Genomic DNA, 55,998 nt, shown 5'->3' on the forward strand with positions numbered 1-55,998 from the left:
GACCCGTCGTCGCCGAGGGTGGCATTCATCGACCAGGCGCGCAGACCTTCGGGCAGGCTCGGGGTCTGTGCCTCAAGCTGCGTTACAACCTGCCAGCCTTCGGCGTCTGCGGGAATGCCCAGAGACAGGCGTGCTTCGGCGGCGGGAACGGCGTGTCCGGAGATTTCCAGTTCGCGCAGCAGAATTGTTCCCTGTGCGCGCATGCCCTTTGGGTCCGCATGCAGGGAAGCGGAAGCATTGATGGGGCCTGTCCTTATGTTTTCGGGCATGAGCCAGGACACGTTCACGTTGTGCGCGTTGGCCGTGGATGCAAGGGTCTGGTTCTCAAAATTCCAGGTGGCGTTGCCGCCAAGGCTGCCGGTCGGGCTTTGCAGCTCAAGGCGGGCAATGCGCAGGACGGGATCATGCCAGCTCCCTTCAGCCCTGAAGGTCATTGTTTCCTGCGGCAGGCCGGTGAAAAGGTTCCAGGCCGGACCGGGCGTGACCAGCGCCCGCAGTTCGACGTCCGGTTCTGGGTCCAGAGAAATGGTCGCGTTGCCGGCCAGTTGCGCGACATCGGAAATCACGGACTCAAAGCCCAGGTTCCACTCGCTCATGGGACCGCTGCCTGTGGCCTGCAGCGAAATGCCCTGTGTGCCGTTCATGCCCAGGGCGGAGTGCAGGAGCCCCTGTGGTTCTTCGTGCACGTCCAGACGCAGATCAAGGGTGTGTTTGCGAAGATCGAGGCGGGCATCAAGCTCCGCCAGGTCATCTGTTCTGTCCAGCCGGGTTACGCGCAAACGGGCGTGAGGCTCATTTGCGTCAAGGGCCAGCGCGCCATGCAGGGAGAGCAGGGCTTCGCGCCCCGCGACCTCCGGAGCGAGGCGAATATAATCGATATCCATGCCGGCGATGCTTAAAGAAGGTGGCCCCGAGAATTCCGAGGTCTCGGACGTTTCCTCGGACTCGGGCAGACGCTGTATTTCAAGGCGGTCGATACCCACGTGCTGCAGGGATATTTTGCCCCGCAACAGCTCGGTCAGGAGCGGGCGTACGCTCAGTTTTTCAGCGTTGAGCCAGGGGCCTTGGGCATCACTCACGGTCAGGCGGTCCAGGCTCCAGGTTTCGCCAAGCCGCAGGCCCTCCATTTCCAGGTGAAAGGCCTGCGTCTGGGTGAGACGGGTGATGGTGTCCAGCAATCCTTGCCGCCCTTTGTCCGTGCCCAGGATGAGGCCCGCGCATGTGGCGATGAGGACCACGCAGCCCAGGAGAATCAAGCCGGATTTTCGTAAGCGTTTGGATATGACGGGATGCATCAGAAAGCCTGCCCCAGGCTGATGTAAATTTGGAATGGATCGTCCACGCCGTCCCTGCGATCAAGGGGCACGGCCACATCCGCCCTGATCGGTCCGATGGGCGTGAAGTAGCGCAGCCCGGCGCCGGTTCCCCAAAAATAATCCTCCTTCTCCGAAGGGTTTCTGCCGGAAAAAGCGCCGCCCCCGTCTCCAAAAAGGACTACTCCGTATTCGCGGTTGATGCGGAAACGCAATTCCGCCGAAAAATCCACGGCGCTCACGCCGCCCAGGGGATCGTCGTCCTCGTCGAGTTCGCCCGCGTATTGATGGGCGTAACCGCGTATCGAGCCCCCGCCGCCGGCATACAGGAGCATGTCTTCGGGGATGCTGTCCCGGTTGGCCCCTGCCAGCAGGCTGTAGCGTCCACGCGTGGCCAGGACGATGGACTTGTTTTTGCTTAGAGGCAGGTAGTGCCTGCCAGAAAGGTTCCACAGCACAAAGGATGTTTCACTGTCCTGGATGTCGGTGAAGGGCTCCATGCGGGCGGCCAGAGTGATGCCGCTGGTGGGGTCCAGCACGTTGTTGGCATTGGAGAATTCGGCGATGAGAGGAACGGAGAAAAGGTTGAAGCGCCGCAATTCATCATTCTCCACCTCGGCCAGTCGGTAGGCCAGCCCGTAGCCCACCTGCAGTTCCGAAACAGGCCGGCGCATGAGGGCCGAGAGGGAAAGGTTGGTGGAATCGTAACTGTCCGTGAGTTCGTGCTCATACTGGGCCGAAAGCCCGAGGGTTTGGCGGGGATGCCACATGCGTGGCAGGATCAGATCGGATTTGGCCCGCTGCAGGTTTTCGGCGAGTTCGGCATCGAGGCGCAATTCCTGGCCTGCGCCAAAAATGTTGCGGTGCGTCCAGCCCACGTTGGTACCCAGCCCCAGATCGGAATAATACCACAGACCCGCACGCACGCTGCGCTGCGGGGCTTCAAGCAGAGTGATTCCCATCTCTACGATCCCAGAGCCTCCGGAGTGGTCCGCGCTGATGCGCACCGAACGGAAAAGTCCGGTGCGGATGAGTTGCTCGCGGGTCTTGTCCACTTTGCGCCGGTCATATGGGCTCCCTTCCTCCCAGGCCAATTCGTCGGTGACGACCTTGTCCGAGATATTTTCAAGCCCCAGGATTTGAGTGGATCCGAATTTCGCGGCGGGTCCTGTGTCGATGGTGAAGCTTACGCTGACCTTGTCCGTGGCGTGATCCGCGATCACTTTTTTTTCGCGGGCCACGGGCGAGGGGTATCCGTGTTCCTTCAAGCGTTCCAGCAGAGCCGTTTCAACGTCCAGAATCGTGCTGGACGAGTATTTTTCGCCCGCTTTGATCCTGCTTAGGGGGGCATACAGATGCTTGCGGGCAGAGTCCTCGGGTTGAAGCACGAGCCGGGGCTTTTCGAAAACAAAACGCGGTCCTGGTTCGATCGTGAACCGGACGGCCAGCGGGGTCACGTTGGTATCCACTTCTCCCGTTACTTCGGCCTTGAAATATCCTCTGGCCTGGAGCGCGCTGTTGAAGGATTCAACGTCGTTGGCCGCTCGCTTGCGCAGCAGGCCGGGAGTGGCGGGAGGATTGTCCTGCAGGTTCACGCAGTCGGAGACGGAGGAAAGCAGAGGGGTAAGGCCGTCCGGAAGAGCCGGAATGTCGACCGTGTATTCGGCGGATGCGCAGAGGCCTGGCGCCGGAAACAAAGCCAGGGTCAGGCACACAAAGAGAAGGAGACGGCCCTGCGAAACGGACATGTACGATTCCTGGGATCAGATTGAGGCATCATCCTGGGGCGTAATCCAGGACCTTACGAAACGGTCCACGTCGAATTTCCGGCGCGCCCCCGCAAGATTCATGAACCTTATCTTGCCGAAAATCGGCCGTTCGGTCCAGCCACGGTCATGCACCCCGCCGATGGACCAGGCAATGCCTGTGTATCCGTTGCTGTCCCGGCCATCGAGGCTGTAGCGGTCGTTGAGGCGGATGGCCGTGCGCAGCGCGTCGGCTGCGGACAAAGACCACTCCAGGATTTTTTTGGCCCAGTACATGCGCAGATAGCCGTGCATCTTGCCGCTGCGAAGCATCTGGGTCTGGGCGGCGTTCCAGAGCGGGTCGTGGGTCCTGGCCGCTTCCAGTTCCTCCGGAGAGTAGATGACGGGGCGGGGATCGCGCAGGTGTTTGTGCAGGCTCTCCTTGGCCCAGGCGGGGAAGCCCTCTTCGGTGTCGTAGCCAGGGGTATGGAGGCAGAAATTGTCCGAGAGTTCACGGCGGACAATGAGCTCGTCCAGGAAGGCGTCGACATTTTCTCCTGCCAGCCCGCATGCCTGTGTTTCAAGCGCCGCGCGTTGGGCGGAGAGCATGCCGAAGTGCAGGTGCGCGGAAAGGCTCGAACAGACATCCTGGTTGGGGTCGTTGCGGTTCGCGTAGACGGGCAGTTTGTTTTGCAGAAAATGACAGAGCAGGTCGCGGGCTGGTTGCTCGCCGGGTTCGACACGCAGAGCCTGGCGCCTGCCGTCATCGCGGATTTTGTGCCGCAGGGAGCTAAAGTCAGGCGCCGAGACCGCTGTCGGCCATGGATGCGGGTGCATGGGCAGAACGGGGAATTCATCCAGAAATTCACCGAGCAGACGCTTGATTTTGGGGCGCAGGGTCCGCGCCATGAATTCGCGCCGATCCGAGACCACCCGCGCGGGCACGATGTTGCGCGAATCGACTTCATGCACGGCTTGATTCCAGGCCGAAAGCAGGTCCTTGTGCCATTGCGCCTTGATGCGCAACGGGTCGAAATCGGTGACGACAAGGCTGGCCTTGAGCGTGCGGGCGAAATTCGCGACTTCAAGGCCAGGAATGCCGGACAGGGCGAAAAAGGGAATGTTCTGCCGCCTGAGCGTTTGGGCCGTTTTTGTCAGTCCATCGAGCAGAAAATTGAAATGAACCGCAGTGGCCTCCGCAAAGTCCGGAGCCAGGCAAAAGATCACGGCCACAGGCTGTCCGCTTTTGAGCGCCTGCAATCGGGCATAGGTCAATCCCCAGTTGTCGGCGGCCCGAAAATCCCGGTGCATCCAATACAGCACCGGACCCTGGCCTAACGGGGCGTTTCGCAACATGTTCACGCGACGTGGATTCATGGACGGTTTTCCTTTGCGGCCGGGCCTTGAAATTGTGCGCTTACAAACCCATCAGCCAGAGGAGGCCCCTTACGGGCATGTGGCGTTCGATTTATTGCGGGGCCGCCTCCGTGTACTGTGCGAGGCATTCACTTGCAATTCTTGTTCAGTTATAAAACGCTGTCAATCTTGGTTTTTGAGCTTTTTGTATGCGCGTTGCTTGGTGAGTCACGCTTGAAACGCGGTCCGTGCAGTCCATAAAGGGAAGGCGGTAATCTGATTATATGGATTGCATTGTTGGCTCGAATTTGTAATGATATTCTACAGATCTCAATGATTTTTTTGACTTTTACATTTTGTGTCGCACGCTTCGGATTTATGGCTGATTCAACGCGAGAGGCCCGGCTCCGTTTTTGGCGTTGCTCGGGATGATGCGACCAGCCGAGCTGCTGGCTGTGTTCGGGTTTGAAGCGCGGCGCATGGGTGATCCGAAATTTTTTCATGAGCCGAAATTTGATTCGGCGGCTGTTCAAAATGTGATTTTTAGCTTGAAACGAGCGGCAGTGCGTGTCATTTCGCACAAACAGTCCGGATTGCGACGTGACGCCTTTTTTATGTGATTTCTTCGTGGGCTGGGTCATGTAAATTTTGGTTTCCAAGGGTCTGTATTTTGCGGCATATTTTTGCAGTATCTTAATTTTAACAAAAAGAAAAAATATGAGCGACGACAAAATATCAGATGTTGAAGTTTTTGTGCACAATAAAATGGTTGTCTCTTTTGCCTGCCCCCAATGCAAGCTGGAGAAAGAAGTTGCAGTTGAGAGAATAAAAGACGTTTATCATTGGAACATAAACGCAGCATGTCGTCGATGTGCGCATAAATTCAAGGTTTCTTTCAATTTTAGGAAATATTATAGGAAAGAAACCTATATACATGGTCTTCTTTATGATTCTTTTGAGTCAATTGATCCTGCTGGAGATGTGATCGTGACAGACATTTCTCTGACAGGAGTTGGCTTTGAATGTAATAGCTGTGATTTTACTGTTGGATCTGTCTTGGTATTAAGATTTATTTTGGATGATTGTGAACGCTCGAAAATGGAAAAGAAGATATCGATAGAGTCTATACGCGGCTCAAAGGTTGGCGCTCTTTTTCTGGGCGAACATAGTTTTGACAAAGTTCTCGGAAAATACATTCTTCCCCAATAATTTCAAATCAACGTGATGGCGGAGAGGAGCGGTATATATGGCTGACAGGGACGGATCTGGATCGTCTGGAAAAATTGTGGGTTTTTTCCTGGCCTTGATGGCCATTGCTCTCATGGGGGCGGCTGTTACGTTTTTTCTCAGACCGGACCTGTTGACGCTCGGCTCGGTTCATCCGGTCGAACGCGTGTCCATTTTTCCGCAGGAAGCCGCCGTCGCAGGAGGGCAGTGGAGACTGCTCAGCCAATGGCACGGAGCCGGTGACTTTCACGCGGCGGGTAATCTTTATCGGGTCGAATTCAAGCCGATTCCCGGCTGGGAAACCCCTCCTCCCGTCGTGCTCAAAAAAGACGAAACCGGAGCCGAGGTCGAGGGCGTCTACAAGCCCGTCCAATACTCCACGCAGACCATCCTGACCCTGACGGGCGCGAGCACGCTGGCCAGTCGGCTTGTGCCGGAGCTGGCAGAATTGTATCTGCTGAACATCGGAGCCAATGAAGTTCGTAAAATTCCTGGGAAAAGCGCTGATGAAATGACAGTGGAAGGGATTTTTTACGCTGCCAGGGAGATTCGCACCATTGAGATAGCCGGTCAGGGAACGGCCTCCGGGTTCTCGGCGCTCAAGGCCGGAGCCAGCGACATCGCAATGGCCACCCACAGGATCTCTGCGGTGGACGCCAAGATTTTTGGCGAGGGCGTCATAACGGCGCAGAGTGAGCACAAGCTTGGCATGGACGCGGTGACGGTGCTGGTGCACAAGGACAATCCCGTGCCGGCCCTGACTGTCGAGCAGGTGGGAGGCATTTTTTCCGGCGAGATATCAAACTGGGAGCAGGTTGGAGGTCCGGCCGCTCCGATCAAGGTGTTTGTCTTGCAGGAAAATTTTGCAACCCGCCGTTTTGTGAAGGACTTTTTTTTGAGCGGGAAAGATTTCGTTTCCTCGGCCCGCGTTGTCGACACCCATGACCTGCTGCCCGAACTCGTCTCTCAAGACCCGTGGGCGGTCGGGTTCGGCAGTATCACGATGGCCGGCCAGTGCCGTGAAATGCCGCTCAAGCCGGGCGCGGACTCCGAGGCGGTGGCGCCCACGGCTGCGTCCATTCGCACTGTGACCTACCCGGCCGTGCGGAATATGTACCTCTATCACAAGGCCACGACGGACAATATTTACGCCCGTGACTTCGTTCGCGTCGCCCTGGGTGCCGTAGGTCAGGACATAGTCAAGAAATTCGGCTTCGTGAAAAACAGTGAGGTCGAAGGCGATGCCAGTGTCGCAGATCGGGACGCGCCGCTTGACGGCCCAGGGTCCTCTTTTGCGCAGACGCTTGGATCGGAGCCTGCTCCCGTTTTAAAAGCCCCTGCGCTGACCTCGCTTCCGCCCCTGGTCCAGTTTGACGGCGAGGCGGTGCCCGAGAACGTTCGCAGGGAGGTTCTGCAAGACTACCTCGACGGCGTGTACGGGGCGCAAAAGCTGCCGTTTGTGTTTAACTTCGAGACGGGAAACCTCAGTTTGGATGAACAGGGCGGCAGAGATCTGGCGCGAATCGTGGCCATGATGAAAGAACCGAAAAATTCGGGAAAGACGATCGTTCTGGTCGGCTATTCGGACTCCGTAGGCGCCTATGCGTCCAATCTGGCAGTTTCCCGCAAAAGGGCGGAAGCTGTCGCCGAGGCGTTCAGGAAGAGAGGGCTGCAGGATGTCGTTGTCCTGGCCGCGGGTGAAGAGGGCGCAATAGAGCGCAACGATATCCGCGCTGGAAGAGAAAAAAACCGACGTGTGGAGATATGGCTGAAATGACGCAACCTCATCCCCATAGCTCCGATTCCGGACAAAAGGCGGTCATGCAGAATATACTTGTCATCGATGACGATAAACTCATGTGTCTGGCCCTGGCCAAGATCCTGATTTCCGCCGGCTACAATGTCGTGCAGGCCTCGGATGGCGAGGAAGGGCTTAAATTGTACCGATCTCAGGATTTTGATCTGGTCATCACCGATCTCATCATGCCGGACAAGGAAGGAATTCAGATCATTCGCGAATTGCGCAAGGAAAACAGCTGCATTCGCATTATCGCCATGTCCGCGGGAGGCAGGGGCGGTGCCACGGACTATTTGAAATGGGCACGGCTCATGGGCGCAAAACAGTGTCTGAGCAAACCCATCAAGCGCGAAGACCTGCTTGATGCCGTGCAGACGGTGTTGGCCTTGCCCTGAGGCCTATTCTGGTGGACGAAATCTCATGAACCTTTGCCCTTGCCGTCGGCGGCTACAGCACGAGTAGGATATGGAAAGAAAAAAAGCATTTTTTAATCTGCTCCAGTTCAAGATACATCTTGGAATTCAATTCATTCTGGCGATATGCTTTTTTGCATTGGGGTATTTCATCTATGTCACGCAACTCGATTTCCTCATAAACGACATTCGCAGGCAGGGCCAGGAACAGGCGGAGATGGTCGCCCAGGCAAGCGTGCCCGCCATCCAGAGGGAAAGCCTCTACCTGCTGGAGGAATTGGCGATCAAGGCCGAGTATTCTCCGCTTGTCGCGTATTGTCAGATCGTCGACCCCTTGGGGAAATCCTTCCTCACAGGCGAGGTCCGGGTCGGGCTGACCAGGGACGATCTCATGAGCGCGTACAGTTCCCGGGACGTGAGCGTGGTCAGCCACGACATCCTGGCCGGAGGAAAAAGCATCGGCCAGGTCAAGCTGGGCATGTTCATCGACAAGGCGCGTCAGGAAGTGCAGGCGACCACCATCCGTCTCGTGGCCGCTTTTGCCGTGGTGCTCGGCGTGATTGCGCTTTTTCTGTACGTCTTTTTGAACCGCCTGCTCATTCTTCCGGTCGTCAATCTCTCCATTCTCACCCAGAGCCTGTCGCGAGGCGAGTTCGTGACCACCAATCTGGATCAGCGCCGGGATGAACTCGGGGTTCTGGCTCACGGATTCAACATCATGAGCCAAAGCTTGAAAGAGCTCTACAAGAGCCTGGAAGAGAAGGTCGACGCGCGCACAGAGGATTTGAACAACGCCTACCATGAACTGCAAGCCATTTTCGACAACTCGCTGGTCGGCATTTCGGTTTTAAGCTCCGACCATAAAGTGATCCGGGCGAATCGAAGATTTGCGACTATTTTCGGCTATTCGGTGGCGGAAATACCTCTGATCAGCCCCGAGAAGTTTCATGTCTCCGGCAGGAATTTTGATGAATTCAGCGAGAAATTCTTCAACCGGCTGGCCGAGCGGGAGATAGCCCAGCTGGAATACCAGTTCCGCAGGAAGGACGGCAGCGTCTTCTGGAGCCAGGTCTCCGCCAAGGCCATTGACCCGCAGGATTTGAGCCGGGGCGTCATATTCGTCATCGAGGACATCTCCGATCGCAAAAAGGCCAGCGAACTCTTGCGGCAGCACGCCGAAGACCTGCGCGTGGCCAAGGACCAGGCCGACAAGGCCACCCGTTCCAAGAGCGAATTTCTGGCCAGGATGAGCCACGAGATCCGCACCCCCATGAATGCGATTCTGGGCATGGCCGAGATGCTGCAGGAGACGAGCCTGAACGAGGACCAGCAGGAATACGTCAAGACCTTCAGTTCCGCAGGCGAGCTTCTGCTGGGCATCATCAACGACATCCTTGATTTTTCCAAGATAGAGGTCGGTCAGATCAAGCTCGAATCCATCCCGTTCAATCTGCGGGAGCTTGTGGACGACGTGAACAAGCTTTTTGTCTATCGGGCGGAGGAGAAGGCGCTTCGGCTCGAAAAGAAGGTCTCGGAAGGGCTCGCGCAACGCTACATCGGCGACCCGACCCGCATCCGGCAGATTATCATCAACCTTGTCGGCAACGCGCTCAAATTCACAAGTGTCGGCGGGGTGACCATGTCCGTGACGGAGTCCGTTATGGACGACGGTGCTCCGTGCTGCCTCTTTGCGGTCAAGGATACGGGCATCGGGATTCCAAAATCGAAGCTGGGCACCGTCTTTGAGAGTTTTGCGCAAGCCGACTCGTCCACGACCCGGGAGTTCGGAGGCACGGGTCTTGGTCTGGCCATTTCCAAGAAGCTTGTTGAGCTCATGGGTGGACAGATCTGGGTCGAAAGCGAACCAGGGCAGGGAACCACGTTTTTCTTCAAACTGCCCCTCGCCCCCGATCAAAAGGTTCAACTGCCGGAATTCCGCCTGAAGATTCCTGCGGACACGCACCTGCTTATCGTCGAGGACCAGCCGGAAGGCCGGGGAAGCATTTCTGCCCTGGTGCGCAGTTGGGGGCTTGTGCCCGTCTCCTGTTCGTCGGCGGCCAATGCGATCGACGCCCTGAACGCGCACAAGAAGGATTTCACCTTCCAGGCCATCCTCATCGATTCCATGGTCGACAGCGTGCCGGGAATCGAGATCGTGCATCTGCTCATTGGTCAGGGAATCCCCGTGGCCAACCTTGTCCTGGCGGTTGAGACCGCCGAGGGTCTTGCGCGGTTGCCAAAAGCGACGGATTTCGGGCCGTTGTCGTATATTCTCAAAAGCGAGCGGGACGCCGTCCTGCACGACAAGATCTACGAGGTGGTGTCCGAGTCGCAGCGCAGACGCATGACGGACTTCCATGACAAGGGCTGGAAAGTCCTCCTGGTCGACGATGTCGAGGCGAACAGACGGGTGGTGGAGCTCTTTTTGAAGAGCAGCAACGTCTCCATCGTTCACGCCGAGAACGGCAAGATCGCGCTCGAGAAATTCACCGAAGAGCCTTTTGATCTTGTGCTCATGGACATGGAGATGCCGGTCATGGACGGGCTGGAAGCCACGCGCCGCATCCGTGCCTGGGAACAGGAGAAGCGGGAATACAAGACGCCCATCATCGCCCTGACGGCCCACGCCTTCCAGGAGCACCGGCAGAAGACCATGGATGCGGGGTGTACGGAATTCCTGGCCAAGCCCATCAAGAAGCAGGCGCTCATCAACATTATCGATCTCTTTGCCGGGCAGCGCGAATCCCTGGTCGCGCAACCCGAACCGCTGCTGGTGACGGAGGTCACGCCCATTCTGGATGAGCAGGATTCTCCGGTTCAGATCGATCCCGAGCTTCAGGACCTGCGTCCGCTTTTCCTGCGCACCGTCCGTGATTTTCAGGCACAGCTCGCCGACGCCATCACCACGCAGGATTTCGGCACCATGCAGCGCTGCGGGCACAGCCTGAAGGGGCTGGGCAGCACCTACGCCGTGGATGAGATCAGCCAGTCCGGCAAGATCATCGAGAGCGCGGCCAAGAGCAGGCAGGCGTCCGTCGTCGTCGAAGCGGTCAACCATCTGGCTGTGTTCATGAACACGGGCGAGACGCCGAAGATTCAGACAGGCGAGGCCTCCGGGGAAACGATCGGGGATGATGATTTGCCCGCGCCGGTGGACGGGCGCTATGTGGTCCACGTCGCACCGGAAATGTCCGAGCTCATTCCATTCCTCATGGACGCCATGCAGAAGGATCTGGAACTTATGGGCAAGGCCCTGGCCCAGAAGGACTACCCGACCATGCGGCGCTTCGGGCATAGCCACAAAGGCTTCGGCAGCACGTATGGCTTTGAGTACATCAGCATCATCGGCAGGAAAATCCAGGCTGCCGCCGAAGCACGGAATGCCGAGCAGCTTGCGGATCTTCTGCTGGCGCTGGGCAATTATCTTGAGCGGGTGGATATCGTTTACGAGATAAAGGCCGACCTGGTCGAAGAAGAGATTGAGGAAGCATTACCCGGCAAAGAGGTGGCTGAAGAGATCCCTGAAGACGTGCAGGACTATACGGTCGAGGTCGATGCGGAACTCTATGAGCTTGTGCCCCTCTTTATGGACACCATGCATTCAAATGTCGCTGAAATGCAGGAAGCATTGGTGGAGAATAATTTTGATATCATTTGCCGTCATGGGCACAGTCAAAAGGGCCTGGGTAGCACGTATGGTTTTGATTATTTAAGCCACATCGGATACAAAATTGAAACGGCAGGCATGCAAAAAAACGCGGATGAAGTTCAGAAATTGCTTAAAATTATGGACAAGTATCTCGAAAATGTACATATCGTGGAGCGAAAAGGATGAGCATGTACAATCAAGACGTTGATGCCATCGTGGACGAATACGTGACCCGGATTCCGGTCTCGGTCCTGCTGATCGATGATGAGTTTCTGATAGGGGAGGCCATGCGTATCAAGCTCTCCTCGGAAACGGACATCACCTTCCACTACTGCAAGGAACCGGACAAGGCCCTGGAAACAGCCATTGGTGTTCAGCCTACCGTGATAATGCTTGATCTTGTCATGCCGGGCGTGAACGGCCTGACCATGGTCAAGTTTTTCAAGAGCAGCGAGGATTTTCGCGATGTGCCCCTCATTGTGTTGTCGGCCCGCGAGGAACCGGAACTCAAGAAGAAGGCCATTGCCTTGGGCGCCAACGACTACATGGTCAAACTGCCGGACAAGACCGACCTTGTGGCCCGCATCCGCTGCCATTCGGAGCGCTACATTTTCAAGCAGCAACGCGACGAGCTGATCATGAAAATAAGGGCGATGTCAGGCCAGAACAACAATGGCTTTTCTTCCCCGTATCTGGATTGATCTTTTGCCCATGAGTTGCCGTTTCACGGGACCGGATTCTCATTTCCCGGTCCCGTTTCTTGTTCACACCGTACCGACAGGCCGTGAAAGCGAGGTTGTATGCTCAAGTCCAAGCTGATCGACATCAAGAAAATTTTTCAGGCGGCCCAGGCCTTTGAGATGGCCTGGAATAAATGTCTGCCCGATTTGAAGGCTCTTTTTCAAGTCGAGCAGATACGTTTGTACAAGTGCGATGCGCAGCATTCGGAATTGTTCGCCCTCGTTCTGAAAGACGGCAGGCCGCGTGAAGTGCGTCTGCCCATTTCCACTTCGAGCCTTGTCGGTTACACGGCCCAATCGCAGATACCCTTTATCCTAAAGAGCATTGAAGCTGAGGAATTCGAGGCCATTCATCCGAGCCTGCGTTTTGACCGCCAGTACGATCAGTTGGTCGATTTTGAAACGCGCAACGTGATCTCCATGCCGATTCAGCACGAGAATGAGCTTTTGGGGGTGTTGCAGCTCCTGAACAAGCAAGGTGGGGATTTTTCCCGCGAGGACGAGGCCTTTTGTCGTTTGATAGTGAGCATCATGGGGCAGAAAATGTTCGAGGAACGCAGCCTGCCCAAGGGGCCGTACGAATATCTCGTTTTGCAGGGTGCTCTGACCCGCGAGCAGCTCGACGACGCCGTTTCGCGCTCGGCCAGGAAGGGCATTTCCACATCCCGCCTGCTGCAGCTGGATTTTGGCGTGAGCCCGGATGACATCGGCGCATCGCTGGAAATCTATTACCAGACGCCGTTTGTGCGCTACCAGGAAAATCCCGTCTCTGAGCATATGCTCAAAGGCATCAACCGCCAATACCTGCTCAACAACCTGTGGGTGCCCATCCATGCCAAGGGCGAGCGGGTCGTGATCCTCCTTCACAATCCGCACGATTCCGAAAAGATCGAGGAGATCAAACGAATCCTGAACGTGAAGGAATATGAATTCAAGGTGGGGTTGCCCGAGGAGATTCTAGCATTTCTTGGCGATCGCAGCCAGCTGCTGAAGTCCGCCGGCGGCTCGCAAGGAATGGCCGATGCCTATGAAGCCATGCGCGAGGATGAACATGAGGAGGAGTTCGACGAGTATGACGACGGGGACGACCTCTCCGAAGCCCTGGCCGATCTGGAAGGGGTCTCCGACGAGGGCCTTGAGCTCGCGCAGGTCGAAGAGGAGGACATTTCCCAGGAAAGCCGCCAGCTCGCCGTCCGCTTTGTGAACAAGATCATCATGCACGCGCACAAGACCGGAGCCTCGGACATTCACATCGAACCCTCAAGAACGGGGCGCCCTGGAGTGGTGCGCATGCGCATCGACGGCACCTGCATGCGGGTGCTGACCGTCCCGGAGAGCATCATCAAGCCGGTGGTTTCGCGCATCAAGATCCTCTCGAACCTGAATATTTCCGAGCGGAGGCTGCCGCAGGACGGCAAGGCCAGGGTCCGTTTCAAGGGGCGCGAGCTTGAGCTTCGCGTGGCCACGCTCCCCACCGTGCACGGCGAGAGCGCCGTGCTGCGCATGCTCACCTCCGGAAAGGCCCTGCCCTTCGAGAAGCTGAACTTAAGCGATGCGAACGCGGCTCAGATTGAGCGCCTGATGTTCAAGCCGCATGGAATTTTTCTGGTCGTCGGGCCGACAGGATCGGGCAAGACGACCACCCTGCACTCCATCCTGGCGCGCATCAACACCCCGGACAAGAAGATCTGGACCGTGGAGGACCCGGTCGAGATCACGCAGCCGGGACTGCAGCAGGTCCAGGTCGAGAGTGCCATCGGCCTTGATTTTCCCCGCATCATGCGCGCCTTTCTGCGTGCGGATCCGGACGTGATCCTCGTGGGCGAAATGCGTGATCTCCAGACCGCGCAGATCGGCGTGGAGGCTTCGCTCACGGGACACATGGTTTTTTCGACCCTGCACACCAATTCCGCGGCGGAAACAGTGACCCGCCTTCTGGACATGGGCATAGAATCGCTTAACTTCTCTGAAGCGCTGCACGGAATTCTGGCCCAGCGCCTGGTCAAGACCCTGTGCGCGCAATGCCGCGAGGCCTATGCTCCTTCCGACGAGGAGTGGGCGTATCTGCTGAGTCAATACGGGGCGGAGTTTTTTCCTGAGCTTGGGATCGAGCGTTCCACAGCCAGCATCTACCGGGCAAAGGGCTGCGGACGTTGCGGTCAGACCGGGTACCGAGGGCGGATCGGCATTCACGAGCTGCTCGTGGCGACCCCTGAAGTCCGCAAGGCCATAGCCCGCAAACAACCGTCGGAAGAGGTGGCGCGGATGGCCATCGAGCAAGGCATGCGGACTCTCTATCAGGACGGGATAGCAAAGATTTTCAAAGGGGATATAGATATCCTGCAACTGCAGAAAGTGACGACCTCCGAGTGATGAAAATGGAAAACAGCTCTGAAAAAAAAGAAGTCGCCGCGCTTGACGGCCCTGCCCAGGCCCCTGGCGTCCCGGAATCCGTCGATGACACCGATGCGCCCGGAACCCCACTGGCGGCCGAGCCCGTGGTCATGCCTGCGAGTCTCAAGCTGCGATTGGAAAAATGCCCCAAGTGTCAGTATGAAAGACAGGCCGGTGACGAAGATTTCGCGACTCCCTTCGAATGTCCCAAATGCGGCGTTGTCTACGCCCTGGCCATGGAGGAGGTGCGACGCAAGGGGCTGGGCCATGAGAAGCAGGCCGAAGCCGAGGCGGAGGAAATGCGTCGCCTTGCCCAGGCCCAGAGTGAAAACATCCAAAGTTCGCAAATTGGCAGCGCGATGTTCGTGGACGAGGAAAAGAGCAAAATCTGGATCGTGTTCGTAATTCTTGCGCTTCTGGTTTTGGGTGCATTGTTTTTCATTTGAACTCCTTCCGCGAACGTTGCGGACGGTTTGGTGGTTGCAAGCTTCAAACGACGTGAACAGTGGTGATTTATGGCAAAGCTTTTTCCCTGGAATTCCTGGCTTGAGATGGAAGATTTGAAAGAAGAGATGCAGCGTCTGGTCGAGGATTCTGCCTGTTCATCCCCTTTTGCCGAGAACGGACGCAGGCTGGCCAGATTCAGGCCCGTGGCCGATGTGATCGAGGTCGAGGATGCTTTTTTTGTCCTGGTGGAGTTGCCGGGGCTTGAGCGTGAAGACGTCCGGCTTGAGGTGCACGGCAACGAGCTGGCCGTTTACGGCGAACGCCGGCCGCCCCTGAATGTCGAGGGCGCGGCCTTTCAGGTCATGGAGCGGTCGTATGGCTGCTTTTCCCGTCGCTTCGAGCTGCCGGAAGACATCGATGATCAGGCCGTTGCGGCCAGCATGAAATCGGGCCTCTTGCAGGTGCGGGTCCCCAAGCTCGCTCGGCGCTCGGTGAACAGGAATATTCCCATTTCCATGGATGAATGAGTATAATGGCGAGCGACTAAAGAACTGGGGAAAGGCTTTTTTTCAGGGCTGTTCGCGTCTGCCGTCGGAGTTTTCAAGGAGATTTTGTCGTGAAAATTATCAAGTTGCTGGCCGTGATGCTTTGCTGGGCGCTCGTAAGCGCCCATTTTTCTTTTGCCGCCGACAAGGGCATCCGCATGACTCCGGTGGTGCGCACCGTGCAGAGCGTTGCTCCGGCGGTGGTCAACATCCACACCGCGCGCATCGTCGAGCAGGAGATCAATCCCTTTGGCTCCATGTTCGACGACAGCCTGTTCCGCCATTTCTTCGGTTCGCAGGATTTGACCCGGCGTTTCGAGCAACGCAGCCTCGGCTCGGGAGTGATCATTGACGCGGGCAAGAGTCTGGTGCTGACCAATGCGCATGTCATCGAGGGCGCCTCGACCATCAGGGTCCGCCTCCTGGACGGGCGGCAGTTCGACGGCGAGCTGGTCGGCTCCGATCCGGATTTCGATCTGGCCATTCTGCATTTGAAAGACGCCCAAAATCTGCCGCAGGCGTCCATGGGCGATTCTTCGGACATGATGATCGGCGAGACGGTCATCGCCATCGGCAACCCGTTCGGTTTCGGCAATACCGTGACCACGGGCGTGGTGTCCGCCCTGGAGCGGACCATCGAGACCAAGCAGGGTACGTTCACCGACTTCATCCAGACCGACGCGGCCATCAATCCCGGCAACAGCGGCGGCCCGCTCATGAACCTGGCCGGCGAGCTTGTCGGCATCAACACCGCCATCTATGCCGAGGCCGAAGGGATCGGGTTCGCCATCCCCATCAACAAGGCCAAAAGGGTTGTGGACGAGCTGGTCAGCCATGGCCGCGTGCAGGCCGTGTGGCTGGGTCTGGAGGGGCAGGACGTGGATGAGCGCATTGCCCGGTATCTGGGCCTGGAGGAGACGCGGGGCATGCTCGTGACGCAGGTCCACGAGGCCGCCTCGCAAAAGGCCGGGATCGAGGCCGGGGATGTGATCACGTCGGTCAACGGTGTGACCGTCGATGACCGCACCCATTATCAGCGTATACTCAGGAATTTCACTCTCGGCCAGGACCTGCGGCTGGAGATTGCCGGACAGACAGGAAAACGCAGGGTCCCCGTGAAGCTGCAATCCTTCACCAACGACAAGGCGCTGGATATGGCCACCCGGCGTTGGGGCATGACGGTGGAGGCGAGAGGAGGCAACCTGCTCATATCCGGGATTCGGCCCGGAAGCCCCGCCCAGCAGCTGGGGCTCAAAAGCGGCGACATCCTGCTCAAGGTGGCGGGAGACGCGCAGACGTCCCTGGACGACTATGCCAGGGCCTTCAAGCGCTATCGCATGGCCAACACCGTTCTGCTGCTCGTGGCCCGGGACGGGCGCGGCTATCATGTGCGGCTGCGGGTCTGAAAAGCGGGTAAACATTCAAGGAGCATTTCATGAGCATCTGGTACAATCACGTGCGTACGCGCATTCGCCTTAAGGCGTTGGTCGATAATTACAGGTTGATCCGCACCCGCGCCACGAACCCGGCGCCGGTCATCAAGTCCGATGCCTATGGGCATGGGCTGCCCGAAGCAGCCGCGGCCCTTTTTGCGGCCGGGGCCCGAACCATGGCCGCGGGAACAGTGGGCGAAGCCGCCGTCTTGAAGGATACCGTGCCTGAGGTCGAGGTCATCTCCCTGCTCGGCCCTCTGGATACGGCCGACTATGCGTGCGTGTGCGAGCGCGATATTGTCGCTTTTGTCGGCAGCACCGAGCAGCTGCTGCTCCTGGAAGAGGCCGCACGGCTTGCCGGGACAACGGTCCGGGTCGCGCTCAAGTTCGACACGGGCATGGCCCGTTTGGGCTTTGCAGTGGACGAGGCCGCAGGCGTGGCGGACACCCTTGACGGGCTGGAGCATGTCCGGGCGACCATGGCCTGTTCCCATTTGGCCACGGCCGACGATCCGGGGCAGGCCGAATATGCGCAGGAACAGGGCGGGCGATTCGCCCGCATTCTGAAGGCGCTGCATGCCCGGGGGCTGGATGTGCGGGCCAGCCTGGCCAACTCCGGCGCCATCTTCGGACACCCCGCGTTGCATCACGACCTGCAGCGTCCGGGCATTGCCCTTTACGGCGCAAATCCCTTCCATGGCACGCCCTGGGAGGCAAAGGGACACGGGTTGCAACCGGCCATGCAGGTTTCGAGCAGGCTGGTGCAGATCCGGACCATACCGGCCGGTCAGAGCGTGAGCTACGGACGAACGTTTACCGCCCCTGCCGAAATGCGTATCGGCATCGTCGCTGTCGGGTATGCGGACAACTATTCGCGCGGGCTCTCGGCCAAGGCGCAAATGCTCATCCATGGCAAACGGGTTCCCGTGCTTGGGCGGGTCTGCATGCAGCTCACGGCAGTGGATTTAAGCCATGTGCCGGAGGCGGCGGCGGGAGACGAGATTTTCATGCTTGGCGGCGCGGGGCCCGCTGCCATTTCTGCCGAAGAGCTCGCCGGGTGGTGGGGGACGATCACCTACGAGGTGTTTTGTCTGCTGGGCCAGAATCCGCGTGAGTACGTGGACTAGGTTTGTCGGCGCGTTTTTTTGATTTTTGTTTTAGCTGTCTTCCAGGCGCGCAAGCCCCGTGTTCAGATCCGCCAGCAAGTCGGCCGGATCCTCCAGGCCGATGTTCAGCCGGACCAGGGTTTTTCCGGACAGCGGTCCGGCAAACTCGCGTTTGGGCCTGCCCGTGGTCACAAGGCTCATGAATCCGCCCCAGCTGTAGCCGATGCCGAAAAGTTCGAGGCTGTCCACAAAACGCCCCAGGGCGCTGTCCGGGTATTCCTTTTTGAAGGTAAAGGCGAAGAGTCCCGAGGAGCCCGTGAAATCGCGTCTCCAGAGCGCGTGCTGCGGGTGTGAGGGCAGCGCCGGGTGCAGCACCCGTTCCACCAGCGGATGATCGACTAGCGCCTGGGCCACGACCAGGGCCGAGGCCTGGTGCTCTTTCATGCGCAGGGGCAGGGTCTTGAGGCCGCGCAGGGTCAGCTGACAGTCTTCGGGAGATGCGTAGATTTCCCGCCCGGCATAGGCCCTGGCCAGGGTTTCGGCGTGGGCCCCGTTGGTCGAAACGGAGCCCATGAGCACGTCCGAGTGCCCCGAAATATACTTGGTCACGGACTGGATGGATACGTCCACGCCGAGTGCAAAGGGGTTCAGATACAGCGGGGTGGCCCAGGTGTTGTCCAGGATGGTGACGATGCCCCGCTGCCGCGCGATGGTGGTGATGGCCGGAACATCCTGAATCTCAAAACTTAAAGAACCCGGTGATTCGAGAAAAATCAGGCGGGTTTGCGGGCGCAGGTGGTCTGTGATGTCCGCCCCTGTGTCGGGTGGGATGATCCGGCTTTGCACGCCCAGTTTGCCAAGAACCTCGGTGCAGAAACGGATGGTCGGCCCGTAGGCGTTGTCGCAGACAAGGATTTCGTCTCCGGCCCGGACAAAGGCCAGAAGGGTTTCGCTGATGGCGCTGATTCCCGATGGATAAACGCGGGTCAGGGCCGCGTTTTCCAGCACGCGCAGCGCTTCTTCGAGGATGCGTTGCTGGGGCAGGCGGTCGGTGCCGTATGTTATCCCGTCGTATTCGCCCCGGCCGGCTTTGATGAAGTCGGCGTGGCTGTCAAAGAGCACTGTCGACCCTCTGGAAATCGCCGGGCTTATGGTTCGGGCGGTGGGCGCATGTGTGCCTGCGGCATGGATGAGCCTGGTGGATGGATGCATGAACTGTCTCGCTTGAAGGGCCTTTATGCCGCAGCGGCGATACCCTTGGTCGGTTATGAACGTGTGGCAATCGTTTTGACGTAGGGTGTTTTTTTGTGTAGGAAACGCCCTGAAAATGAGCACAGGAGGGAATGCTATGGATTTTCCGCAAGGTGGGCAAGGCCCCCGTAATGAGTTTTTGGCTTTGCCCGGATTTGCGCTCCTTCTCTTTATTTTTTGCACCCTGGGTGGCTGTTCGCCCAAGCACGTGGACTCATCCTTCTGTCCCCCGGCTGTCATGCAGGAACCCGTTGCCCAATCGGAAGCGCGCCAGGATGACGACACGGGGCCTGTCCGGCATCGCGAATTCGATTATTCAACCATCTTTTCCCGTGATAACGATTATTTCTCCACCTCGGCCCCGGAATACGCCGCCGATTTTTCTTCCCTGACAACGTCCGATGAAATCGAGCCGGTTCCCGCCATCGGGGACATTGTTCTTGCGCAGTACGAAGATTGGCGTGGAGTGCGCTATCGTTTAGGCGGCACGGACTATCGCGGCGTGGATTGCTCGGGGCTGGTGCAGGCGATTTATAAGGACGCCTTCGAAATGGAATTGCCCCGCACATCCTCGGAACAGGCCAAATTGGGCGAGGCCGTGCCTCGTGACGAAATCCAGCCGGGCGATCTGTTGTACTTCATTGATCGCGGCCGCAAGCATATGGGCGTGGCCGTGAACGAGAACGAATTTTTGCACGCTTCGCGCAAGAAAGGCGTGACTCTGTCCAAGTTCGACAAATACTGGACCCCGCGTTTGAAGCGCGTCCGTCGCATTCTGGATAGCGATGAGCAGCTTGTGATCCGCCCCAGCGGCGGCTGAGCCTTGAGCCCAAAGCGGATGTCCTGCCCGTCGCGCTCAAGAAAGTACCGGGAATCGTGAGCCTATGACTGTCCGCAAATTACTTGCATCACGTTGCCCCGTGACCCGTGATTATTCCTTCCTGGTCTTTGTCTGTCTGCTTTTTCTGGGGGTCGGCTGCGCACCCAAGACCGTGATTCAACCTGTCGTGGTTCCGCCTTCTCCGCACACTGTCCGTGACGCGTCGGTTTCTGAAATCCTGTTGTCCCAGTTTGAGGCATGGAAAGGCGTGCGGCATCGAATCGGCGGTACGGACCGGCAGGGCGTGGATTGCTCGGGGCTGGTGCAGGCGATTTTCCGGGAGGCGTTTCAGGTAACGCTGCCCCGCACATCCCGGGATCAGAGCCGGATGGGCCAACGGGTCGAAGTCAAAGAGATGCGGCCCGGAGATTTGGTCTATTTTCTGGACAAGGGTGGCGATCACATCGGCGTGCTTGTGGCGCAAAGAACATTTCTGCACGCCTCGGCGAGCCGGGGGGTGACCCTCTCAACCCTTGACGCCTACTGGTGGCCGAGACTCAAGCGGGTGCAGCGCGTCCTGTCCTGAGGTGCATCATCCCGTCCGTTTGCGCCCCGATCTTCTCTTCAAGACCAATCCGTACACCACCGCGTTGATCAGCACGACCAGGCCCGCCAGCACTATCTGCGTTTCGCGGGTCAATCCGTCAGGATAAATCACGGCCAGCAGGTAGTGCGCAACGAACCCTCCTGCGTATCCTTCCTCTCCCGCCCGGCGCAGCAGGGCATTTTCCAGATCAGTCAGCGGACAGTACCAGCCAAAGGCTTCGACCAGCGCGCCCCAGACCGCCGCCGGGACATGGACCACGGCAAACCAAGGCCTGCGCAGTACGATGAGGCCGCCGAGCATGACCAGGCAGATGAAAAAAAGGTGCAGGAGGAGAACCGCGTTGGCGGCGAGAAGGTGGGCCATGAAACCTTGCCCGAGTGGGAAAGGGGGAAAGGCCGAGCGCCTCTCCCCCCGATGTTTCTAGATTTCGAAGAGCATTTCCAGATCGGAGCGGGTCAGGCTCTTCCAGGCCGACTGACCGGGGATGATGGAGTCGGCGATGCCTTTTTTCGATTCCTGGAGCTTGAGGATTTTTTCCTCGACCGTGTTTTCGCAGATCATCTTGTAGGCGAAGACCTGGCGGGTCTGGCCGATGCGGTGCGTACGGTCGGTGGCCTGGTCTTCCACGGCCGGGTTCCACCACGGATCGTAATGGATGACGTAGTCGGCCGAAGTCAGGTTCAGGCCCGTGCCGCCCGCCTTGAGCGAGATCAGGAAGATGGGGATCTCGGGCGTGTTGTTGAACTTGTCGACCTGTTCGAAGCGGTCCTTCGATGTACCGTCCAGGTAGCAGAAGGGGATCTCGACCATGTGCAGCCAGTTGCGGATGATATGGAGCATCTGCACGAACTGCGAGAAGACCAGCACCTTGTGCCCGTCGTCGATGATGGTGGTGACCAGATCCTTGAAGGCTTCGAACTTGCCCGAGGACAGGTTGGCGTTGAAGCCTGGCATGTCGAGCTTGAGCAGCCTTGGATGGCAGCAGATCTGGCGCAGCTTCAAAAGCGCGTCCAGGATGGAGATCTGGCTCTGGCCGATGCCCTTCTCGTCCACGTCCTGCAATACCTGCTCTTTGAGTTTCTTGGCCAGGGCGGAGTAGAGATCGCGCTGATCGTCCAGCAGGGCGGAGTAGTAGATGTTCTCGATCTTGGGCGGCAGATCCTTGGCGACCTCGTTCTTGGTGCGGCGCAGGATGAAGGGTTTGACCCGGGCTTTGAGGTACCCGAGGCTGTCGTCGTCGCCGTCTTTGATGGGCTTGACGAAGCCCTTCTGGAAGGACGCCTGGGAGCCGAGGAACCCGGGCATGAGGAACTCGAACAGGGACCACAGCTCAAGGAGCGTATTCTCGATGGGCGTGCCCGACAGGCAGAGTCGGAAGCGGGCCTGCATCTTGCGAACGCTTCGGGCGGTGATGGTGTTCGGGTTCTTGATGTTCTGGGCTTCGTCCAGAATGACGGCGTTGAATTCGAATTTGAGAAGCTCGTCCAGATCCCGGCGCAGGAGCGCATAGGTGGTGATGATCAGTTCCGAGGATTCGATCTTTTTGAAAAGGTTTTCTCGCCGCGCGCCATAGATGACCAGGCGGGTCATGTCCGGCACGAATTTCTGCGCCTCGCGCTCCCAGTTGGGCAATACCGAGGTGGGCACGATGATGAGGTTCGGGCCCTTGTGACCCTGCTCCTTCATGTATTGCAGAAAGGTCAGGGTCTGGATGGTCTTGCCCAGGCCCATCTCGTCGGCCAGGATGCCGCCGAAGTGGTATTCGCGCAGGAAATTGAGGTAACTGACGCCCTGCAGCTGGTAGGGACGCAGGGTTGCGTCCACGCCCTTTGGCTTTTCAACCTGCTTGATTTCCTGAAAATCGTTGATCTTGTCGCGCAGCGTGTCCCAGAATCCATCGGAAGTGGTCTCGGGGATGTCTTCGAGGATCTTGTCCAGGACCGGAGCCTCGAAATTCTCGAAACGCTTCTTGGGCGGCTTTTCCGGATCAAGGCCAAGGGCGATGAGCTTGTGTCCGAGCTTTTCGAGCCACGCTTCGGGCAGGCTGGTGTAGGAGCCGTCCTTCAATTGCACATAGCGCTTGCCCTGGGTCCAGGCCTTCCAGATCTTGTCGATGGGTACGGAGATATCGTCGTACTCGACGTTGATTTCCAGGTTGAACCACTTGTCCTCTTCCTGCGTCTCCACCGTGGCCACCACGCTCGGCGGGGTCAGGCGAACCTTGTAGCGGGCCAGATCCTTTTCGCCGTAGACACGGTAGGCCTCGACCAGCTTGGGATAGGCATCGAGCAGGAAGGTGATGGCTTCCTCGGGTTCCAGGAACCACATGGCGCTGCTTCTGGGCTGGAAGTTCATGTCCATGAGGGTGGTCAAGAGCGCTTCCTCTTCCTCCTGGTCGCGGCGGATGAGGAAGGATTTGCCCTCGAACTGGTAGCTGCCGGTCTGCAGGTCCTGGTTGGGGCCGGGCAGGGAGATGTCGCCGTGTTCGGTCTCATAGATATTCTGGACTTCGAGCGTCAGCAGGCTGCCTTCCTCGTTCAGGAAGAGCTTGGGATTGTAGTTCGCGGGCACGAAAATGGGCTGCATGCGTTCCAGGAATTCCTCCTGGCCGTGCAGGTCCGAAGCCGGAATCTGGGTCCAGACGCGGTCCAGGAATTCGGAGATGTCCGCATGCGGGATGACCGGGGGAGAGATCACGAGCTCCTGGATCAGGCTCGGGCGCAGCCCGGTCTGCACCGGGTAGAAGCTGTGCTTGAGACAGACCCACAGGGGCAGGTGGCCGTAAAAGGACACGTTCTGGTTCAGGATGGAGAAGGGCACCTTGCCCTCGCGGCCGAGCATGATGTCGAAGGATAATCCATCGTCCGTGAACTTGGGCCGCAGCTGCAGGCGCATGGGCGTGCTCTCGATGCGCACGGGTTGCTCGGATTCTTCCCATAGCTGGTAGTATTCGTTCTTGATGGCCCAAAAGAACCAGGTCATGAGGCCAAACGGGATTTCCACCCGGTGTCCGTAATAGTCCAGGTATTGTCCGATCTGTTCGCAGACCTTGGGCAGTTCGGGCGATATTTCGCACCAGTCCGGGTTGCGGATGATCTGTTCCAGGGTCACGGGGTTCTGGACCGTGGACAGTCCGGACTTGTTCTGACGGGCGCGAAAGAACTCGATCTGCAGCCGCCCGGTCTCGGCAAAAAAGCGGTAGATGAAATAATGATGGCCCGGTTCCGGCTCCAGGGCGGTGGAAAAGAAATAGCGGAAGCTTTGCTTCCATTCGGATTTGATGGGCTGCGTCTCCACTTCGCTTTTGACGTCGAGCTTGGAAAGAAGCCCCAGGGCCGTGGCCGCGACATGGCGGCAGATGCCGGAAAATGAATCCTGGCAGTTGCAGTAGGAATTGATGGTGCCCTGGTCGAGGTTGATGCCCAGTTCCGAGGAGTAGGTCTGGAAATCGTCGCCCTGGATCTGCCCTTCCACATCCCAGGAGTCTTCGTCCCGTCGGATATCGATTTTCTGTATGCCGCCGTCGGCAATGAGATATTGGGCCCCGTCGCGAATGTGCTCAGGAATATTGTCAGACAAAAAATTGTGCACGATACGCTGGATGCGTGCTTCGTCAGAGTGGGACATGTTTTGGGTTGATCTCCGTAAAACCGCTGCTCGCGGTGATATGTCAGGGCCCGCCGTCACTTCCGGAGCGTTGGTAGCGAAGCACGGCACGGCACAATTGAACCATTTAAACAAATCACAATTCTTTATCAAGAGCTGGGGCAATTTGGGAAAGATCTTTTTGAAAATATTCTTTAAATTGCTAACGTGCCAAGTTGTTGCGAGAATTCGGATTTGGCAGGTCGGAATTAGCGTTTCGCTTGAATAAAATCGTATGACATATTTTTCAATGATAATCCATGTGTATGTCTACCTACATTGACGTCGGGAGTGTCTGGAGTTTTTTTAAGGCAGGGCATTTGGCCTTCCGGCGGCGCTTGAAAAGGGCGCGCCTGGCTGCCGGAGTCTTTGACCCTTTTAAGGCCGCCAAGGGAGACCGCCGTCAAAGAGAAGTTGACATTTTGAGGTCTGAAGGCCAATTTCAAGCTGGATTTAGTTCCATATCCCCGGGCCTACAGGAAAAAACATGATTCGCATAACCGACATTCTGGACCAGGCGTCCACATATCTCTCCCCGCTGGACGTGGCGCTTATCCAGAAGGCCTATGTATTTTCCGCCGCCGCCCATGCCGGCCAGATCCGGCTTTCCGGCGAGCCCTATCTTTCCCATCCTCTGGAAGTAAGCAATATTCTGGTGGATTTGCGACTGGACGCGGCGACCATCGTGGCCGGCTTGCTGCACGATACGGTGGAGGACACCGAGGTCTCCATCCCCCAGATCGTTGAATTGTTCGGGCCGGAGGTCGGCGCCATCGTCGAGGGCGTGACCAAGATCAGCAAGATGAACTTCGAGTCCAAGGAGCAGGCCCAGGCCGAAAACATCCGCAAGATGATCCTGGCCATGGCCGACGATATCCGGGTCATCCTGGTCAAGCTGGCCGACCGCCTGCACAACATCTCCACCCTCGAATTCCAGAAGGAATACAAACAGCGCGCCATCGCCCAGGAAACTTTGGGCATCTATGCGCCGCTGGCCAACCGTCTGGGTCTGTACCGCATCAAGGTGCAGCTCGAAAACTACGGCCTTCGATACATGAAGCCCGACGTGTACGCCCAGATTTCCGAAGGGATCAATCGCTACCAGGATCAAGGCCAGGCCTATATCGACAAGGTCAGCGCCATGATTCAGGATGTGCTCGCGGAAAATGAGATCAACGGGCGGGTCAAGGGGCGCATCAAGCATACCTATTCCATCTATCACAAGATGAAACAGCGCGGCCTGACCCTGGACCAGATTTTCGACATGATCGCCTTTCGAGTCATCGTGAACAATCTGCGGGAATGCTACACGGTGCTGGGACTCGTGCATTCTCTTTGGAAGCCGGTTCCGGGCAAGTTCAAGGATTACATATCCATGCCCAAGGCCAACATGTACCAGAGTCTACACTCCACGGTCATCGGCCCCGAGGGCGAGCGCATCGAGATCCAGATCCGCACGGAGGAGATGCACCAACTGGCCGAGAACGGCGTGGCCGCGCACTGGTCCTACAAGGAGCATGGCAGCAAGAAGGCCCAGGAAGCCGACCGTTTCAGCTGGCTGCGCCAGATTCTGGACTGGCAGGGGGATCTGAAGGATTCCCGGGATTTCATGTCGACGCTCAGTCTCGACCTGTTCCAGGACGAGGTCTACGTCTTCACGCCGCGCGGGCAGGTCAAGGAGTTGCCCGAAGGTGGGACGCCTGTTGATTTTGCCTATCTGATCCATACCGAGGTCGGGAACCACTGTGCCGGGGCCAAGGTCAACGGACGCATCGTTCCGCTCAACACGCCGCTCAAGAACGGCGACACGGTGGAGATCATCACCGATGCCTCCCGCAACCCCAGCCGCGACTGGCTGCATTTCGTCAAGTCCGGCAAGGCCCGGTCACGCATCAAGCACTGGATCGGCACCGAGGAGCGGACGCGCAGCCTGTCGCTGGCCAAGGAACTCCTGGAAAAGGAAGGCCGGCGCATGGGCATCAACGTGGCCAAGGCCATCAAGAGCGGCGATTTCGATCCTGTGGTCAAGGAGTTCTCTTTCCGCCAGCTCGACGACCTTTTTTCCGCCGTGGGTCATGGCCGCATCACTGCCCGGCAGGTGCTCAGAAAGCTCCTGCCCAAAGAGGAGCAAAAACCCGAGGAACGCAAGCCCAGCGGTCCGGGCGCGCCCCAGACCAAGCCCCAGGATCCTGATTCCATCAGCATTCAGGGCGTGGACGGGGTGCTCATCCGTTATGCCCAGTGCTGCAATCCGTTGCCCGGAGACCCCATCGTGGGCTATATAAGCCGGGGCCTCGGCGTGACGGTCCACACCCAGGATTGTCCGAACGTCGCCAACATGGAGCACGAACGCCTGCTCGACGTGAGCTGGGGCGGTCAGGAGGAAACCAAGCCCCTGCCGGCCAAGATCAAGGTCCTCTGCAAGAACCAGCGCGGCGTTCTGGGCCTGGTCAGCGGGCTTTTGGCCAAGGAGGGGATCAACATCGATTCCGGAAAGTTCACCTCTGCCGTGGACGGGATGTCGGAGCTTGATTTCGTCATCGAGGTCAAGACCACAACCCAGCTTTACGCCATCATCGAAAAATTGCGGAATCTTGAGGCTGTGCAGGAGGTGACGCGGTCTTCGGCGGGATGAGGGCGGGCTCGCGAGGCGCTTTTGGCGTTGGCGTAGCGAAAGGGGATTTCGGTTTGAAGCTGGAATCCCTTTTTTGATGTGGCCTGAAGACGTGATCCGATATGGATTCGGGAACAGGTAAAAGGCATGGATTCCCGCCTGCGCGGGAATCCATGCCTTTTTTGCGAGATCAGGTCAGGATGTGATTCGCGAATCAGCCAACGCTGACCAGTTCGATCTCAAAGGTCAGGGCGAATCCGGCCAGGGGGTGGTTGGCGTCCAGGGTCGCCTCGTCGTCATCGACATCGACGATGAGGGCCGGAAGTTCGTTGCCGTCGGGGGAGCGCAGCACAAGCTGTTCGCCGACGGTGGGGACAATTTCCGGGGGGAAGGACGCCTTGGGGACGCGGATGACCATTTCTTCATTGTGCGGGCCGTAGGCCTCTTCCTCCGGGATGGTCACGGTCACGCTCTGGCCGGGCTCAAGGTCGACGATGGCTTTTTCAAAGCCGGGGATGACCATATCCTGGCCAAGAGTGATTTCCAGGGGTTCACGTTCCCGGGAGGAGTCGAACTGGGTGCCGTCGTCGAGCGTGCCCGTGTAATGAACCAGTACTTTGGTTCCTGCTACAAGTGTCATGATGCGTCCTGTGGATGAAGGTTGTTGTTTTTATTTGGTCCGCTCGAGTTCCGCAAGCCAGGTTTCAAGCGTGTTCGGCTCTCCTGGTTTGTGGTCGTCGGGGTAGAGCAGGGCGGACATGTAAAAGACGCTGCCGATGTCCAGGCTGCGTCTGGCGCTCTGGGAAAACATGTCAAGCTTGTGTTCGATCATGGGGCGGCGTTCCAGGCCCAGCGCATCCAGAAAAGGGGCCGCGTTCGCGGACAGATTGGCCAGCAGTTCCGCCTTGCGATGCATGGCCTCGCGATATCCGGCGTCGTCGGCCGCGTTGTGCAGCAGGTCGTGCGCCGTGTTTTCGATGTCCCGCACTTGCCGGATCTGATCACGCAGAAAATTAAGAAAATCGGTCATGGGAGCCTCCGAAATCTTGCAGACAGGGTTCAAGACGGGTGTCCAGGGGAAAAATGATGCCCTCGCCGCGCGCGGTGTAATAGGAGCGCTGCTTGCGCTGGAATCTGCGCACCTGGCCCAGGTTCATGCTGCCGATGGGGTCGCACTCCAGCACCGGCGAGCGTTGGGGATTTTGGAGCAGATTCATGACCATATCCCGGGCGTAGTCGATGGCTTCGGTGATGAACGCCTCCTTGCGGGCAAAGGGCAGAAGGCCCCGGAACATGCGCAGGGAGCGTTTGTAGGATTTCTCTTCCACCAGGTGCAAACTCTGGCGGAAGATGCGTTTTTTGATGGAGAAAGGCAACTTTTTCTGCCCCATGGTCAGGACCAGGGAATTGTCGGCCTCGGGGTGCGGGATGCAAAAGATGCGCGAGGCCTGTTTGCGGGGCCATTCGACCTGCAGGTCGGCCAGCATTTCCACGTAGGTATGGGCGAATTTGCCGCGACCGGCGGAGAATCCGAGCATGTTCGGGACCAGATAGTTGTGCGCAATGACATCGGCAGCCAGGTGGGACAGGTATCCGTAGGCGTAGGCCTGGGCCTGGGTGTCCTCGGCCTGGCGCAACAGAGACCTGCCCGTGTCCCAGTTATGGGAATGGGTCGGGGTGAACGTGCTGCCCTTGCCGATGAAAATGTCGGCCGACAGGCATCCGTACAGGAACTGCTCGGGATGCGCCGTCAGCACGGCTGCAACTGCCGGGGCGAGAAGGTGCAGGTGGGTCAGGACATGGTTGCCGATGGCCATGTGCACCCCCGGTCCCCAGGCAAACGCCTCGCCGGGGAGCAGAAGCAGAAGAAAAAACGCCAAAAATAAAACCATGGATCGCCAGCTGCGCCTAGTTTTTTTCCCGTGTGGTATGGAACGTTATGTCCGGCCACTGCTCCATGATGTACTCAAGTCTCCAGGAGCTGTCGGCCAGCAGGGCCAGGTTGCCTTCGGAGTCCGTGGCCAGGGACGAATAGAGCTCTTTCTGGAAACGTTCGAACAGAGCCTTGTCGTCCGATTGCACCCATCTCGCCGCCGACAGGTTGACCGGCGTGTAGATGGCGTCCACGGCATATTCATCTTTAAGGCGTGAAATGATCACGTCAAACTGCAACACGCCTACCGCGCCCAGGATATATTCATTGCCGAGCATGGGGCGAAACACCTGCACCGCGCCTTCTTCGGCGAGCTGCTGGAGGCCCTTTTGCAGCTGCTTGGTCTTGAGCGGGCTCTTTAAGATGACCTTGCGGAAATGTTCGGGCGCGAAGCTCGGGATGCCCGTGAACTTGAGCTCTTCCTTCAGGCTGAAAGTGTCGCCGATCTTGATGGTTCCGTGGTTGTGCAGGCCGATGATGTCGCCGGCGAAGGCTTCTTCCACGCCCGTGCGGTCCTGGGCCATGAAGATGGTGGCGTTTGAGATCTGCACGTCCTTGCCGATGCGGTGGTGGCGGATCTTCATGCCTTTTTCGTATTTCCCCGAGCAGATGCGCATGAAGGCGATGCGGTCGCGGTGCGCCTTGTCCATGTTCGCCTGGATCTTGAAGACCACGCCCGAGAATTCTTCCTCGAAAGGCGAAACCTCGCGGGTCAGGGTCGCCCGCGGGCGCGGGCAGGGGGCCAGCTCCACGAAGGTGTCCAGCATTTCCTGCACGCCGAAGTTGTTGATGGCGCTGCCGAAGAAGACCGGGGTCTGGGTTCCGGCCAGATAGCGCTCCACGGAAAAGGGGGTGCCCGCGCCTTCGAGCAGTTCCAGGTCGCGGCGCAGATCCTGCGCTGCGAGGCCAAGCATCTCATCGAGCTTGGGGTCGTTCACGTCGTCGATGACCACGCCCTGCTGGATGCGCCCGCCGTGGGTGGCGGAAAAAAGATGGATCTTTTTCTTGTAGATGGAATATGTGCCCTTGAAGCCTTTGCCCATGCCGATGGGCCAGCTCAAGGGGGCGCATTCGATACCCAGATGGTCCTCGATGTCGGCCAGCAGGTCGAGCGGGTCCAGGCCGTCGCGGTCGAGCTTGTTGATGAAGGTCATGATGGGCGTGTTGCGCATGCGGCAGACGTCCATGAGCTTCTTGGTCTGGGCCTCGACGCCTTTGGCGCTGTCGATGACCAGGAGGGCGGAGTCCACGGCGGTCAGAACCCGGTAGGTGTCTTCGGAAAAGTCTTCATGGCCGGGCGTGTCCAAGAGGTTCACGTCGTAGCCGCTGTATTCGAACTTCATGACCGAGGTGGTCACGGAGATGCCGCGCTCCTGCTCCATTTTCATCCAGTCCGAGGTCGCGTGGCGCGTGGCCTTGCGCGATTTGACCGTGCCGGCCATGGTGATGGCTCCGCCGAAAAGAAGCAGTTTTTCGGTCAGGGTCGTCTTGCCCGCGTCGGGATGACTGATGATGCCGAACGTGCGGCGTTTTTCCACATTCTGTCGTATTTCTCTTGCCAGTGCGCTCATATCCTCTCCAAATGCTGTGTAACCCTCGCTTAAGGGCCTAGGAGGCAGTAGGCGCGATCATGGGAACAGTCAAGGAAGCCACCACGGCGTTCAAATTGGTGAAAATGCGGTTGCACCCTTGACCCCGTCTGATGCTCTGGTATGGTTTAAGAAAATAATTTTTGACCATTCAACCAGTTATGGAGGTGTTCAATGCAGTATTCAGAGAAAGATCTGCCCGTTCGGGTCCACGATGGCGAGCTGCTTGTTTTGGATGACGGGAACGAGGTGCGCTGGGAAAGCAACGGCGAGGCCAAGGCGGTTTTCATTGGAAGCAGCTTCGACGCGACGATGGAGCTTTTTCCCAACCAGACCGAGACAGTGAATATCGGCGGCAAGCAATTTGTACTGACCGCTTTTTTCGAGGATGCCCTGGAGGTCAAGAAAGCCTGATTTTTTGAGTGTCGCCGGGATGCCGGGATCTGCGAATTCTTGAGTCGCGGCGCAGACCACGCGCCTTGCCTGAGTGTTTTGACCCAAGCCTCCGCGCCGCAGGTGTCTGTGTGGGGGCTTTTTGCATGGCGATTCACCGCAAAAAGAGTATCTGGTCGGGACCGCTTTTTGAGCGGATCGCGATGCGGGAGAATTCATTTCCGGTTTTTCGCAGTGGTTGGGAGTGGACGGCCGGGTTGTGGTTGGCATAGATGCCACGCAACGAAAGGAGAAACCCCTATGGTCCGGTACAAATGCTTTATTGTAATGATTCTTGTCTTATGGGCCGGTATCGCATGGGCAGCGGAGCCCCCGGCTGCAAGCCTGACGAACATCCAGCGCGCCATCGACGGCAACGACCATGCCTTGCTTGAAAAATACATCGATCTGCGCGGCATCATCGCACGCGGGGTGGACCAGTTTGTTGCCGATTATGCGGCCAATCCTCCGGGAGGCGAGGGCGATCCGCTCATGGAGATGCTATCGGGAGGCCTGGCTGGTGAGTCCGGCTCGGCGGCGGCCCAGTCCATGAAGATGATGCTTGTGGAGGAAACCAGGAAGTTCGTGATTCGGGGCGTGGCTTCCGGGGATTTTTCCGGAAAGCCGTCAAAGGAGGCGGCGTTGCCCGACGGCGGGCTGTTTGCGGTCCTCTTCGCCGACGCGTCCACGGCCCGCAAGGAGCTGCGCGGCGTGCGCGTCAGCCCGGTCAAAGGCGACGCGGCCACGGCCCAAGCCACCGTGTACGATCATGGCAGCGAACGGAATTACCCGGTGCAGCTTGATCTCAAGCTGCAGCCCGAAGGGTACTGGAAGGTCACGGATGTGAAAAACATGGCCGACCTCATCCGCCGGGTGAGAAAAGAAGCCGAGGAACGCTAGCGAAGTTGGCGTCTGCGCGTTTTTTCGGTGTATGGAATTTGAATCCGCATGAAGCCCCGCTTGTCGGGGCTTCATGCTTCCTGCGGCACGGGCAGGGGGCGGCGCAAGTCGGCCAGCTTGATGGCCGCCACGCCCGAAAGGAGCAGCGCGCTACCCAGGAGCTGGACAGGGGTCAGGGTTTCACCCAGGAGCATGAAGGCTAAAACGGCGGTGAAGAGCGGTTCCAGGGAAACGATGATATTGGCCACGCTGGCATCCAGCAGGGCCAGACTGACATTGTAGAATCCGTACCCGCCCACGGTGGGGATGGCCCCCAGCAGGATCATCACGGTCCAGCCCTCCACGCTGTCACCGAGCCAGAACATGTCTTTGGGCGTCACGGCCGAGCCGGGAAGCCATCCTCCGGTAAGATTGGCCAAGAAGAGGAACACCCCGGCGAAGGCGAAGATGTACAGGAGGGTGGTCCAGGGTGAGATGCCCCGCTCCGAGCTCAACCGGCCCATCAGGCTGTAGGCCGTATAGCACAGACCCGTCAGCAGGCCCGCAACTACGCCCAGAAGATTGCTCTGCCAGGCCGAGGAGTTCAGCGCCCCGGAAATGAGCGCGCATCCGCACAGGCAAAGGATGATGGCTCCGAACTTGAACGCCCCCAGGCTCTCTCCCAAAAATTTCCAGCCCAGGATGGCGGTGTAGGCCACTGAGCAGTAGACCATGACCGTGGCCACGGCCGCTCCGTTCTGCGCCACCGAGATGGCCCAGAACCCGTTGAATCCGGCCAGCATCATTCCAAAAATGGCCAGAAAGGGGAGTTGGACCTTTTCGATGCGCAGCAGTTTGCGGTTGAAAAGAAGCATGAAGGGCACAAGGGTCGCGACCACGATGATGTTGCGCCAGCAGGCCAGGACGAGCGGCGGCATGTCGAAGTTGACGACCAAGTGGCGAATGAAGATCGAAGTCGTGGACAGGAACACGGCGCTGGCGAGGGCGGCGCTGTAGCCTTGAGCGGAACGGGACATGGCCATGGAGTTCTCCTTCTTGTGCTGGACGTGAAGGTGATCTAGGGTGAAATTGGCCCCGTGATAAGGGCCAATTTTACATGAAATCGGCTAGTCCAATTATGACTGGAGGCTGCATGCGCCTGGCACTGGATTCTGATTCCTCCGAGCCCGTTTACGCCCAGATCAGTGGCCATTTCCGCCACAGCATCCTGTCCGACAACCTGCGGCCCGGGGTCCGGTTGCCTGCGGTCCGCGTCCTGGCCGCGAATCTGGGCGTGAGCCGGGGCACGGTGGAGAGCGCCTACGCCGAACTTCTGGCCGAGGGGCTGATCACTTCCCGGCAGGGCAGCGGCTTTTATGTGCTGCCCCATGCACCGGGCGAAACCGGCGGTTTCCCCCGCGCCGGTGGGTGGCCCGCCTGGCAGGACCGTCTGCGCTATGGCGGCTTCGAGGCCATGAGCGCCTATCTGCCGGAGGTCAGCCGCCAAACGGACTGGATCGCCCTGGACGGCGGGGCCTGCGATCCGCGCCTTTTTCCCATGGACGAGTTCAGAAGGCTTCTGGGGCAGGTCATGCGCCGGGACGGGGCGGCGGCCGTGGAGTACGGGGAGATCGCCGGATTCGGGCCCCTGCGCGCCACCCTGGCCCAGGTTCTGGCCAGCCAGGGCATCCAGACCGGGCCCGGCAATATTCTGATCACCGCCGGGTCCCAGCAGGCCCTTTCCCTGGTTGCCGGACTGATCCTGCCGCCCGGATCAAGCGTGGTCGTGGAGCGTCCGACCTATGCCGGGGCCCTGGACGTGTTCCGCTCCCGGAACCTGCGCATTCACACCGTGGGCCTGGACGAGGACGGCCTGGACGTGGACGAGCTGGAAGGGATTCTGCGCCGCCATAAGCCCGGGCTCATCTATACCATACCCAATTTTCACAACCCCACGGGCGCCTGCCTCAGCGGTCAGCGCCGCAGGCAGCTGATCAGTCTGGCCGGACGCTTCGACGTGCCGGTCCTGGAAGACGATTATGTCGGCGACATCCGCTACGAGGGACATGTCCAGCCGACGCTCAAGTCTCTCGATCCGGACGGGCGGGTCATCTACATGAGCACCTTTTCCAAGATGCTCATCCCCGGCCTGCGCGTGGGTTTCGTGGTCGCCGACGGCCCGGTCTACGCCCATCTGCTGCGTTCCAAACGCTGCCACGATCTGGCCACCTGCAACCTGATCCAGCGGGCGCTCAAGGATTACGTGTCCGTGGGTCGCTATGCCGCCCACCTGCAACGCTCCTGCACCCTCTACCGCCGTCGTCGGGACGCCATGCTCGCGGCCCTGGAGCGGCACATGCCGTCCGGTACACGTTGGACGCGGCCCAAGGGAGGGCTTTTCGTGTGGGTCAATCTGCCGGAAGGAACGAAGGCCTCCGACCTGCTGCCCAAGGCCTGCGGGAAAGGCGTGATTTTCGCGCCGGGGGGAAATTTCCATCTCGATCCCGCCCAGGGCGAAGGGTTCATGCGGCTCAATTTCGCCTCCAACAGCGAGGAGATCATCGAAGAGGGGATCAGGAGGCTGGGGAGGGCGATGGGGGGCAGGGCGGACACGTTGGGCAGGGCGGACACGTTGGGCAGGGCGGACACGTTGGGCAGGGCGGACACGTTGGGCAGGGCGGACACGTTGGGCAGGGCGGACACGTAGGTCCGCCCCTACGGCGTGATGGATCGTAGGGGCGGACCTACGTGTCCGCCCTGCGTGTCTACGTGTCTGCGTGTCCGCCCAACGTGTCCGCCCTGCCCATTTCCTACACATCGCCACGAATAAACGGGCCGCCGGCGATATGGTTGTATCTGTATTTTTTTCGTTGCGTCAGACTGTCCCTGGCAGAATTTGTCGTGATGCGTCATGATTCCTGCTTGGAGGACTGATGCCGTACAATCCAAAAATCCATCGTCGACGTTCCATTCGGTTGCCGAATTATGATTATTCCCGGTCTGGTGCGTATTTTGTGACCATATGCGTGCAGGGCAGATCATGTCTGTTTGGCCATGTGGTGGACGGTGAAATGCTGTTGAACGATGCGGGTGTGATGGTGAATCGTTGGTATAATGAATTGATGCGTAAATTTGATGACATTGCCTGCGACGCCTGGGTGTGCATGCCGAACCATGTCCATTTAATCGTCATCAATACAGGCCACGCCTGTCCGCATAATGATTCCGTAGGGGCGGACCTACGTGTCCGCCCTGCCTTACACGCCCGCCCAGATATGGGCGAACATGTGGTTGCGCCTGAAATGGGCGGACACATAGGTCCGCCCCTACGGAATGAACATGTGGATTTGCGTGGGGTAGGCGGGCATGTGGTTATGGCGGAAATGGGCGAACACGTAGGTTCGCCCCTACGTTGTGTGGTGCAATGGTTTAAAACGATGTCGACCAATGAATATATTCGGGGCGTGAAACAACACGGGTGGCAACCGTTTGCCGGTCGATTGTGGCAACGCAATTATTGGGAACACATCGTGCGCGATGAACCGGAATTGAACCGCATCCGGGAATACATCGCCACCAATCCTGTGCGATGGGAAATGGATCGATTGCATCCGGGCCAGGGATTGCGGGAAACATCGGCCATGTATGGGGTTGGCCATCCGGCGGATGATGCGGATTGGATGATATGATGCATCGTAGGGGCGGACCTGCGTGTCCGCCCTTCTTCTTCGCGACGCATCGCCTATGACAGGGCAGGCGTGTACGGCAGGGCGGACACGTAGGTCCGCCCCTACGATCTGTTGTTTTTGGCGATGCCGACGATCCGCCGCATCTGGCGGCAGAGGCCCATGAGCAGGTTGTATTCGTTCAGGCGCGGGTTGATGCGGTTGAAGAAACGCTTCAGCGGCAGCATGAAGTATTCCGGGTTGTCCTTGTTGAGGAAGTCGATCTCGATCAGGGTTTCGCGCAGCTGGTTGAAGAGGACTTCCCGCTCCTCGCTGCTGATGTAGCGATCCTTGGGCTGGCCCGCCACCTTGAAGGGTTTGGCCAGGGATTTCTTGAAGCACTCGTAAAGCACGACCATGACCGCCTGACTCAGGTTCAGCGAGGTCAGGTTGTCGGTGGTGGGGATGGTCAGGAGCTGGTTGCAGAGGTCTGTTTCCTCGTTGGTCAGCCCCTTGTCCTCGGGGCCGAAGACGATGGCGACCTTGGCGCCGGCATTGCTCTGCTCGATGATGCGCGGGGCGGCCTCCTCCGGCGTCTGGATGCCCTGGCGCCAGCCCCCGGTCCTGGCCGTGGTGCCGTAGGCGAAGGAATAGGGCGCCAGAGCTTCGGCCAGGGTCCCATGGATGCGGATGTTCTCCAAGAGGTGCCCGGCGTGGTGGGTGGCCAGGGGCAGGGCCTTGCCCTGGTCCCAATTCCATGGCTCCACCAGCACGATCTGGCCGCAGCCCATGTTCAGGCAGGCTCTGGCCACGGAGCCGATGTTCTCGGGGTACTTGGGGCGGAAGAGGATGACGTCGATGTTCTCAAGCATGTTCATCAAATCCAAAGGTTGGGGCCGTTCAAAACCCGTTGCGGCCAGGCGCGCTTGTGCCCGGCACGGGTAAGCCGATTTTGAAGGGTGCTCCATGAGCCCTTCAAAATCGGGGAACAACGCGGTCCAGAGCGGGTTTTGGGCGGCCTTCTAGACGTTGAAAAGGAAGTGGACCACATCCCCGTCTTTGAGGACGTACTCCTTGCCTTCCACCCGCAGCACTCCGGCGGCCCGGCATTTGGCTTCGGTGCCGTGCTTGACGTAGTCGTCATAGGCGATGACCTCGGCCCGGATGAAGCCGCGTTCGAAATCCGTATGGATCACGCCCGCGCCCTGGGGGGCCTTGCAGCCTTGGTGAATGGTCCAGGCGCGCACTTCCTTGGGTCCGGCGGTGAAGTAGGAGCACAGGCCGAGCATTTCGTAGCCGGTGCGGATGATCAGGTCCAGGCCCGATTCGTGCACACCGTAGGAGGACAGGAATTCCTGGGCTTCCTCCGGGGTCAGACCGACCAGCTCTTCCTCGATGCGGGCGGAAATCTTGACGCTGCGGGCGCCTCTGGCTGCGGCCAGTTCCCGGACCTGTTTGACGAAATCGTTGTCCTCGCCAAGGCCCGCCTCGTCCACGTTCATGCCGAAGATGACCGGCTTGAAGGTGATCAGCAGCAGGTCCTTGCGCAGCTCCTGGCCCAGGTCGCTTTTGAGCTCATCGAGTTCCGAGGCCGGTTTGCCTGTGTTCAGGTGGGCCGTGAGCCTTTGCAGCAGGTCCAGCTGGGGAGCGAGGCGCTTGTCGCCCCTGATCTGCTTGGACAGGCGCTCGGCCTTGCGCTCCACGGCCTGCAGATCGGCCAGGATCAGCTCCGTATCGATGACCTCGATGTCGCGGATGGGGTTCACGGACCCGTCCACATGGATGACATCGTCGTTCTCGAAGCAGCGCACTACGTGCAGGATGGCGTCGCATTCGCGGATGTTGGCCAGAAACTGGTTCCCGAGGCCCTCGCCCTGGCTCGCGCCCTTGACCAACCCGGCGATGTCGATGAAGTCCACCGTGGCCTGGATGATCTTCTGTGAATTCACCAGTTCGACGAGTTTGGCCAGACGCGGGTCCGGCACCGGCACCACGGCCTTGTTGGGCTCGATGGTGCAGAAGGGGTAGTTGGCGCTTTCGGCATTCTGGGCCTTGGTCAGCGCGTTGAAAAGAGTGGATTTGCCCACATTGGGCAGGCCCACGATGCCTATGCTCAGTCCCATGCTATCTCCTTCATTTCATTTCCTTGCTCAAACATCGTGCATCGCGGCGGACATTGCGCAGGCAAGGTGCGGTAGGCCGTTTTGCAATCGAGAGCGAGCGTTGACAGGAATTGGAATGGAATGTTTATGATTTGCTCAGGCGTCGGATGGTCCGGGCGCGAGGTGGCGAAGCCATAATATGATAGGCGGCGGGACGCAAGGCGCGGTTTTTTTGGGTTCAGCAGGGGTTTTGAGGGTTGTGGAAGGCAGGTTGTGCTCCTGTTTAGGCTTGTCGGTCAGATTTGAGGATAAAAAAGGAGGAGCCGGTGTGATGATGATCTTCGCGCCTCACCTCATCGAAGAATTTGAGCTTTGCCGCGAAGGGGTATAAGCCGCCCGTATCACGAATCGCGAGGGGGATTTTATGAATGAATACCGCATTAACCCATGCTGCCAGAGCTTAAGTTCCTTCAAGGTCATGGACGTACTGGAGCGGGCCTGTGCGCTGGAGAAACAGGGCCGGGACATCGTGCATCTGCAGATCGGCGAGCCCGATTTCGACACGCCCGAGTGCGTCAAGGACGCCGCCTGCAAGGCCATCCGCGACGGCCGCTGCCAATATACCCATTCCCTGGGCATCATCGAACTGCGCGAGGCCATTTGCGCGAATTATCACGCCAAATACGGGGTGGAGGTCCATCCGGATCAGGTGCTTGTCACTGCGGGCACCTCGCCATCCATGCTGATGGTTTTTTCTCTTTTGCTCCAGCCCGGCGACCGGGTGCTGCTGTCGGACCCGAGCTATGCCTGTTATCCCAATTTCATCCGCTTCACCGGCGCGGTGGCAGATTTCGTGCCCGTGCGCGAGGAGGACGGATTCCAGTTCCGCGTGGACCAGGTCAAGGAGCGCATGGGCGAGGACGTGCGCGGCATCCTGGTCAATTCGCCTTCCAACCCCACGGGCACCCTGGTCAGCCCCGAGGTCTACTGCGGCCTGGCCGAACTGGGCGTGCCGCTCTTCTCCGATGAGATCTACCACGGGCTTGTCTATGAGGGAGAGGAGCGCACCGCCCTTGAATTCACGGACAACTGCTTTGTCTTCAACGGGTTCTCCAAGCTCTACGCCATGACCGGCTGGCGGCTCGGCTATGTCATCGCGCCCAAGGGGTACATGAAGCGCCTGCAGACCATGCAGCAGAACTTTTTCCTGTGCACCAGCTCCATTGCCCAGTGGGCCGGGGTGGCCGCCCTGACCCAGGCCGGTCCGGATGTCGAGCGCATGAAAGCCATCTACGACCAGCGCCGCAAGCACATGATCGGCAGGCTGCGCGAGCTTGGCTTCGGCATCACGGTCGAGCCCACGGGCGCCTTCTACGTGTTCGCCAACGCCAGGAAATACACGAATGATTCCATGCAGTTCACCTTCGATCTGCTGGAGAAGGCCGGAGTCGGCGTGGCGCCGGGCGTGGATTTCGGGCCGGGAGGGGAGGGCTACATCCGTTTCTCCTACGCCAACTCCATCGAGAAGATCGAAGAGGGCATGCGCCGGCTTGAAAAATATCTGGGAGGCCTCAAATGAACATGGTCGAAGTGGCCCTGAATCAGCCCTGCTGCTCCGGATGTTTGGCCTGCGTGGAGCTGGCCCCGGAGTATTTTGCCTATGACGAGGCCGCGCATGTGGCCATGATTCTGCAAAATCCCTGCGAGGAAGACCTGGCCCGCAAGGTCGTGGCCTACTGTCCGGACGACTGCATCGAGATCATCTAATAGGAATTGACGTAAATACGCAACCAAGGCGCTCCGTTCGGGGCGCTTTCTTGTTTTATGGGCATGGCGCAACCGCTTCCACCTTGACTGTCTCACCCTTCATCTTATCAAGAATTGTTCTTTTTTTTCATTTACACCGGAGGCAGTCATGACCGCCATTTCCACCGATACCCTGGCCAACATCCTGTTCCGCCTGCAATGGGAAGAGCATGGGGTGCGCCACGAAGATAGTTTTTATGCCCAGAACGTGAACCTGTGGCGGGATGTTTTTCCTGCCGGGCTTGAGAAGGAGATTCTGGGGATGAAGGCGGGAGAGTCCCGCCAGATCGACCTTGAGCCCGGCGCGCATGTGCCGGTGCGCGACATGCGAAAAGTCATGACCGTGACGCGCAAGGCCTTCAAGGTTGCGGCCGGTCAGCCCGTCATTGTCCCGATTCAGGGGCGTTTTTACCCTCAGGGAATGCTGCGCGGAGTGCCCGGCATCTACCCGCAAAACATTCAGCCCTTTCGCGTCATCAACATGGACGAGGAGACGCTGACCGTTGATCTCAATCATCCCATGGCCGATCTTGAGTCCAGGCTCGAGATTGATCCGCTCGCGGTCTGGCCCAAGACGGCGGAGTTTGGAGGGCAATGTCAGGACTGGATCTGTGCCCTGGCCGATGGGCCGGGGCTCAAGCGCAGGGACAGGAAGGGCACGGATTTTGGACTGGGCGCACCCCTGGACAAGCCGCTTGGGGTGAACGACGCCGCGTTTTACGCCACTCCGCGCAAGGTCGCCCATGTGGACAGCCAGGCGCGTGAGAACATCGCCAAAGTCTATGCACGCCTATTGCCCGGCAGGAAACGGGTACTGGACCTCATGGCCGGCTGGCAGTCGCATCTTCCGGACGGCGTCACGGCCACGGGCCTGGGTATGAACGCGGAGGAGATGAGCGAGAATCCTGCTCTGTCGTCCCATGTGGTGCATGATCTGAACGCCGAACCGGCGCTGCCTTTCGCGGACCGCGCTTTCGACGCCGTGATCTGCAGCCTGTCCGTGGAATACCTGACCCGGCCTCTGGATGTTTTCCGCGAGATCGCGCGGGTGCTGGAACCCGGCGGGTTGTGCGTCATGGTCTTTTCGCACCGCTGGTTTCCGGATCAGGCCGTGCGCATCTGGACCGAACTGCACGAGTTCGAGCGGGCCGGGCTGGTCACGGAATATTTCCGAGAGAGCGGGCTTTTCAAGGATTTGTCCACATTGTCGGAGCGCGGCTGGCCCAGACCCATGGACGCAAGGGACCGCTACTATCCCATGATCCAGCATTCGGATCCGGTGCATGCGGTCTGGGGTCTGACGACGTGATGGTCGCTTCCATGAGCATATGACAAAGAATGGCCGCAACCCCCTTGAGGGGCGCGGCCATTCTCTTTGCGTGCCGGGTATTCCGGCTATTTGATTTCCGCCAAACGTTTCTGGATGGCTTCCAGTTGCGATTGCAGGGCCTCGGCCTGATTTTTCAGCGCCTGTTGCTCCATGGCCGGGTCAACGGCTCCCTGCCGCGCGAAGCGGCCCTGCGGCGCTGCCGCAAAAAAGCGGTTTCTGCGGCCTCTGCCGCCGCCGAATCCGAATCCACCGCCGCCGAATCCTCCGCCATTCGCGTAACCCGGCGTCCCGGAACCGGAGCAATATCCGGCGCCGCGTCCTGTCATGGAGCCCATGCCCATGGGTCCCGTTCCGTTACCAGCTGGCATAATACCTCCTTCCCGCCTTTCGCGGGACCAGTTGTATGAAAATTTTCCGTCAATTCTTTTCAAGGGCCAGACGCATGTATCTGCTTAAAGCCTCGTGTAGCGTGGAGACGGCCAGAAACGCGCAGTGATGATGGTCCTCCGGGATCTGACCGGCCTTGGCCAGGACCATTTCACCCGTGATGTCGAAAAGCTCTTCGGCCGTCTTGCCTATTGCCATTTCCGCCGCCAGGGAGCCGCAGACCACGCTGGGGCCGCAGCCGTCCGTTTCAAAGGATGCCGCGCCGACCCGGTCGCCGTCGAATTTGAGCGAGATGGCCATGCTGTCGCCGCAGGTGCCCTTGAGTTCCGCCGTGCCGTCGGCGTCGGGCAGGGGGCCCATGTTGGGCGGGTTGACCCAGCGCTGGTAGGCTTCCTCGCCCCAGGCCGCGCGCGTGTCTTCATTTATCGTATTCTGCATGGCCTCAATGATGCGGTCCAGATCGTCGCCCATGAAAAACCCCTACTGTGTTTATTCAACCACTTCCGGAACATATCCATGCGGCAGGTGCGCAGTGCCCTTGACGCAGGGGATTCCCGCCGCATCGGCGGCCTGGCGGACGAGCCGGTCCACATCCGCGCAAAAGCCGGTGCCCAGAGCCCATCCGTCCTTCTCCTTGTGCGAGAACAGGCAGGTGCAGAAGTGGACGCGCTCGGCTCCCTTGCTTTTGAGTATCCGGGCCATGTCTGCCACGTTTTCTCCCGGACATCGACAGGTGAAAACGCCCGCGATTTCCGGCACCTCGCAGCCCGCGAAACCTTCCGCAGCGGAGGAGAGCGCCTTGAAACAGGAGGTCAGAGGACATTTGGTTTCATTTTTTTCGCAACGGATGATGCCTATTTTGGACATGGATACTCCATTTCATGGTTGTCGGGTGCTTTGGCGTCGGCAGGTGGTTTCCGGGCCGCGCCTCTTTGGTGCAAGCAAAGCAAATGCGGTGCCATGTGTCGGGTGGCTTGGTAAAAAAAGGTCTGACTGCCTGAAAGTATTTGGAAAATTGATTGTTGCGGGAAACTGGATGACAGCTCACCGAGGCATGACCGCAACCCAGGCAAGAACATTGAGTAGCGCAAAAGCAACTCTGCTTCGCGGTCTGAAGCAGGATGGGAGAGTGGTCAGGTCATCATGGGAGTTGTGCAAGAAAGGGGGGCACGCATCACACCAAGAAAAGCACCAAGAAAGGGGTCACACCAAGAAAGGGGTCACCAAGAAAGGGGTCACACCAAGAAAGGGTCACCCATCAAAAGGACCGAGGTCAAGAGAAAGTGCTCCAGCGGGCCAGAAAATTAGGTTTTCTCGCCTCGGACAAAACTACTTGATAATACCTCGAATTTCTTTGTTTTTGCCTTTCTCGAAATATCAGCTTTGCGATGTCAGCGTATTTCGCCGCACCAGTCACCCATCAGGATCTAGGCTGCCGGAGCAGCCCCACCGTCTTGCGACGGCCAGATAATCTTCGATCCCACGCCATGTCCAAAGTGTTTTTACAGATCTCATGGTTGTGAACCAACCCGTTGCTGGCTCATGTCGTGGTCGGCGAAACAAAGTCATCCGAAAAGCTGGAAGCGATGGCTACCAATCAGATCTGGTGGTTATTCCAACCCTAATGCTGGTTCCCCACCGCCTCCAAATTTATGCAAAACATTTCTCGTGATCAAAGTTCACGCCCTCCCGCATGATGAAATACGCGGCCCGCGCAAGTTTGTGGGCCAAGGCGCTATGTGCGACCATTCTGTTGCTTCTGGCCATCTTGCGGTCATACCATGAACGGCTTGCGTCGTCGTAACGCCTTGCGAGTTCTGCGACCTCTGAGAAAGCCCACGCCAAGTACTTGTTTCCGTTCTTGGTGTTGCCTCGCCCCTTACGCTTACCGTTGCTAATCCAAGTGGACGGCACTTTCCGGCAATATGAGCTAAAATTGCCCGCCTTGGGGAAACGATCAATTGGACCGGTTTCCAACATGATCGTCAGACCGAGAATCACGCCTACTCCTGGCATGGAAAGCAGGGCCTTGTACGTCGGACGCAGTTCGATTCTCTCCTCGGCCTGCTTCTCGATCTTCTTTATCTGCCGCCCCAGGTAGTCGATGGTGTCTTTGCTGACTTCTCCGCAAAGCGCCAGATCCTCATTGGCGACGCAAAGTGGTGCTACGTGATTTGTCTTAAGCTGTTTGATCTTGTTCACCGAAATCGAATGCCCGTTGTTTCTGGAGACAATACCTTTCAAACTGGTGATCAATGAAGTTCTTAAACGTACCAAGTGGCCGCGTTTACGCAATAAATCTCGGATCGGGCGTTCCGCTTTGGGATAGATGTACCCTTCAGGCAGGACGCCGAGGCGAAGCATCTCGGCCAGCCAAGCCGCATCACTGGCGTCGTCGCTGTGCTTGAGCCCAGAATACTTCTGGATGGCCGCCGGATTGGCCAAATGCACCCGATACCCTTCGTCCATCAAAGCATCGACGATCCAATACCAGTTAAAAGTCGACTCGATAGCAATTCCTTGGACCTGCTCTCGATAGGCAGCAAGCGGATGCAAAATTGCCTGGACATCGTTAGCAAGTTTTCGTTTTTCAATGATCTTTCCTGCACTATCGACCACAGACAAGAAATTTGAATTTGAATGCAAATCGATTCCTGCGTATATAGCCATTGGACACCTCCGATACGAGTGTTTGCCAACTCCTATATAGCAGAGGAATCGGTCACCTGCTATTTTCGGAGGTGTCCTTTTGTATGGTTATCAGATCTTGAATCTTGAATTACCCAATTTTCTTGATGATTTTACTCACCGTTGAATAGTGCAGTCCTGTGGTAGCTGCTATTTGCGCCTGGCTATATCCATACTCCTGGCAAGCCTTGAAGATGGCTGCGTCACTCTGAGTCCGGTCTTCCATGCCATGTAGATTTTCGAAACTCCTGTCAGAAATTGGCGTTGCAAATAGGCGCGTAATTCATATACTGCGCATGTTTGCGCGACGGTTTCAGCACCGCCGTTCAACAAACAACGCGAGACGTGGAGGTGTAAGCGTGAATTATGCGGGATCGTGCCTGTGCGGCAAGGTCGCCTTCAAGGTCGAGGGCGAATTCGAGAGTTTCTATTTGTGCCATTGCGAACGGTGCCGCAAGGATACCGGATCGGCACACGCGGCTAACCTGTTTTCGTCCACGGCGACCCTACGCTGGTTATCGGGCGAGAACTTGGTCAAAACATTTAATTATAACAATACCGGACATATAAAGAGTTTCTGTGCCGAATGCGGCTCCGCTCTGCCGAACATCCAAATGGACGGGGCGCTGCTGGTTCTTCCAGCGGGCAGTCTGGACTGCGACGCGCCAATTCCGCCCACAGCGCATATCTTCGCTTCACGTAAAGCCAATTGGGACAAGGGGCTGGAAATGCTTCCCACCTTTGTGGAACTGCCCGAGCTTTGAAAAGGGTCTTGAATCTTGAATTACCCAAGTTTCTTGATGATTTTACTCACCGTTGAATAGTGCAGCCCCGTGGCGGCGGCAATTTGGGCCTGGGTATATCCATACTCCTGGCAAGCCTTGAAGATGCCCGCGTCACGCTGAGTCCGGTCTTCTATGCCATGTAGAATATCTTCCAGGGCAGGCCGGTCGGCAAAGCGTTGCACACGAGGAATTTCCTTCAAGGCGCTTTTGTCCTTGAGCAAGGGAAAGAGCTTCTCCAGAAACGTGTCGTCTCCGAGCAGGCACTGTCCTTTGAGGTCATTCCAGGGCGATTCCGCATCAAGGCCTGCCTTGACAAAGAGACGGTACTCTTTCCGGGCCTGGACGCGATCAGCACCGAACTGCTCCAGAATCCAGTCCACAGCCAGAAAATCCCTTGGTTTCCTGAGTCACTGATGAGTCAAAGCGAGACCCCTTTTCCCAAAGTCTGGTGGAATGATGAATTGGGCATCAACTTCGACGTACTTTGCGTTGGTGGGACTGCATAACTTTCCGACCACTCATTTTTGTGCATGCAGCATCGACGAGCCTTACGAACTCCCTTGCATCAGTGAAGTAGTTTCGGAATGCCAAACGGACCTCCTCGCTCGTATCAGCACGAACCAATACGATATCCCTGTCAGGCATATTCTTTTCAAGTTCGAATAGAGCTCGAAGTGCGTCAGTTGCATCCCGAAAATTGCGAACTTCTAGTTCACCTTCTTTCGAGAAGATGAGAATTGAATTTCGTTTGTCAGAGACATCGCCCTTCGCGCTATTGAGCCCTCTGAGTGTCTGCATGAGGTGAAGTTCGCTATCGAGTGACAAGAATTCATCCAGAACTTCTTGATCTGATGCACTTGGAAACGGGCCGGTTTGTTGTTCGTGAGCACGGGCAAGCAACTCGCTGGCTAGAGCCATTGCCCGCTCGTAGCGAGTGTCACCACGTTGGAATTTAGGCTGACTCTGAGTGATGAATCCTATAACCTCAACGGCAGTGGCCCAAGCGTGTTGAACCAACGTGCGGTACTGAATCTCGATGTAGAGACCAGCAAGAGCCTTCCCCGCGTCGGAGTTGACGTCGTATTCATATACGTCATGAATACCACGATATCCAGTTTTTTTCGGTTGCTTTAGGTAATCGTACTTATCTGGCACGTTGCGAAGCTTGTGGTTGAATCGAGCTTTGTGAAACTTTGACCGGAATGCATGAAGGTCTTTGATTGAGCGAAAGATCAGTCGACACCCGGCAACATCATCCATTCTCGCTAGTTTCATGCCTGGTAACCGAGATAACTTATCGAAAATCGTGGTCTTCCGCTTATGTCTTTGCGCGACCGATACTTTTGTTCCCCGTGTTCGATTCCGAAGAATCGCTTGAAATGTATTCAGAACTCCGCGATGGGCTGCTCGCCACTCCTCAATTACATGCAAATCATCGTCGGTTGCGGTGCCTTGTCGAATGCGCTCGCCGGCACGGGTAACCATTGATTTCGATCCGCCAGGAAATTTGGGTTCAGTCACTGTCGTCTCCAAAAGGTGCCTAAAAAGGGCAAAAAGAATCAAGTCTCGCTTTGGCTTTTCTTCGCGCCGCTTGCGCCAGTGTCCGTCCTTTTATTCAAATTCGCAATTTCCAGCGGCAGGCACATGGAAGAGTAGTCAGCTTAAAACTCACCTTGCTCCGATCCCGCGATTTCTTTTCGCAATTCCGCTACAAGAAAAGTTGCGGCAACGGCAAGTCCTTCTTTTGTCATACGTATTTGAGTGTATGGTAGTCCTAGATTGCGTAGGCATGGCCTGCCTAAAAACTTCGAGCGTTTTGTTTGCGTGACGTGCAGCGGAAGTGTGGGGGGGTGGTCAGGGCGTGGCTGTGCGGGATACGAGCAGGGCTTTGGCGCAGCCGCTGGCCATGATGGTGGCGCAGCCTGCCAGTTGCAGGACGGACAGGTTTTCACCGAACAGGGACCAGCCGAAGAAGACCACGGCCAGGGGTTCGAAATAGGCCAGGGTGCCGAAGGTTGCGGCGGGCAGACGGCTGAGGGCCACAACGGCGAAGGTGATGGCCAGAAAGCCGGGGATCAGGCCCGTGGCCAGGAGCCAGAGCCCGTTCACGGCGGTGATTTCGGGCCGGGAGTGCAGGAAGAAGGGCAGCATGACCAGGGCCCCGGTCAGGAGTTGATAAAAGGCGCGGGTCATGACCGGAACGTGGGGTCGGATGCGGCGGTTCATGAGGATGAAGCCCGCGTAGCAGAGCATGGCCAGGGCTGCCAGGCCGAGGCCCGCCGCATGGTTCGAGCCGTCCGCGAAATCGAGCCTGAATTCCATCATGGCCGCGAAGCCGAGCATGGCCAAGCCGATGAGAATCCAGCCCGCGAAATTCAGCCGTTCCCCCATGAAACAATGCGCAAAGATCGAGGCTGCCACCGGGGCCAGATAGACGAGCATGATGGCGTTGGCCATGGAGGTCAGGTTCATGGCCTGCACGTAGAAGATGATGAATCCGGCCAGGAGTGCGCCGTTGATGATCACGGGCCAGGTCGGCCAGCGCCTGAGCGCTACGGCCTGACGGGTGGCCAGGAGAAAAATGGCCAGGAATCCGGCTCCGAGCAGGAGGCGGAAAAAGGTGATCGTTTCGGCGGGCAGTCCGGTGATTCTGGAGAAGACGCCGATGGTGCCCATGAACAGGGCCGAGAGGATGGCCAGGGTGATGCCGGTCGAGTCCATGGGGAAAATTCCTCCGGGGCGAAACGGGATGGGCCGGAACGCGTATCAAGCGTCCCGGCCCTTTTTCTATTCGAGGATATTGACCTTGGCCGGGCCCCTTTTGACGGGGCGGTGGTACTGGACGTCCGGCCTGCCGAAGAGCAGCGCGTAACCGATGGCGTGATCGGCCGGGATGCGCAGGGTTTCCCGAAGCTGCGGACAGACGGCCAGGGCCATCATGAACATGCCGTCCCAGAGGGTGCCGAGGCCATGGGAGCTGGCCAGGAGTTCGAAGGTGGTCAGGGCGATGTGCGCGTCCTGCACCGCACAGGGCACGCCGGGCGGCGTGCTTGTCAGCAGCATGTGCGGCGCGCCCCGGAAGATGACGTCGCGGCCGTCCGTCCGCCAGGCCTGGACGGCGAAGCCCAGGTATTGGGAGATGAGCCCTTCCGGCAGCTTTCCGGCGTCGGCCAGTGCTCCGAGGCGGTCCAGCGTTTCGCGGCGCAAGGTGTCCATAAACGCCTTGTCCCGGACCACCGTGAACACGACGCCCTGGGCGTTGACCCCGGTCGGCGCGTGGCAGGTGGTGTTGACGAGTTCGTCGATGAGGTCCTTGGGAACGTTATCATCCTTGTAGCGCCGCACGGAGCGACGCCATTTGATCAGGTCGGTCATCTGCGCCGGGGACGGCAGGTCTTTCGCCGGTTCGCTCTCTTCGGGCGTCAGTCCCAGGATGGACACGGCCCCTGTCGGGCAGACGGTGTAGCAGTGCTGACAGCGGTAGCAGCGCCCTTCATCGGTGATTTCGGGGAACTCCCGCATCTCGATGATGCCGGCCGGACAGTCGGCCGCGCATTCGCCGCACTGGATGCACTTGTCCTTGTCTATGTGAAAGTCGATCATATTTGTCTCTCTTACTCGCTCACGGTTTCAAGAGCCGGAAAGCTGTCCAGATGCGGTTTGATCGCCGCCCCCAGCCAGGCGATGGTCTGCCCCAGATTCTTCATGTTGCCAAGCCCTTCGGCATCGCCCTCGACCTCGCCCTTGTCCCGGCCGTAGCCCATGTTCCAGTACACGGAACCGGGGATGAGCATCTGGTTCATGAGGAACATGTGGTTGATGCTGTCATAGACGTGGGTCGCTCCGCCGCGCCGCACGGCCACCACGGCCGCCCCGATCTTGCCCTTGAAGGCGCGGTCGTTGGCCAGGGCCACGAGGCCCGCGCGGTCCATCAGGGCTTTGAGTTCAGCGGAGACATCGGCGAAGTAGGTCGGCGAGCCGAATATGAGGGCGTCGGCGCGCAGGAGTTTTTCCATGATCTCGTTGAAGACGTCTTTTTTCATGGAGCATTGTCCGTCCTTGCGCACGAAGCATTTGTAGCAGGCCTGACAGCCCCGGATGTTCTGTCCGCCGACCTGCACCAGTTCCGTTTCCCAGCCCGCCTTTTTCAGGGGTTCGAGGGCGTGGTTCAAGAGGATTTCCGTGTTGCCGCCCTTGCGCGGGCTGCCGTTGACTGCGACTACGTACATATTTTTCTCTCCTTTGTTGGGATTGACTGCGTGTTGCAGGTCCGGATAGAGCACATGTCTGCGATTTTGAAAAGTACTGTCTATAATGTACGGTACACACATGGAGTATAGTAATGGACGAAAATCAGCCTCGGCCCTGCAAAATCAAGGAAATCTCCGGCAAACGCTACCGCTGCTATTTCGAGCTGACCCTGGCGGTCATCGGCGGAAAGTGGAAGCCCATCATCCTTTACCACCTGTCCCTGGCCGAAGCCGTGCGTTTCGGGGAACTCCGGCGCGGCATGCACGATGTGACCGAGCGCATGCTGACTCGGCAACTGCGTGAGCTGGAGGCCGACGGGCTGATACACCGCGAAGTGTACCGCGAAGTGCCGCCCCGCGTCGAGTACTCCCTGACGGAAATGGGCCGAAGCCTCATTCCGCTGCTCCTGCAGATGCGGGCCTGGGGCGTGGACTATGAGAAGTTTCTGGGTGCGGACGTGATTTTTGCGGGTGAAGGGTACGAGAGGCCGGAAATGACGGCGGGGGAGTGCGCGCAGGGTATTCGCACGGGCAGTGATTGAGGGACGGAGCACTCAAGGCAAGTTGGTGTCGTGCTACGTCATTTGATGAGTCTGTCGAGCAGGATGTCTTCGACACTACGCCTCGAATCGATGACGGACAAAACAAAAACCGTTGTGTCCGTGACCCTGTAGACGATTCTCCACGGGGCGACGATGAGCTCGCGGTACGTCTGTATGCCCTGTTCTTTCAATTCCGGAACGATCCTGCCTTGATCCGGCATGGCGTGGAGTTCCGCTGTCCGCTGTCTGATCTTGTGAAGAATGTGCTGCGCATCGTCTGGGCTGTCCTGGGCGATATGGTCGATGATCTGCTTGAGATCGTTGCGGGCCACGGCGGCCCAGACGACGTGATGCGTCCTGCTCATTTCATGGCTGCCTTCAAGTCGTCTTCAAGCGTGTCGAAAACATCGTCGTGCCCCACCACGCGTCCTTCCCTGACATCGGTTTCACCGGCTGAGATGAGTTTCAGCAGGCCGATGGCGTTGCGCATGTTTTCGTAACTCTTCGGGTCCTGCAATACGGCTCGCGGTTCGCCATTTTGGGTTATGATCACGGGCCGATGCGTCTCATTGATTTGATTGAGCAGCTCGGCCGCCCGAGACTTCAGATAGGTCACGGGCTTGATGTCGCTGGTGATGTTCATGCTGGATTCCTCCGGTCTGTAAAGAGTGCCATATTCGGACCGGAAGTCAAGGCGTGGCGCCTTCGTATTTCAGATGCGCCAGGAGTTTTGGTCCCTCGCTAGCGCGGAACCATGAGGAAGGTCACGGCCACGCCCGCCGGGATGAGCAGCAGGCCGGGCACGAGGATGCGCGGCAGGAGCTTGCCCGGATCCTGGTGGAAGTAGTTGCAGGTCATCAGGTAGCAGATGTGCATGGGCGAGGACATGATGCCCGCGTATCCGGAGTACATTCCGAGGCTCAGGATCACCGGGATGAGATGGGGCTGGCCTGAGGAATGGGCCAGTCCGAAGAGCAGCGGGAAGGTCGCGCCCACAAAGGCGATGGTCAGACCGGCCACAAAGCCCACCAGAAAGGGCAGGACGATGGCCATGACGTAGATCGCGCTGCCTCCGCCGAGGGTCTGCGCCAGGACATCGACGACGTGGCCCTGGTCCAGGATTTCCTTGAAGATGAAGATCGCGCCGACCACGGCCAGAAGAGCCAGGGTGTTGTCCTTGCCCGCCTCCCGCAGCACCGCCGTCCATTTGGCTTGGGCCATGAACAGGCTGACCCCGGAGGCCAGGATCAGAGCCGCGATGACCCCGTATTCCATGGGCCTGCCCGGCCAGAGCACGGCGCAGAGCCATTCGCCGCCGATGGACCCGGCGATGGCCGTGAAAAGCGGCAGTCCGCCGAGCCAGTCCTGAGCGCAACGGGACTTGGCCGCGATGGCGGGCAACCGGGGCGCGTTTTTCAGAGCCGGGCGCAGGATCAGAAGCCAGCCCAGGGCGATGGCCACCAGCGGCCCCGCCCACAACAGTGCGACGATTCCGGTCACCGGGATGTGCGCCAGGGATGAGGCCAGGATCAGGCCCGGATACAGGGGCCAGGCCAGCTCCCAGATGTGCCGGAACCAGTAGTTGATGAGGGCCTGGTCCCTTTGGGGAATGGCCAGCTCCGAGGCCGCCTTTTCGACCATGGGCGCGGAGAAGATGGCCCCGCCGGGCATGGGCAAGAGGCCGATCAGCGCCGGAAAAAAGACCAGCAGCAGCGAGCGGGAGCGAATTTGGGCGCGAATGGCGCGCATGAACCGCTCCGACTGGCCGGAAGCCGAATACAGGGCGCTGAAGGCCAGGATGACGGCGATGATGGCGCAGAGCACAAAGGTCTCTTCGGTCAGGAGCGCATCGGGAATGGCACCCAGCCAGGCCAGGGGCGAAAGACCGAAGAGCAGCGCCAGCACGAGGCTGCCCGTCAGGATGGACAGGCCCAGCCCCAGCTTGAGGCGGATGCCCGTCAGCATGACGGCGAAAACAAGGATGATGGAAAAAATCGCGGTCATTAGGTTCTCGCCGCCTGTTGAATGATCACAAATTCAAAGGCCGTTCAAAAATGGTGAGATGCAAGGAAGCGAAAAAAAACAGGCCGCGCAGTCATGCGCATACATCAGCGGTCTGTTTTTTTTCGCTGACGTAGCAGGTCGCCGTTTTTGAGGCGGCCTTTCAGCCGCAGCACTTCTTGAATTTCTTGCCGCTTCCGCACGGGCAGGGGTCGTTGCGGCCGACCTTGGGGCTCTCATGGCGGACCGTCTCGGTCTCGTATTCGCCTTCGAGGTAGTACCAGCGGCCATCGCGGCGCACAAAGCGGCTGCGCTCGGTCAGGCTCTGCGTGCCACCTTTGTGCCGAAAGCTCACCCGGAAAAGGACCATGCCCGTGTCCCCGTCCGTGGCGGTCTCCAGGATTTCCAGATTCAGCCAATCCGTGTCCTTGTTCCAGCGACGTACGTCCTCGGCCTTGAACTCCGCGCGGTTTTCTTCGACCAGGGAGTTCTGGAGATAGTCCATCTCGTCGCGGCAAAAAGCGGTGTAGCGCGAGCGCATCAAGGCTTCGGGGCTGGGCGCGGGGATTTCTCCGGCGATAATGGGGGCGCAGCATTCTTCGAATTCGCGTCCAGAACGGCAGGGGCAGTCCATGGTTGGTCTCCTAGTGTGTGCAGCCTTCGTGATTGCAGAGAATGTTCTGGTCCTTGATTTCGCCGTTGGTCCAGCGGGTCAGCACGTCGCGGATTTCGCCTTCGCAGCCGCGAATGACCGTGATGCCATGCTCGGCCATTTTATTGATGGCGCCCTGGCCGATATTGCCGGCGAGCATGATGGATACGCCCTTGGCCTGCATGGTCACGCCCACGGTGGATTTGCAGCCGCAACCCGAGGGCGGGAAAAAGGTTTCCTCTTCAATGACTTCATTTGCGTCGTTCAAGGCGAAAATGGTGAAGGTACGGGCATGGCCGAAATGTTCGTCCACGCGGGTTCCAACAGTGGGGATGGCGACTTTCATGGGAAAACTCCTTGTTTTTCGAGTCCAAATGCCCCTATGATCGTTTCACGGCCGCGTCAATCAAGGACGCGGTCCACCTTTATTTCCGGAGGAAAATCATGAGCACGGGCAAACCGAAACACTATCAGAAATTGCAGGAAATGTATCCGGAACTCATCGCCGCCGCCGAGGCTCTGGGCAAGGCCGCGCAGGAAGCCGGACCCTTGAGCGAAAAGGAGATGCACCTTGTGCAGCTCGGCGCTTCCGCCGCCTTGCGTTCCGAAGGCGCGGTACGCAGCCATGCCCGGCGGGCGCTTCAGGCCGGGGCCACGGCGGAGGAAATCAGGCACGCCGTCATTCTCTTGACCAGCACCATCGGATTTCCTACGGTCGCGGCGGCTCTGGACTGGCTTGAAAAGGTTCTGGACTAACGATCTTCATTCACAATGCGGTTTGATGGAACGGCCTGCAAGGGCCGTTCTTTTATGGAGGGTGTATGCAGAAACTCGATTTCATCGCCACGGACAAGGCCCCGGCCGCCGTGGGCCCCTATTCCCAGGCCGTGCGTGCCGGGGGCTTTGTGTATGTCAGCGGTCAGCTTGGAATGGTTCCCGCCACCGGCCAGTTCGCGGGTGCGGATTTCGAGGCCCAGGCGCGGCAGGCCCTGTCCAACATGGGCGCCATCCTGGCCGAGGCCGGATGTTCCACGACGGATATCGTCAGCGTGGACGTGTTCGTGACCGATCTGGCCAATTTCAAGCTGTTTAACGGCATTTATGACGAATTCATGGCCGGACACCGGCCGGCCCGCGCCGCGGTGCAGGTTTCGGCCCTGCCTTTGGGCGGGATCGTTGAAATCAAATGCGTGGCCCTGGCCCGCTCATAAGGAAAATTCATGGTCAACAAGCGAATCCGTCGTTTCGGTGTTTTTCCCTCGGCCAACGAGGATGCCCAGGCCGCCAAGCGGCATGTGGATACTCCCCAGTGCCAGTCGGAATCCTATCGCCTGGCTTTTCAGGACCAGGATTTTTTGCTGCGCGAGGAGCTTCGGCCCGTGCGTTTGCAGCTTGAGCTGTTGAAGCCCGAGCTGGCCCTGCAGGAACAGCAGATCGAATCAACCATCGTCATCTACGGCAGTGCCCGGACCATGGATGCGGAGACGGCCGCCGTCCGTCTGGAAAAGGTGCTGGAGGGGCTCAAGAAAAATCCCGATGATTACCTGCTGCAGCAGGAACTGACCAAGGCCCGCACGGCCGTGGCTAACAGCCGCTACTACGAAGAGGCGCGCAAGCTCGGGCGGCTCATTTCCGAGAATGTGGATACGTGCAAGCATGTGGTCATCACCGGCGGCGGCTTCGGGATCATGGGCGCGGCCAATCGTGGCGCGCATGACGTGGGGGCCAAGAGCATCGGCATGAACATCGTGCTCCCCTTCGAGCAGGAGCCCAACCCCTACATCACCCCGGAGCTGAGCTTCCAGTTCCACTACTTCGCCATCCGCAAGATGCATCTCTTGATGCGGGCCAAGGCTCTGGTGGCCTTCCCCGGCGGCTTCGGGACCATGGACGAGCTCTTCGAGGCCCTGACCCTGATCCAGACCCGCAAGGTCAAACCCATCCCGGTGCTGCTCTTTGGCCGCAGGTTCTGGCACAAGGTCGTGAATTTCGAGGCCCTGGTCGAGGAAGGGACCATCAACGCCGAAGATCTGAACCTCTTTCAGTATGTGAGCACGGCCGAGGAGGCCTGGGATATCATCAAGGTCAGCAACGGCCGGACCACGCCGGGCAAACCTTGAAGGGGAGTGGTGAGTAGTGATTGGTGAATAGTGAATGGTGATGAGTGGAGGCGATTGGATGGCTGCGAGCTCTCTTTGATTTTGCCATTCACCACTCACCGTTCACCATTCACTCTTTCCCCGCGATAACAGCGGCATGCACGTCGGCGATGATCCGTCCCGACAGCGTGCGCATGACCCGGCTCATGGCTTCGACCACTGAGCCGGGATTTTTTTTGGCGGCGGGCTCGGAACCGCGGTAGGTGCGTTGGAAGAGCACCTGCTCCGGTATGGCGCGGGCGCGCAGGTCGATCAGGGTGATGGTCAGGCTGGCGGTGGCCAGCCAGCGGTCCTCGCCGTCCACCTCCATCCACTCCTCGACCATGCCCTCCAGCTGATGCGTGGCGGACAGCGATGATCCGGGCTGGTTCACGGCCAGAAAGAGGCCGCTTTGCTGCAGGTCGCGGCGCAGATAATCGGCCACCAGGGCCTGCGGTGCAGAGCGCCATTGGTGATAGGCGTATTCCTGCCGGCCAAAAGACAGATCCCGGTAGACGATCTTGCCGGTGTTGAACTCCGGGGCCACGCCGAAACGGTTCAGCGCGATGACGGCCTTGGCTTGCTGCCCGGTCGGCGTCGGGCTTTCGTATTCAAGGGTGTAATAGCGCACGTCCGGTGCCGTGGTCCGGGCCGCGCCGCATCCGGCCAGGGTCAGGATCAGAATGAACGGAACAAGATAACGGATGGGCATGGGCTTCCTACTCTTCCACCTTGCGGGGGGCCTTGGGTTGTCCGAAAATGAGCTGGGCGGGCTGGTCTTTGACGTTGCCGATCAGGGTGTTCAGGTTGCTTGAGGTCTGCTCCAGGTTCTCGGCGGTGGCGGCCATACGCGCTTCCAGATCCTTGATGGCGCCCTGCATCTGAAACACGGTGGCGTGACTCTGGGTCATGACCACGTCGGCTTTGAGGGCCGTGGACGCCAAGGCGTTCATGGCCGTGTCCACATGCGGCCGGTTGGCCTCGATCATGGATTGGAATTGAACCAGGATCGTGTCGAGGCGGGTCAGTTCTTCGGCGGCCGTGTTCATCAGCGTGCGCGAAGCGATGACGGTTTGCTCCATGTTTTTAGCCATGGATTCCAGACGCTTCGGATTTGCCGCCGCATTGATGCTGGCCAGCAGGGTGCGGATGTCGGCGGAGATGGCCCCGAACTGCGCCTCGGTCATGACCGTGTTCATGGTTGCAAAAGCCAGCATGGCCTGGTCCGAGATGCCCTTGAAGTCGATGGACTGGATCTTCATGGCGATCTCGTCGATTTCCCGGAACAGCTTCTTGATGTCCGAGGGTCTGGAGGCGATGACCGGATATTCCGGGGTGAAGCCCAGCCTGGGGGAAAAATCGTGCGCTAGCGGTCCTCGTTTGTCTATTTCCACGAACATGGCCCCGGTGATGCCGACGTTGGAGATGGCCGCCACGCTGTCCACGAAACGGTTTTCGTCATCGGCATGCTCGTCGTCGATGAGGATGACGACCTCGATGAGGTGATAGTCAGGGGCGATGCGGATGGCCTGGACGCGGCCCACGGGCACGCCCCGGTACTTGACCGGAGAGTCCACCCCGAGGCCCTGCACGGACTCGTCGAAGTAGGTCACGAAGAGCTCTCCCTTGCGCAGGAAAGAGGTCATCCCGAGCCAGATGACTGCCAGAGTGGCCAGGGCCAGACCGGCGGTCATGAACAGTCCCACGGAAAAATTG

General features: G+C 58.6%; 56 protein-coding genes (2 of these 56 running past the window's edge). 25 read left to right on the top strand and 31 right to left on the bottom strand.

Annotated elements, in window-relative coordinates:
• From DBAC_RS02135 to DBAC_RS18670, 4 genes are all read right to left on the bottom strand, one after another.
• Positions 1-1,295, bottom strand: the start of a protein-coding gene (locus DBAC_RS02135) for a translocation/assembly module TamB domain-containing protein (RefSeq protein ID WP_012805623.1). Its footprint begins 2,923 nt before the window's first position; 1,295 of the gene's 4,218 nt are visible here — the first part of the coding sequence; its start codon is at positions 1,293-1,295; the stop codon falls past the left edge of the window.
• Entirely contained in the window at positions 1,295-3,061 is a 1,767-nt protein-coding gene (locus DBAC_RS02140) for an autotransporter assembly complex protein TamA (protein ID WP_012805624.1), read from the bottom strand. The genes DBAC_RS02135 and DBAC_RS02140 overlap by 1 nt, the downstream gene beginning before the upstream one ends.
• A gap of 15 nt (positions 3,062-3,076) precedes the next feature.
• Positions 3,077-4,435 carry a deoxyribodipyrimidine photo-lyase gene (locus DBAC_RS02145; protein ID WP_012805625.1) on the bottom strand — a complete coding sequence of 453 codons (1,359 nt, stop codon included), beginning with the start codon at positions 4,433-4,435 and terminating at the stop codon, positions 3,077-3,079.
• Between the two features lie 149 nt (positions 4,436-4,584).
• Positions 4,585-5,055 (bottom strand): hypothetical protein, encoded by a 471-nt coding sequence (locus DBAC_RS18670; protein WP_143890752.1) that lies wholly within the window; start codon positions 5,053-5,055, stop codon positions 4,585-4,587.
• Positions 5,056-5,131: 76 nt separating this feature from the next.
• On the opposite strand from DBAC_RS18670, the gene DBAC_RS18675 reads away from it, so the two are divergent.
• From DBAC_RS18675 to alr, 10 genes are all read left to right on the top strand, one after another.
• On the top strand, positions 5,132-5,623 hold the full coding sequence (locus DBAC_RS18675; protein ID WP_012805626.1) for a PilZ domain-containing protein: 492 nt from the start codon (positions 5,132-5,134) through the stop codon (positions 5,621-5,623).
• Positions 5,624-5,660: 37 nt separating this feature from the next.
• Complete coding sequence (locus DBAC_RS02150; protein WP_012805627.1) at positions 5,661-7,418, top strand: phosphate ABC transporter substrate-binding/OmpA family protein; 1,758 nt, start codon at positions 5,661-5,663, stop codon at positions 7,416-7,418.
• Between the two features lie 44 nt (positions 7,419-7,462).
• Complete coding sequence (locus tag DBAC_RS02155) at positions 7,463-7,834, top strand: response regulator (RefSeq protein WP_012805628.1); 372 nt, start codon at positions 7,463-7,465, stop codon at positions 7,832-7,834.
• Between the two features lie 70 nt (positions 7,835-7,904).
• Positions 7,905-11,687, top strand: coding sequence for a response regulator (locus tag DBAC_RS02160; RefSeq protein WP_012805629.1), 3,783 nt, complete (start codon positions 7,905-7,907; stop codon positions 11,685-11,687).
• A 2-nt stretch (positions 11,688-11,689) separates the two neighbouring features.
• The gene (locus DBAC_RS02165) at positions 11,690-12,202 is read left to right on the top strand and encodes a response regulator (RefSeq protein ID WP_167320908.1); all 513 of its coding nucleotides are present in this window, start codon (positions 11,690-11,692) and stop codon (positions 12,200-12,202) included.
• A gap of 99 nt (positions 12,203-12,301) precedes the next feature.
• A complete protein-coding gene (locus DBAC_RS02170; RefSeq protein ID WP_012805631.1) occupies positions 12,302-14,614 on the top strand; it encodes a GspE/PulE family protein in 2,313 nt (770 codons plus the stop codon).
• A 5-nt stretch (positions 14,615-14,619) separates the two neighbouring features.
• Positions 14,620-15,081 carry a hypothetical protein gene (locus DBAC_RS02175; protein WP_012805632.1) on the top strand — a complete coding sequence of 154 codons (462 nt, stop codon included), beginning with the start codon at positions 14,620-14,622 and terminating at the stop codon, positions 15,079-15,081.
• Positions 15,082-15,150: 69 nt separating this feature from the next.
• Positions 15,151-15,609, top strand: a complete 459-nt coding sequence (locus DBAC_RS02180) for an Hsp20/alpha crystallin family protein (protein WP_012805633.1) — start codon at positions 15,151-15,153, stop codon at positions 15,607-15,609.
• 89 nt (positions 15,610-15,698) lie between these two features.
• Positions 15,699-17,033: a trypsin-like peptidase domain-containing protein gene (locus DBAC_RS02185; RefSeq protein ID WP_012805634.1), complete on the top strand. Its 1,335-nt coding sequence runs from the start codon at positions 15,699-15,701 to the stop codon at positions 17,031-17,033.
• 29 nt (positions 17,034-17,062) lie between these two features.
• Positions 17,063-18,187 (top strand): alanine racemase, encoded by a 1,125-nt coding sequence (gene alr / locus DBAC_RS02190; RefSeq protein ID WP_012805635.1) that lies wholly within the window; start codon positions 17,063-17,065, stop codon positions 18,185-18,187.
• A gap of 30 nt (positions 18,188-18,217) precedes the next feature.
• On the opposite strand, the gene metC is transcribed toward alr, so the two are convergent.
• Positions 18,218-19,378 carry a cystathionine beta-lyase gene (metC, locus tag DBAC_RS02195; RefSeq protein WP_050762021.1) on the bottom strand — a complete coding sequence of 387 codons (1,161 nt, stop codon included), beginning with the start codon at positions 19,376-19,378 and terminating at the stop codon, positions 18,218-18,220.
• A 136-nt stretch (positions 19,379-19,514) separates the two neighbouring features.
• Between metC and DBAC_RS17545 the strand changes: the two genes are divergently transcribed.
• Positions 19,515-20,237 (top strand): NlpC/P60 family protein, encoded by a 723-nt coding sequence (locus DBAC_RS17545; protein WP_012805637.1) that lies wholly within the window; start codon positions 19,515-19,517, stop codon positions 20,235-20,237.
• 100 nt (positions 20,238-20,337) lie between these two features.
• Complete coding sequence (locus tag DBAC_RS02205) at positions 20,338-20,823, top strand: NlpC/P60 family protein (protein ID WP_050762022.1); 486 nt, start codon at positions 20,338-20,340, stop codon at positions 20,821-20,823.
• A gap of 6 nt (positions 20,824-20,829) precedes the next feature.
• Here the strand turns inward: DBAC_RS02205 and DBAC_RS02210 are convergent, their stop codons facing one another.
• Together DBAC_RS02210 and DBAC_RS02215 are read right to left on the bottom strand one after the other, a co-directional pair.
• Positions 20,830-21,207, bottom strand: a complete 378-nt coding sequence (locus tag DBAC_RS02210) for a DUF2784 domain-containing protein (protein ID WP_012805639.1) — start codon at positions 21,205-21,207, stop codon at positions 20,830-20,832.
• A gap of 57 nt (positions 21,208-21,264) precedes the next feature.
• Positions 21,265-24,471: a DEAD/DEAH box helicase gene (locus tag DBAC_RS02215; protein WP_012805640.1), complete on the bottom strand. Its 3,207-nt coding sequence runs from the start codon at positions 24,469-24,471 to the stop codon at positions 21,265-21,267.
• A gap of 505 nt (positions 24,472-24,976) precedes the next feature.
• Here DBAC_RS02215 and DBAC_RS02230 point away from each other — a divergent pair.
• Positions 24,977-27,124 carry a RelA/SpoT family protein gene (locus tag DBAC_RS02230; RefSeq protein ID WP_012805641.1) on the top strand — a complete coding sequence of 716 codons (2,148 nt, stop codon included), beginning with the start codon at positions 24,977-24,979 and terminating at the stop codon, positions 27,122-27,124.
• 193 nt (positions 27,125-27,317) lie between these two features.
• On the opposite strand, the gene DBAC_RS02235 is transcribed toward DBAC_RS02230, so the two are convergent.
• The 4 genes from DBAC_RS02235 to DBAC_RS02250 are packed head-to-tail and all read right to left on the bottom strand — an operon-like array spanning position 27,318 to position 30,607.
• Complete coding sequence (locus DBAC_RS02235) at positions 27,318-27,743, bottom strand: FKBP-type peptidyl-prolyl cis-trans isomerase (protein WP_012805642.1); 426 nt, start codon at positions 27,741-27,743, stop codon at positions 27,318-27,320.
• A gap of 30 nt (positions 27,744-27,773) precedes the next feature.
• Positions 27,774-28,133 (bottom strand): hypothetical protein, encoded by a 360-nt coding sequence (locus DBAC_RS02240; protein WP_012805643.1) that lies wholly within the window; start codon positions 28,131-28,133, stop codon positions 27,774-27,776.
• Positions 28,117-28,995 (bottom strand): zinc dependent phospholipase C family protein, encoded by an 879-nt coding sequence (locus tag DBAC_RS02245; RefSeq protein ID WP_012805644.1) that lies wholly within the window; start codon positions 28,993-28,995, stop codon positions 28,117-28,119. Before DBAC_RS02245 ends, DBAC_RS02240 begins: the two co-directional genes overlap by 17 nt.
• Positions 28,996-29,011: 16 nt before the next feature.
• The gene (locus DBAC_RS02250; protein ID WP_012805645.1) at positions 29,012-30,607 is read right to left on the bottom strand and encodes a peptide chain release factor 3; all 1,596 of its coding nucleotides are present in this window, start codon (positions 30,605-30,607) and stop codon (positions 29,012-29,014) included.
• A gap of 192 nt (positions 30,608-30,799) precedes the next feature.
• On the opposite strand from DBAC_RS02250, the gene DBAC_RS02255 reads away from it, so the two are divergent.
• Together DBAC_RS02255 and DBAC_RS02260 are read left to right on the top strand one after the other, a co-directional pair.
• Complete coding sequence (locus DBAC_RS02255; protein ID WP_012805646.1) at positions 30,800-31,039, top strand: hypothetical protein; 240 nt, start codon at positions 30,800-30,802, stop codon at positions 31,037-31,039.
• Between the two features lie 306 nt (positions 31,040-31,345).
• On the top strand, positions 31,346-31,957 hold the full coding sequence (locus DBAC_RS02260) for a hypothetical protein (RefSeq protein ID WP_143890754.1): 612 nt from the start codon (positions 31,346-31,348) through the stop codon (positions 31,955-31,957).
• Between the two features lie 71 nt (positions 31,958-32,028).
• On the opposite strand, the gene DBAC_RS02265 is transcribed toward DBAC_RS02260, so the two are convergent.
• Positions 32,029-32,979, bottom strand: a complete 951-nt coding sequence (locus DBAC_RS02265; RefSeq protein ID WP_012805648.1) for a DMT family transporter — start codon at positions 32,977-32,979, stop codon at positions 32,029-32,031.
• 110 nt (positions 32,980-33,089) lie between these two features.
• Here DBAC_RS02265 and pdxR point away from each other — a divergent pair, with 110 nt between their 5' ends.
• Together pdxR and DBAC_RS02275 are read left to right on the top strand one after the other, a co-directional pair.
• Positions 33,090-34,643, top strand: coding sequence for a MocR-like pyridoxine biosynthesis transcription factor PdxR (pdxR, locus tag DBAC_RS02270; RefSeq protein ID WP_012805649.1), 1,554 nt, complete (start codon positions 33,090-33,092; stop codon positions 34,641-34,643).
• A 226-nt stretch (positions 34,644-34,869) separates the two neighbouring features.
• A complete protein-coding gene (locus tag DBAC_RS02275; protein ID WP_012805650.1) occupies positions 34,870-35,625 on the top strand; it encodes a transposase in 756 nt (251 codons plus the stop codon).
• Positions 35,626-35,726: 101 nt separating this feature from the next.
• Here the strand turns inward: DBAC_RS02275 and DBAC_RS02280 are convergent, their stop codons facing one another.
• Together DBAC_RS02280 and ychF are read right to left on the bottom strand one after the other, a co-directional pair.
• Positions 35,727-36,473 (bottom strand): RNA methyltransferase, encoded by a 747-nt coding sequence (locus DBAC_RS02280; protein WP_012805651.1) that lies wholly within the window; start codon positions 36,471-36,473, stop codon positions 35,727-35,729.
• Positions 36,474-36,623: 150 nt separating this feature from the next.
• Entirely contained in the window at positions 36,624-37,724 is a 1,101-nt protein-coding gene (ychF, locus tag DBAC_RS02285) for a redox-regulated ATPase YchF (RefSeq protein ID WP_012805652.1), read from the bottom strand.
• Between the two features lie 403 nt (positions 37,725-38,127).
• Here ychF and DBAC_RS02295 point away from each other — a divergent pair, with 403 nt between their 5' ends.
• The 3 genes from DBAC_RS02295 (at position 38,128) to DBAC_RS02305 (ending at position 40,818) form a co-directional block, all read left to right on the top strand.
• Positions 38,128-39,282, top strand: coding sequence for a pyridoxal phosphate-dependent aminotransferase (locus tag DBAC_RS02295; RefSeq protein ID WP_012805653.1), 1,155 nt, complete (start codon positions 38,128-38,130; stop codon positions 39,280-39,282).
• Entirely contained in the window at positions 39,279-39,470 is a 192-nt protein-coding gene (locus DBAC_RS02300; protein ID WP_012805654.1) for a ferredoxin, read from the top strand. The genes DBAC_RS02295 and DBAC_RS02300 overlap by 4 nt, the downstream gene beginning before the upstream one ends.
• Before the next feature lie 148 nt (positions 39,471-39,618).
• Positions 39,619-40,818, top strand: coding sequence for a methyltransferase domain-containing protein (locus tag DBAC_RS02305; protein WP_012805655.1), 1,200 nt, complete (start codon positions 39,619-39,621; stop codon positions 40,816-40,818).
• Positions 40,819-40,904: 86 nt separating this feature from the next.
• On the opposite strand, the gene DBAC_RS02310 is transcribed toward DBAC_RS02305, so the two are convergent.
• The 5 genes from DBAC_RS02310 to DBAC_RS20010 all read right to left on the bottom strand — a co-directional run bounded on the left by DBAC_RS02310 (position 40,905) and on the right by DBAC_RS20010 (position 44,140).
• Complete coding sequence (locus tag DBAC_RS02310) at positions 40,905-41,207, bottom strand: DUF5320 domain-containing protein (RefSeq protein ID WP_012805656.1); 303 nt, start codon at positions 41,205-41,207, stop codon at positions 40,905-40,907.
• A gap of 49 nt (positions 41,208-41,256) precedes the next feature.
• Positions 41,257-41,697 carry an iron-sulfur cluster assembly scaffold protein gene (locus DBAC_RS02315; protein ID WP_012805657.1) on the bottom strand — a complete coding sequence of 147 codons (441 nt, stop codon included), beginning with the start codon at positions 41,695-41,697 and terminating at the stop codon, positions 41,257-41,259.
• An 18-nt stretch (positions 41,698-41,715) separates the two neighbouring features.
• Positions 41,716-42,093, bottom strand: coding sequence for a CGGC domain-containing protein (locus DBAC_RS02320; RefSeq protein ID WP_012805658.1), 378 nt, complete (start codon positions 42,091-42,093; stop codon positions 41,716-41,718).
• 783 nt (positions 42,094-42,876) lie between these two features.
• Complete coding sequence (locus DBAC_RS02325) at positions 42,877-43,896, bottom strand: IS110 family RNA-guided transposase (protein WP_012805434.1); 1,020 nt, start codon at positions 43,894-43,896, stop codon at positions 42,877-42,879.
• 109 nt (positions 43,897-44,005) lie between these two features.
• Positions 44,006-44,140: a helix-turn-helix domain-containing protein gene (locus DBAC_RS20010; RefSeq protein ID WP_081434337.1), complete on the bottom strand. Its 135-nt coding sequence runs from the start codon at positions 44,138-44,140 to the stop codon at positions 44,006-44,008.
• A gap of 133 nt (positions 44,141-44,273) precedes the next feature.
• Here DBAC_RS20010 and DBAC_RS02330 point away from each other — a divergent pair, with 133 nt between their 5' ends.
• Positions 44,274-44,678: a GFA family protein gene (locus DBAC_RS02330; protein ID WP_012805659.1), complete on the top strand. Its 405-nt coding sequence runs from the start codon at positions 44,274-44,276 to the stop codon at positions 44,676-44,678.
• 20 nt (positions 44,679-44,698) lie between these two features.
• Here DBAC_RS02330 and DBAC_RS02335 read toward each other — a convergent pair whose 3' ends face one another.
• From DBAC_RS02335 to DBAC_RS02355, 5 genes are all read right to left on the bottom strand, one after another.
• Entirely contained in the window at positions 44,699-45,079 is a 381-nt protein-coding gene (locus DBAC_RS02335; RefSeq protein WP_050762023.1) for a helix-turn-helix domain-containing protein, read from the bottom strand.
• An 88-nt stretch (positions 45,080-45,167) separates the two neighbouring features.
• Complete coding sequence (locus DBAC_RS02340) at positions 45,168-46,220, bottom strand: RelA/SpoT domain-containing protein (protein ID WP_012805660.1); 1,053 nt, start codon at positions 46,218-46,220, stop codon at positions 45,168-45,170.
• A gap of 333 nt (positions 46,221-46,553) precedes the next feature.
• Positions 46,554-47,420 (bottom strand): DMT family transporter, encoded by an 867-nt coding sequence (locus DBAC_RS02345; RefSeq protein WP_012805661.1) that lies wholly within the window; start codon positions 47,418-47,420, stop codon positions 46,554-46,556.
• Between the two features lie 66 nt (positions 47,421-47,486).
• Positions 47,487-48,302, bottom strand: coding sequence for a nitroreductase family protein (locus DBAC_RS02350; protein ID WP_012805662.1), 816 nt, complete (start codon positions 48,300-48,302; stop codon positions 47,487-47,489).
• Between the two features lie 11 nt (positions 48,303-48,313).
• On the bottom strand, positions 48,314-48,928 hold the full coding sequence (locus DBAC_RS02355; RefSeq protein WP_012805663.1) for a flavodoxin family protein: 615 nt from the start codon (positions 48,926-48,928) through the stop codon (positions 48,314-48,316).
• Between the two features lie 113 nt (positions 48,929-49,041).
• Here DBAC_RS02355 and DBAC_RS02360 point away from each other — a divergent pair, with 113 nt between their 5' ends.
• A complete protein-coding gene (locus DBAC_RS02360; protein ID WP_012805664.1) occupies positions 49,042-49,491 on the top strand; it encodes a winged helix-turn-helix transcriptional regulator in 450 nt (149 codons plus the stop codon).
• Between the two features lie 38 nt (positions 49,492-49,529).
• Here the strand turns inward: DBAC_RS02360 and DBAC_RS02365 are convergent, their stop codons facing one another.
• From DBAC_RS02365 to DBAC_RS02385, 5 genes are all read right to left on the bottom strand, one after another.
• Entirely contained in the window at positions 49,530-49,856 is a 327-nt protein-coding gene (locus tag DBAC_RS02365) for a type II toxin-antitoxin system RelE/ParE family toxin (RefSeq protein WP_012805665.1), read from the bottom strand.
• The gene (locus DBAC_RS02370) at positions 49,853-50,134 is read right to left on the bottom strand and encodes a type II toxin-antitoxin system Phd/YefM family antitoxin (RefSeq protein ID WP_012805666.1); all 282 of its coding nucleotides are present in this window, start codon (positions 50,132-50,134) and stop codon (positions 49,853-49,855) included. The genes DBAC_RS02365 and DBAC_RS02370 overlap by 4 nt, the downstream gene beginning before the upstream one ends.
• A gap of 98 nt (positions 50,135-50,232) precedes the next feature.
• Positions 50,233-51,495 carry a DUF401 family protein gene (locus DBAC_RS02375; RefSeq protein ID WP_012805667.1) on the bottom strand — a complete coding sequence of 421 codons (1,263 nt, stop codon included), beginning with the start codon at positions 51,493-51,495 and terminating at the stop codon, positions 50,233-50,235.
• 160 nt (positions 51,496-51,655) lie between these two features.
• Entirely contained in the window at positions 51,656-52,126 is a 471-nt protein-coding gene (locus DBAC_RS02380; protein ID WP_012805668.1) for a YchJ family protein, read from the bottom strand.
• 10 nt (positions 52,127-52,136) lie between these two features.
• On the bottom strand, positions 52,137-52,490 hold the full coding sequence (locus tag DBAC_RS02385) for a NifB/NifX family molybdenum-iron cluster-binding protein (RefSeq protein ID WP_012805669.1): 354 nt from the start codon (positions 52,488-52,490) through the stop codon (positions 52,137-52,139).
• Between the two features lie 98 nt (positions 52,491-52,588).
• On the opposite strand from DBAC_RS02385, the gene DBAC_RS02390 reads away from it, so the two are divergent.
• From DBAC_RS02390 to DBAC_RS02400, 3 genes are all read left to right on the top strand, one after another.
• Positions 52,589-52,900, top strand: coding sequence for a carboxymuconolactone decarboxylase family protein (locus DBAC_RS02390; protein WP_012805670.1), 312 nt, complete (start codon positions 52,589-52,591; stop codon positions 52,898-52,900).
• Positions 52,901-52,965: 65 nt separating this feature from the next.
• A complete protein-coding gene (locus DBAC_RS02395) occupies positions 52,966-53,355 on the top strand; it encodes a Rid family detoxifying hydrolase (RefSeq protein WP_012805671.1) in 390 nt (129 codons plus the stop codon).
• A 9-nt stretch (positions 53,356-53,364) separates the two neighbouring features.
• Positions 53,365-54,264, top strand: coding sequence for an LOG family protein (locus DBAC_RS02400; RefSeq protein ID WP_012805672.1), 900 nt, complete (start codon positions 53,365-53,367; stop codon positions 54,262-54,264).
• Between the two features lie 109 nt (positions 54,265-54,373).
• On the opposite strand, the gene DBAC_RS17550 is transcribed toward DBAC_RS02400, so the two are convergent.
• Both DBAC_RS17550 and DBAC_RS02410 read right to left on the bottom strand, forming a co-directional pair.
• On the bottom strand, positions 54,374-54,994 hold the full coding sequence (locus DBAC_RS17550; protein WP_012805673.1) for an ABC-type transport auxiliary lipoprotein family protein: 621 nt from the start codon (positions 54,992-54,994) through the stop codon (positions 54,374-54,376).
• Between the two features lie 7 nt (positions 54,995-55,001).
• Positions 55,002-55,998 carry the 3' portion of an MlaD family protein gene (locus DBAC_RS02410; RefSeq protein ID WP_012805674.1) on the bottom strand. The gene runs 17 nt beyond the window's last position, so 997 of the gene's 1,014 nt are visible here — the last part of the coding sequence; its start codon lies beyond the right edge, outside the window — the gene reads right to left on this strand; it ends in the stop codon at positions 55,002-55,004.

The sequence above is a fragment of the Desulfomicrobium baculatum DSM 4028 genome, from assembly GCF_000023225.1.
GTDB lineage: Bacteria > Desulfobacterota > Desulfovibrionia > Desulfovibrionales > Desulfomicrobiaceae > Desulfomicrobium > Desulfomicrobium baculatum.

Coding starts and splice junctions, on each gene's coding strand:
- DBAC_RS02140 (WP_012805624.1), bottom strand. CDS start 3,061: ATGTCCGTTTCGCAGGGCCGTCTCCTTCTCTTTGTGTGCCTGACCCTG.
- DBAC_RS02145 (WP_012805625.1), bottom strand. CDS start 4,435: ATGAATCCACGTCGCGTGAACATGTTGCGAAACGCCCCGTTAGGCCAG.
- DBAC_RS18670 (WP_143890752.1), bottom strand. CDS start 5,055: ATGACCCAGCCCACGAAGAAATCACATAAAAAAGGCGTCACGTCGCAA.
- DBAC_RS18675 (WP_012805626.1), top strand. CDS start 5,132: ATGAGCGACGACAAAATATCAGATGTTGAAGTTTTTGTGCACAATAAA.
- DBAC_RS02150 (WP_012805627.1), top strand. CDS start 5,661: ATGGCTGACAGGGACGGATCTGGATCGTCTGGAAAAATTGTGGGTTTT.
- DBAC_RS02155 (WP_012805628.1), top strand. CDS start 7,463: ATGCAGAATATACTTGTCATCGATGACGATAAACTCATGTGTCTGGCC.
- DBAC_RS02160 (WP_012805629.1), top strand. CDS start 7,905: ATGGAAAGAAAAAAAGCATTTTTTAATCTGCTCCAGTTCAAGATACAT.
- DBAC_RS02165 (WP_167320908.1), top strand. CDS start 11,690: ATGTACAATCAAGACGTTGATGCCATCGTGGACGAATACGTGACCCGG.
- DBAC_RS02170 (WP_012805631.1), top strand. CDS start 12,302: ATGCTCAAGTCCAAGCTGATCGACATCAAGAAAATTTTTCAGGCGGCC.
- DBAC_RS02175 (WP_012805632.1), top strand. CDS start 14,620: ATGGAAAACAGCTCTGAAAAAAAAGAAGTCGCCGCGCTTGACGGCCCT.
- DBAC_RS02180 (WP_012805633.1), top strand. CDS start 15,151: ATGGCAAAGCTTTTTCCCTGGAATTCCTGGCTTGAGATGGAAGATTTG.
- alr (WP_012805635.1), top strand. CDS start 17,063: ATGAGCATCTGGTACAATCACGTGCGTACGCGCATTCGCCTTAAGGCG.
- metC (WP_050762021.1), bottom strand. CDS start 19,378: ATGCATCCATCCACCAGGCTCATCCATGCCGCAGGCACACATGCGCCC.
- DBAC_RS17545 (WP_012805637.1), top strand. CDS start 19,515: ATGGATTTTCCGCAAGGTGGGCAAGGCCCCCGTAATGAGTTTTTGGCT.
- DBAC_RS02210 (WP_012805639.1), bottom strand. CDS start 21,207: ATGGCCCACCTTCTCGCCGCCAACGCGGTTCTCCTCCTGCACCTTTTT.
- DBAC_RS02215 (WP_012805640.1), bottom strand. CDS start 24,471: ATGTCCCACTCTGACGAAGCACGCATCCAGCGTATCGTGCACAATTTT.
- DBAC_RS02230 (WP_012805641.1), top strand. CDS start 24,977: ATGATTCGCATAACCGACATTCTGGACCAGGCGTCCACATATCTCTCC.
- DBAC_RS02235 (WP_012805642.1), bottom strand. CDS start 27,743: ATGACACTTGTAGCAGGAACCAAAGTACTGGTTCATTACACGGGCACG.
- DBAC_RS02240 (WP_012805643.1), bottom strand. CDS start 28,133: ATGACCGATTTTCTTAATTTTCTGCGTGATCAGATCCGGCAAGTGCGG.
- DBAC_RS02245 (WP_012805644.1), bottom strand. CDS start 28,995: ATGGTTTTATTTTTGGCGTTTTTTCTTCTGCTTCTGCTCCCCGGCGAG.
- DBAC_RS02250 (WP_012805645.1), bottom strand. CDS start 30,607: ATGAGCGCACTGGCAAGAGAAATACGACAGAATGTGGAAAAACGCCGC.
- DBAC_RS02255 (WP_012805646.1), top strand. CDS start 30,800: ATGCAGTATTCAGAGAAAGATCTGCCCGTTCGGGTCCACGATGGCGAG.
- DBAC_RS02260 (WP_143890754.1), top strand. CDS start 31,346: ATGATTCTTGTCTTATGGGCCGGTATCGCATGGGCAGCGGAGCCCCCG.
- DBAC_RS02265 (WP_012805648.1), bottom strand. CDS start 32,979: ATGGCCATGTCCCGTTCCGCTCAAGGCTACAGCGCCGCCCTCGCCAGC.
- pdxR (WP_012805649.1), top strand. CDS start 33,090: ATGCGCCTGGCACTGGATTCTGATTCCTCCGAGCCCGTTTACGCCCAG.
- DBAC_RS02275 (WP_012805650.1), top strand. CDS start 34,870: ATGCCGTACAATCCAAAAATCCATCGTCGACGTTCCATTCGGTTGCCG.
- DBAC_RS02280 (WP_012805651.1), bottom strand. CDS start 36,473: ATGCTTGAGAACATCGACGTCATCCTCTTCCGCCCCAAGTACCCCGAG.
- ychF (WP_012805652.1), bottom strand. CDS start 37,724: ATGGGACTGAGCATAGGCATCGTGGGCCTGCCCAATGTGGGCAAATCC.
- DBAC_RS02295 (WP_012805653.1), top strand. CDS start 38,128: ATGAATGAATACCGCATTAACCCATGCTGCCAGAGCTTAAGTTCCTTC.
- DBAC_RS02300 (WP_012805654.1), top strand. CDS start 39,279: ATGAACATGGTCGAAGTGGCCCTGAATCAGCCCTGCTGCTCCGGATGT.
- DBAC_RS02305 (WP_012805655.1), top strand. CDS start 39,619: ATGACCGCCATTTCCACCGATACCCTGGCCAACATCCTGTTCCGCCTG.
- DBAC_RS02310 (WP_012805656.1), bottom strand. CDS start 41,207: ATGCCAGCTGGTAACGGAACGGGACCCATGGGCATGGGCTCCATGACA.
- DBAC_RS02315 (WP_012805657.1), bottom strand. CDS start 41,697: ATGGGCGACGATCTGGACCGCATCATTGAGGCCATGCAGAATACGATA.
- DBAC_RS02320 (WP_012805658.1), bottom strand. CDS start 42,093: ATGTCCAAAATAGGCATCATCCGTTGCGAAAAAAATGAAACCAAATGT.
- DBAC_RS02325 (WP_012805434.1), bottom strand. CDS start 43,896: ATGGCTATATACGCAGGAATCGATTTGCATTCAAATTCAAATTTCTTG.
- DBAC_RS20010 (WP_081434337.1), bottom strand. CDS start 44,140: ATGGAAGACCGGACTCAGAGTGACGCAGCCATCTTCAAGGCTTGCCAG.
- DBAC_RS02345 (WP_012805661.1), bottom strand. CDS start 47,420: ATGGACTCGACCGGCATCACCCTGGCCATCCTCTCGGCCCTGTTCATG.
- DBAC_RS02350 (WP_012805662.1), bottom strand. CDS start 48,302: ATGATCGACTTTCACATAGACAAGGACAAGTGCATCCAGTGCGGCGAA.
- DBAC_RS02355 (WP_012805663.1), bottom strand. CDS start 48,928: ATGTACGTAGTCGCAGTCAACGGCAGCCCGCGCAAGGGCGGCAACACG.
- DBAC_RS02360 (WP_012805664.1), top strand. CDS start 49,042: ATGGACGAAAATCAGCCTCGGCCCTGCAAAATCAAGGAAATCTCCGGC.
- DBAC_RS02365 (WP_012805665.1), bottom strand. CDS start 49,856: ATGAGCAGGACGCATCACGTCGTCTGGGCCGCCGTGGCCCGCAACGAT.
- DBAC_RS02370 (WP_012805666.1), bottom strand. CDS start 50,134: ATGAACATCACCAGCGACATCAAGCCCGTGACCTATCTGAAGTCTCGG.
- DBAC_RS02375 (WP_012805667.1), bottom strand. CDS start 51,495: ATGACCGCGATTTTTTCCATCATCCTTGTTTTCGCCGTCATGCTGACG.
- DBAC_RS02380 (WP_012805668.1), bottom strand. CDS start 52,126: ATGGACTGCCCCTGCCGTTCTGGACGCGAATTCGAAGAATGCTGCGCC.
- DBAC_RS02385 (WP_012805669.1), bottom strand. CDS start 52,490: ATGAAAGTCGCCATCCCCACTGTTGGAACCCGCGTGGACGAACATTTC.
- DBAC_RS02390 (WP_012805670.1), top strand. CDS start 52,589: ATGAGCACGGGCAAACCGAAACACTATCAGAAATTGCAGGAAATGTAT.
- DBAC_RS02395 (WP_012805671.1), top strand. CDS start 52,966: ATGCAGAAACTCGATTTCATCGCCACGGACAAGGCCCCGGCCGCCGTG.
- DBAC_RS02400 (WP_012805672.1), top strand. CDS start 53,365: ATGGTCAACAAGCGAATCCGTCGTTTCGGTGTTTTTCCCTCGGCCAAC.
- DBAC_RS17550 (WP_012805673.1), bottom strand. CDS start 54,994: ATGCCCATCCGTTATCTTGTTCCGTTCATTCTGATCCTGACCCTGGCC.